Raw genomic sequence first — 53,921 nt, forward strand, 5'->3', positions numbered from 1 at the left:
GGTCGACGGGTCTGTCTTGAAACGTCTGACAATGTCGACGGAGAAGACCTCGTCGAGGATCTGGTCGAGCGCGGCCGACCTGACCGCCGATTCCAGCATCTCGGGCGACCCGTTGGACAGGATTGCGAGGCGGGCGCCGTCGGCCTTCAGGGCCTTCAGCACGGCGGGCACTTCCGGGTAGCAGTCGAGCTTCCAGTAGGCGTCGAGAAGATCCCCGCGCAGGCTCTTGTCGGCAGAGGGCACCTTGGCCAGTGCGAAGTCGAGAGCCTGCTCGGTGAGTTGCCAGAAGTCGACATAGGATCCCATCAGAGTGCGGACCCAGGAATATTCGAGCTGCTTGGCACGCCAGATCTCCGACAGCAGCGGACCATCGGCGCCGATCCTGCCGGCATGCCGGCGCACGGCGGCGTGGACATCGAACAGGGTCCCGTAGGCGTCGAAGATGTAGGCGGCGTGTCGCATCAGTTGTTCCGTTCGCGTCGGAGTTCAGGCCATGGCGGGTCCGCCGTCAAGCATGGGGCGCTGGCACCACGAAATAGACCCTATGCACGGTTGACGCGAGGCAAGAAAATATCGTCCATAGCCTCCTCACGAGATCAACACGGATTCAACCCGATGACCCTGGCGACCGAAGCGCAGTCGAAGACCTGGACCTATGTCGATGGCGACTGGCACGAGGGCAATGTGGCGATCATCGGCCCGCGCAGCCATTCCATGTGGCTCGGCACCAGCGTTTTCGATGGCGCGCGCTGGTTTGAAAACGTCTCGCCCGACCTCGATCTCCATGCCGCGCGCGTCAACGCCTCGGCAATCGCGCTCGGTCTGAAGCCAACCGTGAACCCGGACGAGATCGTCGCGTTGACGCATGACGGGCTGAAGAAGTTCGACGGCGAAACCGCCGTCTATATCCGGCCGATGTACTGGGCCGAGCATGGCGGCTACATGGGCGTTCCGGCCGATCCCGCCTCGACCCGCTTCTGCCTGTGCCTCTACGAATCTCCGATGATCTCGCCTTCGGGCTTCTCGGTGACGGTTTCGCCTTTCCGGCGCCCGACCATCGAGACGATGCCGACCAACGCCAAGGCAGGCTGCCTCTATCCCAACAACGGGCGGGCCATCCTCGAGGCAAAGATGCGCGGCTTCGACAACGCGCTGGTGCTCGACATGCTGGGCAACGTTGCCGAGACCGGCACCTCGAACATCTTCCTCGTCAAGGACGGTCATGTCTTCACGCCGGCGCCAAACGGCACGTTCCTGTCGGGCATCACCCGTGCTCGAATCATTTCGCTGCTCGGCGACTACGGCTTCCGCACCACGGAGAAGGCGCTTTCAGTGCGCGATTTCCTCGAGGCGGACGAGATTTTCTCGACCGGCAACCACTCCAAGGTGGTGCCGGTGACGCGGATCGAGGACCGCGACCTGCAGCCCGGCCCGGTCGGCAAGAAGGCGCGCGAACTCTACTGGGAGTGGGCGCATTCGACACCCGCCTGATGAGCCGCTAAATAGGGAACAGAACCTGTCCCCAAGGGTTGCCCCAAGACAGTTGCCGCACCATTTCCGGTGAGCCCACGGCACCGGTATTTGCCACAGAAGGAGTATGACAATGGCTTTCGAACTGCCCTCATTACCCTATGACTACGAGGCACTGCAGCCTTACATGTCGAAGGAGACGCTCGAGTACCACCACGACAAGCACCACAAGGCCTATGTCGACAACGGCAACAAGCTGGCTGCCGAAGCCGGCATGGACGGTATTTCGGTCGAAGAAGTCGTGAAGCAGTCCTTCGGCAAGAATGCCGGTCTCTTCAACAACGCTGCGCAGCACTACAACCACATCCATTTCTGGAAGTGGATGAAGAAGGGCGGCGGCGGCAACAAGCTGCCCGGCGCGCTGCAGAGCGCGATCGAGAGCGACCTTGGCGGTTACGACAAGTTCAAGGCGGATTTCATCGCTGCCGGCACGACGCAGTTCGGCTCCGGCTGGGCCTGGCTGTCGGTCAAGAACGGCAAGCTTGAGATTTCCAAGACGCCGAACGGCGAGAACCCGCTGGTTCACGGCGCCTCGCCGATCCTCGGCGTCGACGTGTGGGAGCATTCCTATTACATCGACTACCGCAACGCCCGGCCGAAATATCTCGAGGCGTTCGTCGATAGCCTCATCAACTGGGACTACGTCCTGGAGATGTACGAAAAGGCCAAGGCCTGACCCTGAAAAGCCCGCGCAAGCGGGCTTTTTTCATTGCGCCGCCATCACGGAAGCGTGAACGCATCTCCGGCCAGTTTTGACCGGGTTGCATCGTTTGCCTCCTGTAGCATGACGTCTCGAACAACCCGGAGGTACGTTTTCATGAGAAATCTTCTGCTCGCCATCTGCGGCCTGGCATTTGCCACGTCGGCAGTCTTCGCCGACCCGATTGCCGACCGCCAGGCCCTGATGAAGGCCAACGGCAAGGCGATGGGAAGTATCGCGCCGATCGTCAAGGGCGAGAAGGATTTTGACGCCGCACTGGTGATGGACGCTCTGACCAAGCTTGCCGAGGATGCGCAGAAGATGGACCCGGCCGTGCTGTGGCCGGTCGGCAGCGAGACGGGCGGCGATACGACCTCCGCGCCCGCCATCTGGGAAGATCCCGCAGCCTTTCAGGCAGCGATCGACAAGTTCAAGGCAGACACGGCTGCGGCAGTGGCTGCGGCGCCTGCCGACCTCGACGCCTTGAAGGTGCAATTCGGTGCGGTCGCTTCGAACTGCGGCGGCTGCCACGAGAAGTTCCGCATCAAGAAGGGTTGACGCCCGTCCGATGAGGATGATTGGCAAGCTATCTGCCGCGGCGCTGCTGGCCGGCGCCGCGGCTTCGGCTATCTTCTGGGTTGCCACGCGCCCGGAAAGGCTGCCGGCTGCCATCGTTTCCGAGCTTGGCGCAGGGGACGCGGGACGCGGAGAGCGCATCTTCTGGGCTGGTGGCTGCACGTCCTGCCACGCGGCGCCGAAGTCGGAAGGTGAGGCGCGGCTGCAACTGCCAGGCGGAGCGGAACTCAACACGCCCTTCGGCGTCTTCGTGCCGCCCAACATCTCGCAGGACCCCGTCGACGGTATCGGTGGGTGGACTGTCGAGGACTTCGCCAACGCGATGATGCGTGGCGTGTCGCCCGAGGGCGAACACTATTATCCGGCTTTTCCCTATACGTCATACGCCCGCATGAAACCGCAGGACGTCGCCGACCTCTATGCCTACATGAAGACATTGCCGGCGACCCCCGGCGCGGCAGCCGACCATCGGCTGGGCTTTCCCTTCACCGTCCGGCGCGGGCTTGGCCTGTGGAAACTGCTCTATCTGAGCGACGAGCCGGTGGTCGATTTCCCGGCCGGGGCGCCGGATCTGGTGCTGGCGGGTCGCTACCTTGCCGAAGGGCCGGGCCATTGCGGCGAATGCCACACGCCGCGCGACATGCTGGGTGGCGCCGAGAAGGCGCGCTGGCTGTCGGGTGCTGCGGCAGCGGAAGGCGAGGGCATCGTTCCCAATATCACGCCGGGCGAGGGCGGGCTCAAGTGGTCCGCAAGCGAGATCGCCGACTATCTCGAGACGGGCTTTACGCCGGAATTCGATTCAGTCGGCGGCGCCATGGTCGAGGTGCAGAAGAACATGGCAAAGCTGCCGCAGGAAGACCGCGACGCCATCGCGGCCTACCTGAAGGCTATACCGCCGCACCCGAACGGCTATCCGGCGCGGCAGCCCGCGGCGAACTGACCGCTGACGCTAGAGCAGCGCGTCGGGCTTCGCCTTCCCGACCACCTTGAGCGCGAAAGCGTAGACATAGGCGATCTCTTCCAGCCGCGAAAAGCGTCCTGATGCGCCGGCGTGGCCCGAATCCATGTTGATCCTGAACAGCACTGGGTTGTCGCCCCGCTTGCGCTTGCGCAGCCTGGCCGCCCATTTGGCGGGCTCCCAGTAGGTGACGCGCGGATCGGTCAGCCCTGCCGCAGCCAGGATCGGCGGATAGTCGAGGGCGGCAACATTGTCGTAGGGCGAGTATTCGGCGATCGTGGCGTAGTCCGCGGCCGAAGCGATCGGGTTGCCCCATTCGGGCCATTCCGGCGGTGTCAGCGGCAGAGTGTCGTCGAGCATGGTGGTCAGCACGTCGACGAAGGGCACCTCGGCGATGAAGCCGCCGAAGGCGTCAGGCGCCATGTTGGCGACGGCGCCGATCAACAGGCCGCCCGCCGATCCGCCCTGGGCGACCATGCTGTCGTGGCGAGTATAATTCTCCGCCACGAGGTAGCGCGCCACCGCGATGAAATCGAGGAACGTGTTCTTCTTGTGCTGCCGCTTGCCATCGTCGTACCAGGCGTAGCCCTTGTCCTTGCCGCCGCGCACATGGGCGATGGCATAGACCATGCCGCGATCGACGAGCGACAGGATGTTGGTGTTGAAGGCGGCGGGAATGGCGATGCCGTAGGAACCGTAGCCGTAGAGCAAGGCTGGCGCGGTGCCGTCGAGCGGGGTGTCGCGGTGGTGAATGAGTGAGATCGGCACCATCTCGCCGTCATGCGAAGGCGCCATCAGGCGGCGGGTCACGTAGTTCTCCGGATCGTGTCCCGACGGCACTTCCTGGGTCTTCAGCAGCGTGCGCTCGCGCGTGCGCATGTCGTAGTCGAAAAGCTGCGCCGGCGTCGTCATCGACGAGTAGGAAAACCGCATGACGTCGGTGTCGTATTCATAGGAGCCGGAAAGACCCAGCGAGAAGGCCTCCTCGTCGAAAGAGATGAAATGCTCTTCACCGCTCGCCCGCTCGCGCACGACGATGCGCGGCAGCCCGTCCTTGCGCTCCAGACGGACGAGGTAATCCCTGAACGCCAGGACGGACAGGATCAGCCGGCCCGGTTCGTGGGCGACGAGTTCGCTCCAGTTGCCGCGCGACGGGTCCGCCACCGGCGCGGTCATGATCTTGAAATCCTTGGCGCCGTCGGCGTTGGTGAGAATGAAGAAGACGTCGCCGCCATCCTCCAGGTCGTATTGCAGGCCGCTCTCGCGCGCCGCCACCAGTTTCGGAACGCCGGTCGGATCGGCAGCGCTGAGCAGCCGCGATTCCGTCGTTTCGTGGTCATTGATCGAGATATGGATCCAGGCGTCGGTGCGCGAGCCTTCGACATTCATGAAGAAGCCGGGGTCCTTTTCCTCGTAGACCAGCCGGTCATCGGAGGCATCTCCGCCGAGTGCATGGAAGAGGATTTTCGACGGCCGGTGGTTCTGGTCGACGCGGGCGTAGAAGAAGCCGTCATTGCCGGCAGTCCAGACGCCCGACCCGCCGGTATCGGCGACCGCGTCGGCGAGGTCTTCGCCGCTTTCGAGGTCGCGCACCCGCAGCGTGTAGAATTCCGAACCCTTGTCGTCGAAGGCCCACAAGAGGCGCCGGTGGTCGTAGGAGTGCTCGCTGCCCCCGATGCGGAAATAGGCCTTGCCCTCGGCCTCTCGGTCGCCGTCGAGGATGATGTCCTGCTCGCCGCCGTCGCGCGGCGTACGGAAGAAGCGAGGCTGCTCGCCGCCCTTCTTGAAGGAGGAGCCGTAGGCGAAGGGTCCGTCCGGCATCGGAACGCTGGAATCGTCCTCCTTGATGCGGCCCTTCATCTCCTGGAAGAGCTGCTTGCGCAGGTCCTCCGTATCGGCCAGCATGCCCGCCTGATAGGCGTTTTCGGCCTCGAGATGTGTCCGGATGGCGGGATCGAGGACGCTCGGGTCGCGAAAGACCTCTTGCCAGTTGTCGGCGCGCAGCCAGGCGAACTCGTCGGTACGCGTGACGCCGTGGCGGGTGTCTTCGACCGGACGCTCTTCGGTGGCGGGCGGGGCGATATCGGGAAACAGGGCCTTGGAGGTCATTGCGTCTCGCTGCTGAAGGTTCTTGAATGCTGTATGAACACGTCGCTCAGTGCGGGTTCAAGGGTTGATGTCCAGTATCCGGAGAGTTTCACCAACAGGTAGGCTCGGAGGAGACCATGTTGAAGTTCATCACAGGCAAGGCGGCGGCGCTCGGGGTTGCTTCCATCATCACCATGTCGGCAGGACTAGCCCAGGCGACCACGTTTGCGGCCTGGGAGGTCGCCAACGTGCCGTTCGGCGATACGCTCAACGTGCGCAAGTATCCGGCGAGCACCTCTCAGAAACAGGCGGCCTATCCGAACGGCACCGTGCTGCAGATGACCGGCAAGTGCACCGGCGGCGTCAACCTGCTCGACATCACGACGCAGCCGGCCTGGAAACAGGAAAATGCCGTGCGCTACCGGTGGTGCCAGATCTGGCACGACCCCGCGCAAAACGGCAACTTCGTCACCGGCTGGGTCTACGGCAAGTATATTAGCCCGTATTGACCCGACGAAGCCTGCCTGCGTCATGCTGCCCGCTGGCGTGACGGCGGCCGATTGCCCATCATCGGGGCGAGGCGAGGGCCATAGGTTGGGTGTAATGGGGCAAATCGCCTTGTCCTGCACTACCTGAGCGTCTATCTCCACGGTAACAACGAAAAGGCCGGTGTGACCGGCCGGGCCAGTCGGGAAGATTGAATGGGGACGGGAGCGCAATCGCTCACATTTCTTGCGCTGCTTCTGCCATTTCTCGGCGCTGCCGTCGCGCCGGCGCTGACCCGCGTCTTCAAGCATAACGCCGCCTGGCTGCTGGCGCTGCTGCCGCTGTGGATGTTCATCCATTTCGCCGGCTTCCTCGGCACGGTGTCCGCTGGCGGCACGATTGCCGGCGGCTTCGACTGGATACCGAGCTTCGGCGTGCGCTTCTCCTGGTTTCTCGACGGCCTGTCGCTGACCTTCGCGCTGTTGATCTCGGGCATCGGCACGCTGATCGTGCTCTATTCCGGCGGCTACATGAAGGGGCATCCCCAGCAGGGCCGCTTCTTCTCCTTCATCCTGATGTTCATGGGCGCAATGCAGGGGCTGGTCGTCTCGGACTCCTTCATGATGCTGTTCGTGTTCTGGGAGCTGACCTCGATCACCTCCTTCCTGCTGATCGGCTTCGACCACGACCGCGAGGCGGCGCGGCGCGCGGCACTGCAGGCGCTGATCGTCACCGGCATGGGCGGCCTGTCGCTGCTGGCCGGCCTGCTGGTCATCTGGAACATCACGGGCGTGCAGCAACTGTCCGATCTGCTCGGCACCGGCGACGCGCTGCGCGAGGCGCCGTTCTACCTGCTGGCGCTGGTTCTGGTTCTGGGCGGCGCCTTCACCAAGTCGGCGCAATTCCCGCTGCATTTCTGGCTTCCCAACGCGATGCAGGCGCCGACGCCAGTCTCGGCGTACCTGCATTCGGCGACCATGGTGAAGGCCGGCGTCTATCTGCTGATGCGGCTGAACCCCGTGCTTGGCGGGACCGCTGCCTGGGAGACGATCCTTCCGGTGTTCGGCGGCGTGACGCTGCTGGTCGGCACGGTGGTTGGCATCAGGCAGACCGAACTCAAGCAGATGCTGGCCTATACGACGGTCGCCTCGCTCGGACTGCTGGTGATGCTGACCGGTTTCGGCTCCGACCGCGCCATCGAGGCTGCGGTGCTTTATCTTGTCGCCCATTCGATGTTCAAGGGCGCGCTGTTCATGGTCGCCGGCCTGATCGACCACGAGACCGGCGTGCGCGACATTCGCAGGCTCGGCGGCGTCGGTCGCGAAATGCCGGTATCCTTCGCCGCCGGCACGATGGCGGCGCTTTCCATGGGCGGCCTGCCGCTGTTCTTCGGCTTCCTCGCCAAGGAGGAGATCTACGCCGCGCTGACCGCCGGTTCGACCTGGGGTCTCCTCCTGACCGCAGTCGCCGTGACCGGCAATGCACTGATGTTCGCGATTGCCTTCATGGTCGGCCTCAAGCCATTCATCGGCGCCCGCGGCGACATCCAGAAGAAGGTACACGAGGGGCCCGCGCTGCTCTGGATCGGGCCGCTCACGCTGGCGCTGGCCGGGCTGGTCTCGGCGCTCGCCTCGGAAGCGGCGCACCACCTCGTGTCGAGTCCGATGGCGAGTGCTGTGGCCGGCAGCGCTCTTGAGGTGCATGCCTCGACCGTGCCGCATATCGGCCTGCCACTGATGCTGTCGCTTGTCACCATTGCGCTCGGCGTTGCGGCCTACCTGCTGCAGGACCGGCTGCGCGATGCCGTCGCCGGCGCGCTGAAGGCGATCGGCTGGGGCCCGGACCGCGGCTTCGACCAGGCGATCCGCGGCCTGCTCCGCTTCTCCTTCGTGATAACCAAGATCGTCCAGAATGGCCGTCTCGACATCTACCTGACAGTCACCTTCGCGACCGTCGCGCTGGTGCTGCTGGTGCCGATGTTCCTCTATGGCGAACTGCCTGAAATGCCCTCGCTGCCGGGGCTCCTGCCGCACGAATGGACGATCTTCGCCATCGCCGTGATCGGTCTTGGCGCCGTCGTCTACGCCAAGGACCGGCTGACGGCGATCGTGTCGCTCGGCATCCAGGGGCTTGCCGTCGCGCTGCTCTTCATGCTGTTCGGCGCGCCGGACCTGTCCTTCACCCAGTTCATGATCGAGACCCTGTCCGTCGTCATCCTCGCGCTGGTCATGACCAGGCTGCGGCTGTCGCCGTCCGATCACCGTCCGGCCGGCGAGAAGGCGGTAGACGTGACCATTTCCGGCGCCTGCGGCCTGGCCTTCGGACTGCTTCTCCTCAAGGTCACCGAAATGCCCTTCGACGCCACGTTGTCGAGGTTCTTCGAGGCGCATTCGCTGGCCATCGCGCATGGCCGCAACATCGTCAACGTCATCATCGTCGACTTCCGCGGCCTCGATACGCTTGGCGAGATCGCCGTGGTGATGATCGCAGGCCTCGCCATCCTGGCGCTGATCCGCGTGACGACGCCCCGCAAGGACCGGCCCGAAGCGGCGGGAGAGGGCTGAGATGCGCACGCTGATCTTCCGAACCGCCGCGCCCTACCTGACTGCACTGATGCTGCTCTTCTCGATTTTCGTCCTGCTGCGCGGCCATAACGAGCCGGGCGGCGGCTTCATCGGCGGGCTGATCGCGGCCTCTGCCTTCGCCATTCACGGCATCGCCTTTGGCGTGCGCCAGGTGCGCAAGACGTTGCATTTCCATCCGATGGCGATTTCGGGCTTCGGCCTGTTCCTTGCCGTGCTGGCAGGCCTGGTGTCGGTGATTGCCGGCGTGCCGTTCCTGACCGGCCTGTGGACCTCGCCGACCATCGGCGGACTGACCGTCGACCTGTCGACGCCGATGCTGTTCGACATCGGCGTCTACCTCGTGGTGGTCGGTTCGATCACCTCGATAGCGCTCGCGCTCGAGGGAAGGGAGGACGACTGATGGAAGCTGCATTCTCGGTACTGGTCGGGCTGTTCTTCGCCGTCGGCATCTACCTGATCCTGTCGAAGCACATCATCCGCATCCTGCTCGGCATCGCCATCTTCGGCAACGCAGTGAACCTCTTGATCTTCACCAGCGGGCGCATCGTGCGCTCGACCGCGCCGATCGTGCCGCAGCACCTCGACGTGCTGCCGGCCGGCGCCGCCAACCCGCTGCCGCAGGCGCTCATCCTGACGGCGATCGTGATTTCCTTTTCCTTCTTCGCCTTCATCCTGGTACTCGCTTTCCGCGCCTACCAGGAGATCGGCGTCGACGACACGACCGGCATGCGCGTTGCCGAGCCGCGCGGCGAGCCGCTGCCGCCGATGGGATACTAGAAGCACATGGCTGGAGAAGCAGCAGTCGCCGTTGACCGGACCGGCGTGATGATCCTGGAGCAGGTCGCGGCAAGCGACTTCCTGGTCGTGGCGCCGGTGGTCATCGGCATCGCCTGCGGCGCACTGCTGCTGATGTTCCGCCACCATGTGCGCTGGCAGGCGGCGTTCTCGGTCTTCGGACTGGCCGCGATGACGGCCGCGGATGCGGCACTGTTTGCCCGCGTCGCCGCAGAGGGGCCGCTGGTGATGACCATGGGCAGCTGGCTGCCGCCCTTCGGCATCAGCTTCACCGCCGACCTGCTGGGCGCGGGCTTCGCGCTGGTGGCGAGTTTCGTGGCCATGCTGTGTACCGTCTATTCGGTGCGCGAGATCGGCGCGACCGGGCGGCGCTACGGCTTCTACCCGTTCCTGATGCTGATGATGGCGGGCGTCAACGGCGCCTTCCTGACCGGCGACATCTTCAACCTCTATGTCTGGTTCGAGGTCTTCCTGATCGCCTCCTTCGGCCTGATGATCCTGGGATCCGAACGCGAGCAGATCGACGGCGCGACCAAATACGCCATCCTCAATCTGCTCGGTACCGCGCTGTTCCTGATTGCAACGGCCTATCTGTACGGCGTCGTCGGCACGCTCAACATGGCCGACATCGCGCGCAAGGTGGATCTGCTGCCGGCGACCGCGCCGGTGATGACGATCTCGGCGCTGTTCCTGTTTGCCTTCGGCATGAAGTCGGCGGCCTTTCCCGTCTATTTCTGGCTGCCGGCCTCCTACCACACGCCGCGCATCGTCACCGGCGCCCTGTTCGGTGGCCTGCTGACCAAGATCGGCGTCTATTCGCTGCTGCGCACCATGGTGATGCTGTTTCCCGAGCAGCGCCTCGAACTGTCGGGCGTCATCTCCTGGGTGGCGGTCGCCACCATGATCCTCGGCGCGATGGGCGCGCTGGCACAGAGCGACATCCGGCGCATGATGGGCTTCCTTGTCATCTCCGGGGTCGGCATCATGCTGGCGGGCCTGGCGCTGGGCGACGCGACCGGCCTTTCGGGCGCCATACTCTACGCAGTGCACTCGATGCTGGCCATGTCGGCGCTTTACCTGCTGTGCGGCACGATGAACGAATATGGCGGCAGCTTCTCGCTGAACAGCCTGGCGGGTCTCTACCGCGCGAGCCCGCTGCTGACGGCAATCGCGCTGGTGCTGTTCCTCGCCGCTGCCGGCCTGCCGCCCGGTTCGGGCCTGTGGCCGAAGGTTATCCTGGCAAAGGCAGCCATCGACCTCGGCAACGGCTGGCTGGTTGGCGCGATCCTGGTCAGTGGCCTGCTGACGACCATCGCGCTGGGTCGGGTCTTCGCGCTTGCCTTCTGGCGCAATTCGGCCGACCCCGGCGATCCGGTTGACGAGGCGGAGCGGACGCCGGTGGTGCCGGCCTTTGGTTCGCTCATCATGCTGACCATCCCGATCCTGCTGCTTGGCCTGTTTCCGGAGCCATTCATACGGATGGCCGACGCGGCGGCAGCCGGCCTGCTGGACCCGAGTGCCTATCTGCGTGCAGTATTTCCGGCGGCGGGAGGAGGCGGATGATGGCCAGGTACCAATACAACATCCTGCTGGCGCTCGCCTGGGCGGCGCTGACCGGCTCGTTCACGCTGACCAATTTCGCCTTCGGCCTGCTGCTCAGCATTGGCGTCCTGTATCTTGCCACCGAACAGACCAACGCGCTGAGCAACATCGTGCGGCTCGGCCGGATGGTGGGCCTGGCGGTGCTGTTCGTGCACGAACTTGTGCTCTCAGGCTGGCGTGTGGCCAAGCTCGTGCTGTCGCCGAAAATGACCATGGCGCCTGGCATCTTCGCCTATCCGCTCAAGGTCGACAGGGATTTTGAGATCACGCTTCTGGCAAACCTGATCACGCTGACCCCGGGCACGCTGTCCGTGGACGTCTCGGAGGACCGGCGCATGCTTTTCGTCCACGCGATCGACTGCTCCGACGTGGAAGGTGCAATCCGCGACATCGAAGAGGGCTTCGAGCGCAAGATCATCAGGGCTTTCAGGCGATGACGGGAGAAGCTTTCGTCCAGGGCTGCGTCGTCGTCGCCTTCGTGCTGTTGAGCGCGTCGTTCTTGCTCACCGTTCTGAGGGTGCTGCGCGGGCCGACGCTGCCGGACAGGGTCCTGGCGCTCGACATGCTGGTATCCGTCGCCATCGGCTTCATCGCGGTAACCGGCATCGCGACCCGCGCCGCTTTCAACGTCGATATCGCCATCGCGCTGGGGCTCGTCGGCTTCCTCGCCACCGTCGCCTTCGCCCGTTTCGTTATGATCCGCGGCGACAATCGCGAGGACGAGCCGGACGCCGGGCAGAAGCGCGCGGAGGTTGAGCAATGATCGACCTAATTCTGAACTATATTGCCGGTATACTGATCCTCGTAGGCGCGCTGTTCACGTTGACGGCATCGATCGGATTGTTGCGCTTGCCGGATCTGTACACGCGCATGCACGCCGCCTCGAAGGCCGGAACTCTCGGCTCCTGCGTTGTTCTGCTGGCGCTGGCGCTGCAGTCGAACGATGCCGCCATTGCCCTGCGGGCTCTGGCCGGCATCCTGTTTTTCTTGCTGACGGTCCCGATTTCCTCGCACCTGCTGGCCAAGGCCGCTCATGGCGCGGGATACAACTTGTGGGAACACTCGAAGCGCGACGACCTGACGATAGCCGAAGAAAAGGCGCGCCGCGCGAAGCCCGCTGCGGGCACGAAAACGCCCGACAACTAGCTGAAGATACCCCCGCGTAATCGCTTGGCATTTGTGACGTACAAACACTTGATAGATGCAATCAGCGGGAAGACTGATCCGGTATATATACTCCTGCGTACAAATTTTGCTGTAGAAAAAGTCGCTATAGCGAATTGACTTACTTCTGCCCTGGCTTCATTGATATATAGCGACACGAATCGCAGGTGAATTCCTGTGAAAAAAATCGTGCGTTGCCCCGTTCGAGAACAATGGGGCGATCAAATTGAAACTTAGTTGGGGCATGAAAAAAAATGGAAACATCGGAAGCACCTGCCAAGAACAGCGAGATGCTGATCGAGCTGACGGCAGACGTCGTGGCAGCCTATGTCAGCAACAATCCGGTTCCGGCCGGAGACCTTCCTAATCTGATCGCCGAGATTCACGCTGCTCTCGGGCGTGTGGGCGGCGCAGCCGAGGCACCGCCGGCCGACAAGCAGAAGCCTGCGGTAAACCCGAAGCGCTCGGTGCATGACGAGTACATCGTCTGCCTCGAGGACGGAAAGCGCTTCAAGTCTCTCAAGCGCCACCTGATGACGCATTACGGCCTGACGCCCGATCAGTATCGCGAGAAGTGGGGCCTCGACGCAAACTATCCGATGGTTGCACCGACTTATGCCGCGGCTCGTTCGCAACTGGCCAAGAAGATGGGCCTCGGGCGCAAGCGCAAGGCGGCAAAATAGGCATCACTGCCTAACCGGATCTGCAGCGGCGCCTCCTGGCGCCGTTGCCATTTTCACGGCCCCGTTTCGACGGTTTCCCGGGCCCGGCGGTGCCGCGCAGCGTGTCGAGGGCCTGCTTCAGGGCGATGTGCCGGTTGAGGTCGTAGCTCCAGTGCCGGCGCATGCCGCGCTGGCGCTCCCGCTCGACGGCCCGTTCCAGCCGCAGGACGATCTGGGCGCGCAGGTCGGGCGGCGCGGCAAGCGCTGCGGCCATGTCGAAGTGGCAGGCGATCTGCAGCGCCGCCATCTGACGCGCCATCGTCGCTTCGGCCCGCTTGCCTTCCAGGAATTCGGTCACCTGTCGCCCAAGGCCGTTCGTCATGCGTTTCTTGTCCGTGTGCATGGCCGGACTATGCGGTCGGCGGCTCCGGCGTGGACAAGTTCACGCGCGGCCACGAATTGTTCCGCCAACAACCTTAAGGAAAACAGGAGTTTGGGTTGCTTCCGCAACGCCGAGCGTTCTTTCTTTGTTCACAGTTGGCCCTGGCCCGGATATAAGAACTTATTCCGCATATTATACTTGACGTACCCAAACGGATGGTTTAGGTTGATTCCATAAGGAGTTAGACCGATGTCCGTGCTTTCAGACCGCCACTTTCACGACGAAGCCGCCGCCTACCGGTTTGTAGAGGCCAGGATTTGGCCGAACGGCCCGGTATGCCCGCATTGCGGCTGCATGGACCGTATCAGCGCCATGAAGGGCAAGAGCACCCGCATCGGCGCCTACAAGTGCTACGATTGCCGAAAGCCCTTCACCGTGAAGATCGGCACCATCTTTGAGGCCAGCCACGTCAAAATGAACCTGTGGCTACAGGCGATTTTCCTTATGGCTTCGTCCAAGAAGGGCATTTCGAGCAACCAGCTTCACCGCACCCTTGGCGTGACCCTGAAAACCGCATGGTTCATGTCTCACCGTATTCGTGAGGCAATGCGCGACGGCAACCTTGGCCCGCTCGGTGGCGAGGGTCAGGTTGTCGAGGCCGACGAAACCTATTTCGGTTCGAAGGCTGAAAGGCGCACCACCAAGACCAGCGGCGAACCCTTCACCAAGAAGGGCCGTTCGGGTCCGTCGAACAAGCGCGCCGTGCTTGGCCTTATAGAGCGCGGCGGTTCGGTGCGCACCTTCCATGTCGCACAGGCCACCAAGATCAATGTTGCCGAACTGGTGACCGACAACGTTGCCCGCGAAAGCACCCTCTATACCGACGAAAGCCGTCTCTACACCGGCATGGCCGATCACTTCACCGCTCATGAGTCGGTGCGTCATTCGGCCAAGGAGTATGTTCGGGGTGTGGTTCATTCCAACACCATCGAAAGCTACTTCTCGATCTTCAAGCGCGGTATGCGCGGCACCTATCAGCATTGTGCCGAAAAGCATCTGCACCGTTATCTGGCTGAATTCGACTTCCGCCATAATCGTCGTGTAGCCCTTGGCGTGAACGATGTCGCCCGGGCTGGCACTATCCTAGACGGTGTGGTTGGCAAGCGACTGACCTACGAAACAACTCTTGAAAGGTGAGGCACCATATGGCGTCTGGCGACCCTCCAAATACAAAGCCAAAGCCAAGCGGGAAAAAGGCAAAGGCCCTTAGCCAGAAGGAGCAATCCGAGCGGTTCATGAAAACCGCTCGGGAGCTTGATACGGACGAAAGCGGACGCGCCTTTGAGGTGGCGGTTGATATTGTTTTCAAACCAACGTCGAAGGGAACAGGTCGGTAGAGGACTTGAATCCGCCGCAGTTCGTTCACATTTTATTCCTGTACCAATCCAGCCTGAAAGTGTACGTTCCCTTTGACTCTAAGGGGACGTTCGAACCGATTCGAACGGGAGTTTATGATGTACCCGCCAATCCAAATTGCGAACGAATTGATCGCTCGTTACGGATCTAGCGGTCAAATCGAGCCGCTGAAGCTCCAGAAACTTCTTTATTTCGCCAATGGTTGGTATTTGGCACTAACGGGGCGCCCGTTGGTGAATGAGAAGCCGCAAGTTTGGCGTTACGGGCCAGTTTTCCGGTCTGTTTATCGAGCCTTCAATCATTATGGAAGCCGACCGATCATACACCCAGCCCCGTCAACTCCATTTGGTGGGGATGCAGAGAGGGTCGAGGCAACCCCGGAATTGGAGAACTATCTAAATTGGGTCTGGAACGAATACGGGCAGAAAAGCGGACCCCGGCTATCGGACGAGACCCATAAGCCCGGCACTCCTTGGCGGAATATAGCAGAGAAAAACGGATTCGTGGTTCCGCAGAATACCGAGATTCCTCCCGAAGACGACTGGAGGTACTTTGGCGACCTAGCGAGGGAACGTGGCTGGCGAACCGAACCCCTTGCTCAAGCTTGATAAGACTCCGACGTTTCAAGAGGAACGTCGGGACTTCTCTGATGAGCAGGCTTACAGCGGCGAAAAGCCATTTGATGAACATAGAGCAAAGGGGCGCATAGACCGCATTGCGCGGAGCTTAGCGATCTTCTGGTCAGCCTTTCTTGTCTACATCATAATGGCGCAAGGCCTTGGGGATGGGTGGCGCCTTCGCATCAGTCTACCCGAGTGTAGTTGGTTCTTCTGCGAGGGGATCGACATAATGCTAATCCCGAAGTTTCATTTGGAATCCGGCGATTTCATCGCCGTTGTCACAACCACCACGGCAGCCGTTTTTGGATTCTTGGTTATCGTGACAAACCACCTGTTCTTTAAGCGAGACAAGAACGGCGCTTAGCCCATTTCAGCGGAAAGCCGCTTTACGAAGTTTGCGGTGAACTCAGCGAGTTGCCCAACCTCACTTTTGTCGTACTTGCGGAAGCTGAATCGCCTCCCAGTCGGGTCAATTGCTTCAAGGGGCTTTCGCAGTGGTTTTTGAAAATCGCGCATTTGATGGTTGCCCTCATACGCCAGCAGGTCGGCGCATTGCAGGGGTGGGAACTTGAGTTTTGATCCCGTCCCAAACTGCGCATCACTGTCTGGAAAATGCCGTTCTGATTGCCGAAATGCTTCAAAGGCACGGGCACCAAAATCATTGGTTTCATGGACAAACGCGATATTGCGATGGCCCGCCTTGTCCAACTCAGACCAGGACGATCTAATGGCCCATTGCAAGCACACGTAATAGTAGCCGCGCACCAACTCCTGTGGGTCGAGTTTAATGCCGTGATCCTCTGACAAAATGCGGTTGATTTCCCGCTTATCCACTGCCGCGACAATCCCGCGAATGTAATGATTTCTTATCACCGGAAGAATGCGCAGAACGTACTTGTCACGATCTGGTTTTGACCAACCCTCCCACTCGCCATGCCGACCGTGGCAATCAACTGAATGATGTATGCGGATCGGTGCTTTGGCTTTGATCCAATCAATGGTCCACGCGGACCAATCTTCCTTGGTAGCCCATACCGCAGACACGCCTATAATCTGGGAGGCATGGTCGGTGCCAGTCTCGTCCAGATACACCTCTATCACGACGACGATGCCCTCGCGGTGCGCTAGGAAAGTATCGCCCGCAGAACGAACGCTTTCCCCAATGGTTTGAGCCGACTCATCGGCTAGGAGCTCATTCAGCACGGTACCACCTCCTTATTGGGTACGCAAAGTATAATATGCTGAACTTATTCCTATTCTGATGAATGAGAGGGGAAAAGTTCGGTGCAAAGCACATCCGCAAACAAGGTCGAAGGGCCAGCATTGCAGCCGGGCGGCCTGCGGCCGTCGGGGGGAGACCGGGGGGCGCCACGACTGGGCGCGCGAGAGGAGCGGTCGATCGAGATCTGCGAGAGCATGATCGACGTGGTAGCGGCGTTGTTCAATGTTTCCGGCAAGGAGTTGCGCAAGCCGGGACGCTCGACGCTCGGAGTTTCGCGGGTGCGCCAGATCGCCATGTATGTCGCCCATGTCACGCTGCAGCTCAACATGACCGATATCGGCCGGGGGTTCGGGCGCGACCGCACGACGGTCGTGCATGCCTGCCATCTCGTCGAGGACCTGCGCGACGACGAGGATTTCGACCGCATGGTGGCCGTCACCGAGCGCGTCGCCTCGGCGGCCTTCGGCCCGCGCATGGTGTGAACGGATGGGGAAGGACAAGGACAGGCAGCGCGCGCGCATACTGCGCTTCCTGGCGCACGGCTCCGCGACGGTCTCGCAGGCGGGCAATGGCAAGGGCCTGCTGCTCGACGGCGGCGACCGCGGCACGGTGTCGGTCGACCGGGGGGCACTCGCAGCGATGCTGCAGGCCGGCGTCGTGCAACTCGGCGGCGACAGGCTGACGCTGGCGAGAGAAGCAGGACGGAGAGATGATCGGACAGGGATCTCGGCTTTCCAGGACCAGCACCGCGATCTCGACACGGCGACGATGGAGACCGGCTCCGGCCTGGAGACGGTTTGCGTCAACGTCGCGGAATCGCCGCTCGGCCTGTTGCTGCGCAGGAAGGGCAAGGACGGCGCGCCGTTTCTCAGCCGAAGCGAGTTCGAGGCGGGCGAACGCCTGCGCGCCGACTTCACGCGCGGCCAGCTGATGCCGCGCCTCGGCGCCAACTGGGTCGCCAGCGTCGCCTCGGGACGCCGCGACGGCGGGGTTGCGGAACTCACCGACGCTGCCCTTGCCGCGCGGCTGCGGGTCGAGCGGGCGGTCGTCGCGGTCGGTCCCGAACTGTCGGGCATCCTGATCGACGTCTGCTGTTTTCTGAAAGGGATGGAGACGGTGGAGATCGAGCGCGGCTGGCCGGTTCGCTCGGCCAAGATCGTGCTGAAGGCCGCGCTCGGCGCGCTCAGTCGCCACTACCAGCCGGCGCCGCCAGCGGGCCGGAATGGCCGCCAGCGTGTCCTGCACTGGGGCGCAAGCGACTACCGGCCGAGCCTCGACTAGAGGCGCATCATTGTGGAGCGTGCGGCGTCAGGCGGTCTGGCGGAGAGCCGCCAGCGCGTCCTGCTTGATGCGCTTGACCATCGAGCGCAGGCCATTGGCGCGCTGCGGCGACAGATGCTCGTCGAGGCCGAGTTCGCGCAGCACCGCCTCGGCATCGATCCCGCCGATGCTGCTCGCCTTCTGACCGGAAAACAGCGCAAGCACGATGGCGACGAGGCCGCGAACGATATGCGCGTCGGAATCGCCGTGGAATTCGATGACGGGATCGGTTCCCCCGCCGACCTCGGTGGTCAGCCAGACCTGGCTGACGCAGCCGGGCACCTTGTAGCGGTCAATCCTCGCCTCGTCGGGGAAGGGCGGCAGCGCCTCGCCAAGCTCGATGACGTAGCGATAACGGTCTTCCCACTCGTCCAGGAAGGCAAAGTCGTCGCGGATCTGCTGGATCGTCTGCGTCATCCCGCCGGATATAGTGGCCCTGCCGGACCGCGTCACGGAAAAAAAGCGCCGAGGCAGCGACGCGGTGCGGGCGACGGACTACTGGGCGGGCGGTACGCTGCCGGTTGCCTGCACGTCGACGGCGGGTGCCGCCGGGGCGGTTTCCTCGTCGAGCATCTCGTAGGCGATGCGCATGCCCTCGCGCGCCCTGACGCCGATGGTGTGCATCGCCGCCTTGCCGGTCTCGCAGACATCGGGCTTGCGTTCGCAGATGCCGGCGACATCGTCGACGGCGGCACGGGCGGCGAAGAAGGCCTGCACCGGGCTGATGCTGTCGACCGTGCCGTCACCGGTCGCCGGGTCGAGCGGCAACACCAGAAGCACCAGCGAAAACCAAAACGCCATGCGGATCAAGAAACCCATTTGTCTGTCCTCACGCCCTGCCGGTTCCATCGAGGTCCGGGCAAGCGCCCCTTTCACCACGCGACAATGACACGTGGACCCGAATGCCGGCTTGCAGGGGAAGGCAGTATTTTCGGCAAATTTGCTTCAAATTTTAGCGATTCGCATTGATCGAAAGCTCGAAACAAAGAACGGCGGCGGCGACAAGCTTTTGCTAACCATCCAAGCGGCGGAACTTGCTTGGGATTTTGCAGATCATGATCTGCCGCGGCAGGCGCCCCGTGTACCGTTGCGGGACGCGGCGGGCTAAGGCTCCGTTTACCATACCAAGCATCGGTCGTGCTTCACGGCCCCCCGAGGCCGGTTTTCAGGCGTTGGCAGGGCGTGCAGGCAGCCCGCCTTATTCATTCATTAAAGGGTGGGTGCGAGTTTCGAATTCAATCAAAAGCGGCCCGCAAAAAGGGGCCCATTTTGCAGGTGCGTTGAGTTGCGTTTGTCTCGAACCAGAACCGGAGAGTTGCTCGGCGATATCGCAGCAGGCTGTGAGCGACTCGTGCATTCTTCCGTCACCGATTCTGCCGAGCGGCTGCGCCAGCGCCGTTTCCTCGGCATTCTGATTGCAGGTCCCGTTCCCGTTGCGGTCGCGACCGCTGTTCTCCTGCCGACGAGCCTCGGCCCGACGGCAATGCTGGGCACCATCTTTGCAACGTTCGGCGCCGCATGGCTCATGGCTCTCATCGTGGCGATGACCGGCCGGGTTCGCCTGCTGGAGCCGGCCTCGCTGATCCTCGGCGCGATCGCGCTTTCGGTTCTGGTCGCGGGCGCGGGCGGCCCGGCTTCGCCGGCCCTGCTGGCAATCGCCGCCCTGCCGATCGAGGCCTGGTGGCTGCAGCGTACCTCCAGGGCGGCCTTGTTCGGCGCTACCGCAGCACTCGCCGTCATTCCGGCGCAGGCGATCGCCGCACATATGATGGGCGTGCCCGCTGACGCCGGCGGCACGGCATGGCTGGCGCTACTGGTCTATGCCGCCTTCCTGGCACCGCGCCTCGCCGTCTGGCAGGACGAGGTCCGGTCCGCGGCGCAATCGGCAACGACACGGCCGCTGGAAGAGATGATCGATGCGGTGGTCCTCAGCATGTCGACCTCCGGCGAGGTGATGGACGCATCGCCCCAGGCGCGCCGCATCCTCGGTGTCGCGCCCGAACTGCTGCTTGCCAACGGCCTGTTCGACCGCATCCACGTCGCCGACCGCGTCGCCTACATGTGCGCGCTGGCCGACCTTCGTGGCGGCGACGAGCGCCGCAGCGTCGAGGCGAAACTGCGCATCCCGGGTTCCGGCGAGGGCAGCGTGGCACCCGATTTCCGGCCCTTCCTGATCGACATGATGCGCCAGCCGGGTGCAGACCAGCCGATCCTGATGGTCGTCAGGACGCATGACGAGATGGTCGACCTGCGCGAAGAACTGGCGGCGACCGCCGAGACGGCCAAGAGCCTGGAGATCGCCAAGAGCCGTTTCCTGGCCGCGGTCAGCCATGAACTGCGCACGCCTCTCAATGCCATCATCGGCTTTTCCGACATGCTGCAGCACGAGATGTTCGGCGCGTTCCAGGATCCGCGCCAGAAGGAATATGTCGGGCTGATCAGCGAGTCCGGCCATCATCTGCTGTCCGTTGTCAACGCGATCCTGGACGTCTCGCGCATCGAGGCCGGTTCCTATCCGACGAGTTCCGAGCCCTTCGAGTTCGCCGAGGCGGTGACCATGTGCCACGCGATGCTGAAGGACCAGGCGCGCGCACGCGATGTCGAACTGACGCTCGACGTGGCGCGCGAGATCGGCGAGATCGACACCGATCGCCGGGCGGTAAAGCAGATCCTTATCAACCTGGTCTCCAACGCCATCAAGTTCACGCCGGGCAGCGGCAGCGTCGTGATTGGCGCCAACCGGGTCGGTTCGCGGGTGCACTTCTGGGTCAGCGACACCGGCATCGGCATGGCCGAGGAGGAACTCGCGCAGATCGGCAAGCCCTTCACGCAGATCCAGAACGACTACACAAAACGCTTCGAGGGCGCCGGGCTTGGCCTGTCGCTGGTGTGCGGACTGGTATCGCTGCTGCAGGGCACGATGTCGATCGAGAGCGAGCCCGGCAACGGCACCACGGTGACCGTCACCCTGCCGGTTGAGAAGGCGTCTCCCCTACGCAGCAAGGAAGGGGCCGGCGTCGTGACGCTGCCGCAAAGCACTGTCAGAGAGGAAGCCGATGCGACGTACCGCAAGAGAGCCTGAATACCAGGATGCGTGGGCGAACCCGCTGCGCAGCGGCGCGGCGGCCGTGCTCGGCATGGTGGCGCGCAACCCGGCGCTCGCCGGCGGCGCGACGGCCTTCCTGGTGGCGCTCTCCTTCGTCTCGGCCAATGCCCTCTGGTATCAGCCCTACGCGCATTCCGGCGCTTTCTTCGCGACGCGAGAGTTCTCGCGCCTGGACCGCCACCAGCCGCCCGTCGAGACGGTGATCCGCATCGAGCGGCCGGACCCGGTCGCGCCTCCTCCTGGCGATCCCGATATCCGGCAGGTGCAGACGATTCTCAAGGACCTCAACTTCTACGAGGGCGTTATCGACGGCATCAACGGTCCCAATACCCGCAACGCGATCGAGACCTACCGCTCGACGATCGGCATGACGGTGACGGGCACGGTCGATCGGGAGCTGCTCGACCAGCTCGGCGCCAGCGATACGACGACCGGCAGCGTGCCGGCCCCGACGCCGCGCGAGAAGGCACTCGATCCCGAGGCGCTTAACCTTCCGGACGTGGCGCCGCCGGTGCCGGAAGAGCGCATCATCAAGATCCAGGCCGGCCTCAGGGCGTTCGGCAACGAGGGCATCCAGATCGACGGACTGATGGGGGCGCAGACGTCCGCGGCGATCCACGAGTTCCAGGTGCTGTTCGGGCTGCCCGATACCGGCCAGCCGGACGCCCAGGTTTACGCCAAGATGAAAGAAATCGGCCTGACCAACTGATTTCGCCTTGCCAGACGGCCGCCTGGCATGGCTCGAAGGGGCATGCGCTCCATCTGGCGGGACCGGCCATGCGACTGACCACGGATTTCTGGGTATCGGCCCTCGTGAAGAGGGTTTTCGGCGCCGGCGGTTTCGCGGCGATCATCCGCCGTGGCTCGCCCGAGGCCGGCGCCGTGTTCCTCGTCGTGCGCGACAGGATGGGCGGCGCAGCGCTCTACGCCCCCGCACCCCAAACCAGCTATGACAGCGCGAAGCCGGACGAGCGGATTTTCCAGCACATCGACACCGGCGAGGAATTAGGCGCCGCCGATCTGAGGCTGGAGAAGGAAGCCCGCTTCGATCCTGACATCTGGGTGGTGGAAATTGAGCCCGGCGCGGTACCGGTCGAAGAGCTTATTTCGCTGCCGAAAGAATGACGCCACGATCCTTCGCGGGGACAGAAGCGGCGCCGGCAGGCAAAGGGTCGACAACCTCCTGCCGCCATGCGGCAACGCGTTCGAGCGCCGTCTCGTGCCGAAGATCGCGATAGGTCGCCGCAAACAGCCGGACCTTCTCGGCCTGCGGGAAGTGCGACGGGTATGTCGCCGCAGCAATCAGGAAAGCCTGCTCGACGTCGAGATCGAGCGCGCGCAGCGCCGTCAGGAGCCTGGCGTGGCTCGTGGGCAGAAGCACGCTGCCGGCTTGTGCGAAGTCGAGTTCCAGCGTGTCGGCGAGCGCCGTCTGGAAAAGCACCGGGCTGCCACTGAGCGCAGTGTCTCGCAGCCGCTCATAGGGCGTGCGGCTGCTGGCGGGCGCGGCGATCCTGCTGCCATATGCAGGATCCGGCCGCATCATCGAGCGCAGCCTGCGGCGCGCATTGTCGGCGGCTTCGCCCTGTGCGACCGGGGCGGGCGTTGTTCCCGTCTCGCCTGCCGGTGCCGGTGACGGTTGCAATGCTTCGGGCTCGCGGCGATGCAGTGCCGGCTGCCGCGTCAGCAGCGCCGCCAGGCTGGCAATTGCCGGATGCAGGTCGGGACGACGGGCGATCGCCCGCGCGTGGCCGGCGCCATGCCGGCTGATCAGCGTGATGAGGTCGGTGTCGGTCAGCGCCTTGGAGCGGATGAGGAGCGGCGCGGCGACGTCGACGGTCTCGTCGCAGAGCCGCCTGACGAGGGCAGGAGGAGGGGACTGGCAGTCGCTCAGCGCGGCAGCCATGTAGCGGCGCGCTTCCACTGAGACGAGGTTGAAGAGGGGGAGGGCGAGGTCTTCGATCTGGACGATATCGCGCCGGGACGGGCGCGTCAGCGAGCAGAAGGCCGATGTGGCCGCACGGAACAGGCGGTCGGCCTTGCCGGCCTCGCCCTTGATCGTGATCTGCCTGAAATCGGAAGATGACACTGCTTGAAAACGCCTGACACTTTACGCACGAAACATGGGAGGAAAAACGGCCCCGAAAGGCCCGTCACCACCCGCTGGAAGGTCAAATTAGCGGCGATCCGTTAAAGTGCTGTTAACCGTCTGCTGGCCTTATGGAGGAGGAGGCGTTGCGTACCTGCTCCGGTCAAACCGAGAGGGAATCGCCAGTCATGGGCAGCGTAGTGTCATTTTCGCCGCGAAATGCGGCAGTCACCAGAAACCCGCCACCCCCCGGAACGACGGGATCCGTGGTCATCTTTCCAGGCATCAGATACGAGCGGGCGACCAGCCTCGAGCCGGTCGACAAGGCGGGCCGCGCCAATGCTGCCGAGCCACGCCGCGACAAGCCGGCGCCGCACCACTAGGCCAAGGACCCCGGAGCGATCAGCTCCGCGAGCAGGCGAGGTTGCGCAGGAAGCGCGTGGCGGTCGGCTGCCAGCTGATGTCGGGGACGAAGCTGCGCACCACGACGATGCCCTGACCGACGGGCGCCTCGACCAGAATGGAATTGCGGAACTCTTCCGGCAGCTGCTTGCGCGTCTCGATCATCTGCGCGGCGCTGAGCACGACGACATCGAGCTGCCCCGTATCGGTCGCCCTGTCGGTGAAGGCATAGACGTTCTGGCCGCCGCGATTGTAGATCGACACCGACCAGTAGGGGACGTTGCCCGGCGTATGGACACGCACCGGCCCGTCCGACAGGTCGAAGCGGCAGGCACTGGCATAAAACAGCGGATCGAGCGACCTGACGATCGGCACCTCGCCGGCGGCAGCGTCGATGCGCACCGGCTTGTAGTAGTCGGCGGCTTCGGCAAGCCGGGCCCAGGCGTCGCGATCGGAGAAATGCGGCAGGAGCAGGAGCACCGAGATGTGCACGATCGCCGCGCCGACCAGTGCCACAAGGGCTGCGTAGAGCAGTCTAACCATTGCAGCCTGCGTTGATGATTGCGGGGAGCTCGATGTCGGAGACGCCGGTGCTGCTGGCGATCGGCGTGTCGTAGAAGGTCAGCACCAGGCTCATGCGGCCTTCTCCCGACAGCGCCAGCCAGTTGCCGGGGCTGGGGTTGGTGCCGGCCGTGATGACGACCGAATTGTCGGGCTTTCTGAGCAACTGGTAGGAATGCAGCGCGCTCGGGCGCAGCTTTCGCGACTCGATGATGGCGTCGTTGGCATCGGCCGCGTAGATGGTCCAGAAGCGGGCAGGCGGCACCGCTCCCTCGATCGTGTAGCTGCATTCGCGGCGCAGCGGGTCGCCGGCCGTATCGCGCTGCGCCGTGAAGGTCAGGCCCTCGGCGCGGCCGAGCGCCAGCACGCCTTCGCGCGCGATTCTCGCCTTGGCGTAGGGATCGGCGTCCGGCGTGCCGATTTCGGGAAAGGCGGTCCAGCGCCCGACGGTGACCGCGCCGACGCTTTCCTTGGCGTTCAGCATGTACCAGACGCTGGCGCCGCCCCCGAGCACCGCGATGCAGATAACGATGAAGATGGTGAGGACTGTTTTCAGCATGGTCCGCCGGAGAAGTGGTGCCGCTCCGATACCGTGCGGCGAGCCGTGATGGCAAGCAGGTTCGCCCGGAAGCGGCGGCCGGCCCTGCGGGAGAGGGCGCCGTTACAGCGCCGAAAGCGTTTCGGGCGTGGGCGGCGCCTCGATGGGCGGGGCGTTGCGGAAGGCATCGGCGATGCTGCGAAGGGCACGCGTCGTGGCGCTGGACAGGACCGGGCGCTGTTCGAAATTGCCGGTGTTCTCCTCGTCCGCCTTCTTCGCCGCCTTTGCGGCCACCTTCTCGTCGACGAAGGGATTTTCGATGCCCGGGATCGGCTTGAGGTCGACATTCTGGTGCGCATAGGTCATCAGCCGCTTCCACACCATCGCCGGCAGCGAGCCGCCGGTCATGCGCCGCGTGGTGCTGAAATCGTCATTGCCGAGCCAGACGGCGGCCAGGTAGTTGCCGGTGAAGCCGACGAACCAGGCATCGCGGTAGGATTGCGTGGTGCCGGTCTTGCCGGCGGCGCGAATGTTGGGAAGCGCTGCCCGGCGCGCCGTACCGATCTCCGGGATCTGCACCAGGATGGAATTCATCGAGCGGACCGCCTGGTCCGACAGAACGCGCTTCGGCTTCGGCGCGTCGCGCTCGTAGTCGTAGATGACGTCGCCCCTGCGGCTGATCACCTGGGTGATGCCGTGGCGCATGCCGGCGTAGCCGTTGTTCTGGAAGACGCTGTAGCCGGTGGCCTGGTCCATCACCGTCATGCCCGACGTGCCGAGCACCATGGTCTTGTGCAGGGAGAGGATCGATTCGACGCCGAAGGACTCGGCCAGCGCCTTGATCGGCCCGGTGTGGAGGAAGTCCTTGGCGAGCCGGACCGGCACGGTGTTGATCGACTTGACCAGCGCGGTGGTTAGATCCATGCCGCCATTGTAGCTGCGGGCGTAATTCTTGGGCGACCAGCCGCCCCACGAGATCGGCCCGTCGTCGATGCGCGATTCCGGCGTGAAGCCGTTTTCCATGGCGGTGGCATAGACATAGGGCTTGAAGGACGAGCCGGTTTGCCGCAGCGCGCTGGTGGCGCGGTTGAACTGGCTCTTGCCGTAGTCGGTGCCGCCGACGATGGCGCGCACCGCGCCGCCGGCTTCCATGACCACGATGGCGCCCTCGGTGACGCCGTATTCGACGCCGTGCTGGCGCAGGTTGTATTCCAGCGATTCAGCCGTGGCGCGCTGGATGTTCATGTCGATGGTGGTCTTGGCGATCATCGAGCGAACGCCGGAACGGGCGGTCAGCCGCTTGACCTCCTCGAAGGCCCAGTCGAGGAAGTAGTCGGGGCTCTTGCGGTCGTCGCGGTCGACGATGGTGGCCGGATGCAGCCTGGCCGACAGGACCTGGCCCTCGGTCATGAAGCCGCCCTGCACCATGTTGGTGAGCACCACGTTGGCGCGCGCACGCGCCGCCGGCAGGTTGACGTGCGGCGCGTATTTGGCCGGCGCCTTGAACAGGCCCGCCAGCATCGCTGATTCGGCCAGGTTGAGATCCTTGACCGACTTGCCGAAGTAGAAGTCGGAAGCCGCCGTGATGCCGAAGGTGCCGCCGCCCATATAGGCGCGGTCGAGATAGAACTGCAGGATTTCCTTCTTCGACAGGTTGCACTCGAGCCAGATGGCGAGGAAGGCTTCCTTGACCTTGCGCTCGATGGTGCGCTCGTTGGTGAGGAAGAGGTTCTTGGCCAGCTGCTGGGTGAGGCTCGAGCCGCCCTGGACGACCGAGTTGGCGCGCAGGTTTTCGCCCATCGCGCGGATCAGGCCGAGGAAGTCGATGCCGTAATGCTCGAAGAAGCGGCGGTCTTCCGTCGCCAGCACCGCCTTGATGAAATGGTCGGGCATGTCGTCGACCGGCACCGACTCACGCTGGATGATGCCGCGCTGGCCGATCTCGTTACCCTGGCGGTCGAGAAAGGTGACTGCGAAATCGTCCTGGGCGCGCCAGTTGCGCGCGGTTTCCTCGAAGGCCGGGAGCGCCAGCGCCAGCATGATGATGGAGCCCACGACGCCCATCGTGAAGCCCTCGCTGGCCAGTTCGAAGAATCCGCGCCGCCAGCCGTAGAAGCGGAAACGCCGCGAGAAGATGGTGAGCGATTCCCAGATTTCGCTCGCCTTGAAGCCGGCCTCGTAGAGGGTCGAATCGATCCACGCATCGATCGCGAGCAGCCGTGTGGCCTTCGGACGAGGTCGTTTGCGCGTTTCGTTGGGACTTACCATTCAGCAATGCGTCCGATGCGGGGCTTGCTTTCGAGCGTGACGAGCCTTGCGGCATTCTCAGGGCGTCGAGCGCAAGCGCCTTGATAGAGGGTCTTGTTCCCGATTTTTCCAGGCACGACAAGGACAATAGCGGCTTTTGCGGCCGTTAGACACAAATTCCCTAGCGCTATGGCAATTTGGTGACGCTGCGGGAGATGCAGCGCCACAGGGGAGCGATTCAGGCCGCCGAGGCCTGCGCCGATTGGGGGAATGGCGCGCGCCAGGCCGGCAGCGCCTCAAGCCGCGCGTGCCAGTCTCGGATCGACGGGAAGCCGTCGAGCGGCATCGCCGACTGCTCGGCGAAGGGCAGCGTGACGGCCAGCGCGAAATCCGCGATCGTCAGGGGGTCGTCGAGCAGGAATTGCCGTCCGGAGAGATGGTCGTCGAGGATTTTCGCCGAGGCCAGGAAGGGCGGGGTGGCCGCGGCGAGGGCTGCCGGGTCCGGATCGCCGAGGCCGATCGCCGGCCTGATGATATGCTCGAAGTAGAAGGCGCCGGCATGCGGCTTGAAATGCTCGGAATCCCAGCTCAGCCACCGCAATACGTCGGACTGTGCGACCCCCTGCGGCCACAGGTCCGAGCCGGCGAGCAATGCCAGGCGCATCATGATGGCGTTCGATTCCCACAGGGACTTTCCGCCCTCCGACAGGACGGGCACGCGTGCGCCGGGATTGATGGCGAGAAAGGCGGGCGACCTGTGCTCGCCTGCCTTGAGGTCGACGGCGACGAACTCGACCGGCGAATCGAGATAGCGCGCCACCGCGCAGGCCTTGTAGGAGTGGAGGGTGGGGGCATAGTAGAGCTTCATCGCACCGCACTCCTTGCTCTGGCAGGCCGCCGGGCCCTGGCGAGATAGCGGTCGAGGTCGGCAAAGGAGCTGCTCCATCCCTCCTCGTGCCCGTCGCGGGAGGCCTTGCTTTCGAAGCCGGTCTGGCGAAGCACCATCTTGGTCTTGCCTGCCAGTTCGGTGAACAGCACGGTGACAAGCGTCTCGGGGCTGGTGCCGCCGTGGCCGTCCTCCCAAGCGTGGGTGAAGACCAGTTTTTCGGGCGGCACGACCTCGCGGTAGGTGCCGCGCACCCAGTGCTCGGTGCCATTGGGTTCACGCAGGCAGACGCGGTACTTGCCGCCGGGCGTGGCTGAGAAATAGTCCTGCGAGGAGGTGAACCCCTCCGGGCCCGACCAGCGCGCGAGATGGTCGGGGTCGGTCCACGCCTCGAAAACGAGGGCGCGCGGCGCATCGAAGACGCGGGTGATGGTGAGTTCGCTGGCGTCACTTGGCATTGTCGGCATCCTTTTTCTGGATTTCGGCGAGGTATTGGTCGAGCCGGTCGAAGCTCGGCTCCCAGAACTTCCGGTATTGGTCGACCCAGTCTGAGACCTGCTTGAGCGGCGCGGTCTCGAGCCGGCGCGGCCTGAACTGCGCGGTCCTGGCCTGCGATATCAGCCCGGCCTTTTCGAGCACTTTGAGATGTTTCGAGATGGCCGGCTGGCTGAGCGCGAATGGAGCCGCCAGATCGGTGACGGAAGCCTCGCCTTCCGCCAGCCGGGCGAGGATGGCACGGCGGGTCGGATCGGCGAGCGCCGAAAGGGTGGTGCTGATGGCGTCCATTTATATATCCAATTAGTTATATTACTAGTTGGCTATATAATAGGCCAGGCAGAACGTCAAGAGACAGCGTTGGACTGCCTCGCACGGCGTGCCGATGCTGACCCGGATCAGGCCGCCGACGAGCGTTTCAGGGATCTGGGGGAAAGGTGGGGGCGGGGGATCGTGCCGAGAATGTCCCGCTCGTGCCGGTGAACGAAGGCGATGGCTTCGTCGGCAGATTGCGGCCTGGCATAGGCGAAGCCCTGCACATTGTCGCAGCCCATTTCGCGCAGCATGTCGACTTCCTCGGGCAGTTCCGCGCCTTCGGCCACCGCCGTCATGTTGAGCCCGCGCGTCAATGCGATGATGCCGCTCAGCAACTCGCGCGCATGCACCGACTGCGTGGCGCCGCTGATGAAGATGCGGTCGATCTTGAGCTTCTTGAACGGCAATTGCCTGAGGTAGCCCAGCGAGGAGTAGCCGGTGCCGAAATCGTCGAGGGCAAGGGTAACGCCAAGCCCGTGCAACCGCTCCAGCACCTGTCGGACCTGGCCCTCGGTATGGTCGGCAAGCAGGGTTTCGGTCAGTTCGAGGCACAGCAACGACGGCTCGAGCCCGGTCTCTTCGAGCAGTGCCGCGACGTCGGCGGCGAAATCGGAGCGCCAGATCTGCGCGGCCGAGACATTGACCGCCATCTGTCGCGGCGCTTCGCCGGCATCGATCCAGGCCTTGGCCTGGTGCACCGCCTCGCGCAGCACCCAAAGACCGACGTCGCAGATCAGGTGCGAGGATTCTGCGATCGGGATGAACTCCGTGGGCGAAACCAGGCCGCGTTCGGGATGATCCCAGCGCAACAGTGCTTCGAAGCCGGTGACGTGACCGGTGTCGAGCTGCACCTGCGGCTGGTAGTGGACGAAGAGGCCCTTGCCCTCGCTGACCGTCTTCCTGAGGTCCTGTGAAAGTGCAAGCCGGTTACGTACCAGGTCAGACAGTCCGGCGTTGAAGAACTCGAAGCGGCCGCGGCCGGACTCCTTGGCCTGATAGAGGGCCAGATCGGCGTTGCGCATGAGGTCGGTGCTGTTGCGGCCGTCGGTCGGGATGAGGGCGATCCCGATGCTGGTTTCCACCGATACCTCGCCGCTGTCGAGCTGGATCGAGCCGCTGAGCAGCGTGTTGATGCGCTGTGCAATCTTCTCGATGCTCTTGCGGCCGGTCGAGCGCGGCAGCACGACGGCGAACTCGTCGCCGCCGAGCCGCGCCAGGAAATTGTTCTCGGGCAGGGCGGCCGCAAGCAGCCGCGCGACCTTCTTCAGCATCTCGTCGCCGGCATCGTGGCCGAGCGCGTCGTTGACCTCCTTGAAGCGATCGAGATCGAGCAGCAGCAGCGCGCCGTTGACCGGCGCCTTGTTGTTGGAGAGGATCGCGCGCTCCAGTTCGAGATGGAAGCGGGCGCGGTTGGGCAGGCCGGTCAGCGCGTCGAAATAGGCGAGCTGTTCGAGCTGTTCCTCCGCGCTCTTGCGCTCGGTAATGTCCTGGATGGTGCCCTTGAAGCCGATGAGGGCGCCGCTCTTGTCGCGGATGGCCTTGGAGATGATCGCGAAGTCGACGATCGTGCCGTCGCCGCGCCGCGCCTTGACGTCGACGCTCTTGGTAGTTCCGGTGCGGGCGACTTCCGACTGCGTCGCACGAAGGCGCGACAGGCTGTCCTCGTAGTAGTCTGCCATCACGTCGTCGTAGCGCGTCTCGTAGGTCGCCGGGTCACGGCGCAGCAGCGCATAGGTCTCCGGCGCCCACCACAGGTGCGTATCGCCAAGCATGTAGCTCCAGTCACCGATCTTGCCGATCTGCTGCGCCTCGACGAGCTGCCTGGTGCGGATCTTGAGGCGCGCCTCGGTTCTGGCCAGGTTCTGCTTGTTGATTTCTTCCCCGGTGACATCGGACCCCGTACCGCGGAAGCCGAGGAACCGGCCTTCGTCGTCGAACCGTGGCGCGCCGCTGAGGCGGAAGTGAAACGGGCTGCCGTCGGGCGCCGTCATGTGCAGCAGCACGCTCCGGAACTGCTCGGGGCTGGGACTGCCGTCGGGAGCGATCATCAGCCCTTCTAGGATCCTGCCGTCCTCTTCGGGAAGCGTAATCTCCAGAAGCGAGTTGCCCACGACAAGCGCCGGATGGATGCGAGCGTGGGATTGCGCCGTCTCGCTGACGAAGCTCAGCCGGTGGTCTGGACCGGTTTCCCAGCACCAATCCGAGGCGATGGAGGTGAAATCGCGGAAACGCGCCTCGCTTTCGGCGAGCTGCAGCTTCGCCCGGTGCTGCTCAGTGACGTCGCGGTGGACCGAAACCCAGCCGCCGCCGGCAAGCGGGGTCGTCGTGAAGGCAACGATGCGGCCGGTCGAAACATGAAAGGTCTGGTCGATCGCTCCGCTGGAAGGATCGAGCCGGTGGACGATCTCCGTCGCAGTCTCGATCTGGCTCTTCGGCATGGTGCCGTTGGCGAGCATGTAGGCGAGGAGTTCGTCGACATGCACGCCGGGGACTGCGACGCCCGGCGGCAAGCCGTAGAATTCCGAGTAGAGATCGTTGCAGACGATCAACCGGCCGTCGCGATCGAACATGGTGAGGCCGTGCGCCATGTTGTAGATCGCGCCTTCGAACAGTAGATGCTTGGCACGCAGCTCGTCTTCCCGCTCGCGGTCCTCCGTGATGTCCCGGTCGACGCCCAGAAATTTCGCTGTTCCGTCGGCGCCGCGCGTGCAGGCGCAAACGGAACTGACATGGCGTACGGCGCCGTCCGGACGGACAATGCGGAAGGAGGTTTCGAGCCGCGACCCGGACTGCATGGCCTTGTGTGCTGCCTCGATCGCGCCGGCCGCGTCGTCCGGATGCAGGCTCTGCTGCCAAGTGGAAAACGGGAATTCAGCGCCGCCCTTTCCCGCAAAGCCGTAGATCGCGGCCAGTGCCTCGTCGCAGGTGAAGGTGCGCTTGTCGAGATCGACCTCCCAGATGCCGACGCCCGATGTCTTCAGCGCCATTTCAAGCCGCTGCGTCAGCGCTTCGACCGCCTGCCGCGCCTCCTTGAGGTGGGTGATGTCGGTGTCGGTGCCCAGCACCCGCACCGCGGTGCCGTCGTCGTCCCAGCTCACCGCGCGGCCGCGGCTCGAGATCCAGATCCAGCGTCCGTCAAGGCGGCGCTCGCGGTATTCGAACGACACCACATCGCTGCCGATCTTGTAGTGGCTGTTGAAGCTGCGGACGTGCTCGATATCGTCCGGGTGGACGCGTGTTTCCCAGCTCTCATGCATGTTGACGGACGGCTCGCCGATCGGAAAGCCGCGCATCTTTTCCAGCTGTCGGAATAGAACCGGGTGTTGTTGCGCGCATCGACTTCCCAGACGCCGTGCCCCGCAGCCTCGATGGCGTGGCGCCAGGTGCTCTCGCGCTTGATGAGGCTTTCGTGCCGGACGGCGATGTCGTCCACGTCGGCGACCTGCACGGTCCATCCGGTGCGGTTGGCCGACAGGAAGGCGAGACCGAAGAAGCTCGACCCGTCGCGCTTCAGGAAGGGCTGCGGGTAGCCCGATTCAAGCACCGCCAGGCAATCGGGTCCGCTGTAGCAGCCGGACTCCAGCAGCGCGTCGAGCGTCCTGCCGGCAAGTTCGTCCTCGGACCGGCCGAACATCTCGGCGGCGGCGGAATTGGCGTTGGTGATGACGAGCTTGTTGTCGCATTGCAGGGTGGCGAGGGCCAGCGCGGCGATATCCTGCGCGATTTTTGCTTGCGGGGTCTTGTCTCTACCTTGCATGGGCTTCCCGGCTTCGTGGGCGGCCCGGGCCCACACTTTTATTATTATTGCCGACATGATTAGCCGACGGAGCGTTAAGCTTTTCGCAACAAGCGATATGACGCGGGGGAAGGGACGTGAGGGTTGCGCTTGATCTCTCGGGGGCGCGGGCCAAGCCCAGGATGACGGAGGCGGGCCGGCCAACATGCCAACAGGGGGCAGACTTTCCGCAAGCAGATAGGAAAATAATCCTTGACACCGTCACGGTGGTTTGGTAGTGTCTCGCTATCGTCGGAAAAGTGTGAGTGGCGCAAGCCAGATGGCTGGGCAGCATCCTCGGGTGCGGCCCGCTGTCCTGCCCGGTATCGCCGCACTGCGGCGGAGACCAAAGCCTCGTCTGCGCGCCGGCTCATCCAGCATCAAGGAATCGAAAAAGACCATGCCGGCTTCCAGGCCCAGTGCCCAGCGGCGCGCGCTGCGCGCTATGGCCGAGGGGGCAAGGCCGTCCATGCCGTTGCTTGCCGATGCCGCCAATCGCTCGCTGGCGAGCCTGCGGCGGGAGGCCGAGCGCGACGGCTGGCGGCTCGACCGTCCCCTGATAGGCGACGTGCTCGAACGCATCCGCATTCTCGCCAACATGCTGCTGGAGCGGCTGGAGGAGGTGACGCGCGCCGCACTCGAGGGCGGCGGTCGCATCGACAAGGCCGAGATCGAGGCGATCATCTCGCTGACGCGCAGCCTCGAAAAGATCGTCGAAATAACCCGGCCGGAAGAAGCCGCCAGGGACAACCAGATCGCACAGGATGAAGAACTGGCAGCCATGCTTCAGGCCATCAACGACAAGATCATCGAGCTCGCGTGGGAGATCGCTCGCGAAATTCTTGAACAGGACGGTGGGGACGGCGGGCACGCCGCTCTTCGTCGGCCAGTGGCTCCTTAGCGCGCGGGCAAAGCAGTACCCGCTGCTGCATCCGGTCGCCGCGACCTGGCTGGTGACGGGCGGGCGCGGCGCGGGCAAGACGCGGCTGGGGGCGGAATGGGTCAATGCGCTGGTGCGCGGCCTGCCGCCCTTCACGCCGGAGAGGCTGCGCTACGGCCAGATCGCGCTGGTGGGCGAGACGCTGGGCGACGTGCGCGAGGTGATGATCGACGGGCCGTCGGGCATCCGCACCATTTCGCGCGGCAACCGCCCGCGTTTCGAGGCGACGCGGCGCCGGCTGCTGTGGAACAACGGGGCGGTGGCGCAGATGTTTTCCTCGGAAGATCCCGAGAGTCTGCGCGGGCCGCAATTCGACGCCGCCTGGTGCGACGAGGCGGCGAAGTGGAAACATGCCGAGGCGGCGTTCGACATGCTGCAGTTCGGCCTGCGGCTGGGGCGGATGCCGCGCCAGCTGATCACCACGACGCCGAGGCCGACGCGGCTGATCAAGCGGCTGCTGGCCGATCGCACGGTGATGCGCACGGTGATGCCGACCGCCGAGAACCGGCAGAACCTGGCGCCGGGTTTCCTGGGTGCCGTCGAGGCGCGCTATGGCGGCTCGGTGCTGGCGCGCCAGGAACTGATGGGCGAGCTGATCGAGGACCGCGAGGACGCGCTGTGGTCGCGCGCCATGATCGAGGAGGCACGGCTTGCGGATGCGCCGGAGCTTGGCCGCATCGTCGTGGCGGTGGACCCGCCGGCGAGCGCGCGCAGGACGTCGGACGCCTGCGGCATCATTGCCGCGGGACTGGACGGTTCCGGCAATGCGGTGGTGATCGAAGACGCGACGCTGCGGGCGGCCCGGCCGCAGGACTGGGCGGCGCGGGCGGTGGCGCTCTATCATCGGCTGCAGGCCGACTGCCTGGTGGCCGAGGTGAACCAGGGCGGCGACATGGTGACGGCGGTGATCCGCACCGTCGATCCGGCGGTGCCGGTGAAGGCGGTGCGCGCCAACCGCGGAAAATGGCTGCGCGCCGAGCCGGTGGCGGCCCTCTATGCGCAGGGCCGGGTAAGGCATGCCGGGCGCTTTGCCGAACTGGAAGACGAGATGTGCGATTTCGGCCCCAACGGCCTGTCCGCCGGCCGCTCGCCCGACCGCGTCGATGCTCTGGTCTGGGCGGTCGGGGAGCTGATGCCGGGCAGGGTGGGGGAGCCGAGGATAAGGTGGTGAGGTGGTGAATGGTGAATGGGGGTCCGGGCGGACCGTTGTGGCCTGATCCACTTCGGAGCCGGAGCAACGTTTCGCACTACCATTTTCCCATTCACCATTCACCGCCACCGCTGCACGGCGCCCCCTCTGGCCTGCCGGCCATCTCCCCCACGGGTGGGGAGATTGGCAGCTTCGACGGTTTCGCCAGTTGCCGGGGTTTTGAGTTGTGCGCGGCGGAAGTGAGAGCCGATCTCCCCCCATGTGGGGGAGATGTCCGGCAGGACAGAGGGGGGCGCGACAGGCGCAGCCTCGCAACGATTGGGACATGCTCATGAACCTGAACTGGCCGTGGCGGCGCACCGTGCCGCCCGAGAAGAAGCACGCGCAGGGTTTTGTCGCGCTGCATGCGCAGGGCGAGGCGCGCTGGACGCGGCGCGACTATGCCGCCCTTGCCCGCGAGGGTTTTTTGCGCAATCCCGTCGTGCACCGCTCGGTGCGGCTGATCGCCGAGACGGCGTCGGCCATTCCCTGGCTGCTCTACGAGGGCGCCGAGGAGCGCGACACGCATCCGCTGCTGGCACTGCTCGAGCGGCCGAACCAGCGCCAGGCGGGCGCCTCGTTTCTCGAAATGCTCTACGGCCACCTGCTGCTCTCGGGCAACGCCTATGCCGAACTGATCGAGGCGGCGGGCGGCACGCGCGAGCTGCACCTGCTGCGCCCCGACCGGGTGACGGTGGCGACCGATGCGGCCGGCTGGCCGACGGCGCTCGACTACAGGCAGAACAATGCCAGGCGCTCCGTGCCGCTCGCGGCGGCAGGCCATGCCGGCGGCGCGCTGCATCTGTCGCTGTTCCACCCGCTCGACGACCACTACGGCCTGGCGCCGCTGGAGGCGGCGCTCATGGCGCTCGACACGCACAATGCGGCGGGCCGCTGGAACAAGGCGCTGCTCGACAATTCGGCGCGGCCGTCCGGTGCGCTTGTCTATGCGCCGAAGGAGGGCGGCAATCTCTCCGACGAGCAGTTCGACCGGCTGAAGGCCGAGCTCGAGGACGGCTATTCCGGCGCGACACGGGCCGGGCGGCCGCTGCTGCTCGACGGCGGGCTCGACTGGAAGGCGATGGGCCTGACGCCCAAGGACATGGATTTTGTCGAGGCCAAGAACGGCGCGGCGCGCGACATTGCGCTCGCCTTCGGCGTGCCGCCGATGCTGCTCGGCATTCCGGGCGACAACACCTATGCCAACTACCAGGAGGCCAATCGCGCCTTCTACCGCATGACCGTGCTGCCTCTGGTGGCGCGCACCGCCAAGGAGCTGTCGGCCTGGCTGGCGCCCGAGTTCGGCGAAGGGCTGAGGCTCTGGTACGACGCCGACAGCGTCGACGGCCTGTCGGCCGAACGCGAGGTGCTGTGGGCGAGGGTCGGCGCGGCGGCGTTCCTGACGGATGACGAGAAGCGCGCGGCGGTGGGGTACGGGCCGGCCGAGGATCGGGTTCCTGCGGGTGCCTGACGCGCCGGCGAGGCGGGTTCGTCAAGGCGAAGGCGCGGCGGTGGCAGCTTGTTCACGGTCTTTCCGCCGCGTTATGATGAGGCATGAGACGCAACCAGAAGATCGGGTTCTGCACCTCCGCGGACGGCACGCGCATTGCCATGGCCTCGTGCGGCGAGGGGCCGGTGATCCTGCGGGCGGCGCACTGGCTGAGCCATGTCGACTACGACCTGGAAAGCCCGGTCTACCGGCCCTGGGTCAACGCCCTGTCGGCGCAGAACCGGTTCATCCGCTACGATCCGCGCGGCTGCGGCCTTTCGGACCGTCACGTGAGCGACCTGTCGATCGACGCCTGGCACGCGGACATGGACGCGGTCGCGGCATCGATCGAGGATCCGCGCTTCGTTCTGCTCGGGATTTCGCAGGGCGGCGCCCTGGCCATCGCCTATGCCGTGCGTCACCCGGAGCGGGTCTCGCATCTGGTGCTGATGAACGCCTATGGCCAAGGGGCACGCGTTCGAGCCCAGACGGACGCGGAACGCCTGGAAGCCGAAACGCTGGTCAATTTCGTGCGCATCGGCTGGGGACGCGAGAACCCGGCCTTCTGCCAGTTCTTCACCAACCTATTCATTCCGGGCGGCACCCCGGAACAGCACCGCTGGTGGGGCGATCTCGAACGGGTGACGGCGACACCCGAGGTGGCCGCGGAGCTCCTGTCGCACATGCAGGGGATCGATGTGCTCGACCTGGCAGCGACGCTTGACGTGCCGACGCTGATCGCGCACTGCCGGGGCGACATGCGCGCGCCCTTCGAGCAAGGCTGCAAGCTGGCCGCGACGATCCCCGGTGCGCGTTTCGTGCCGCTGGACAGCAGCAACCACGTCTTGCTGCCGGACGAGCCGGCATGGGAGGTGTTTCACCGTGAGCTTGCGAGTTTTCTCGGCCAGGACAAGGCGGCGAGGCCACAGGCGCTGCGCGACGCGGGCCTGACGCCCTCGGAGACCGAGATACTCGAGCTCGTCGCCCAGGGTCTCGACAACCGCGCCATCGCCGAGCGCCTCGGAAAGAGCGCAAAGACGGTGCGCAACCAGCTTTCGACCGTCTTTTCGAAGCTCGGCGTGCACAGTCGCGCACAGGCGATCGTCATGGCCCTGTCGGACTAGGCGGCGCGGATTTGCCTGCGCCGGGACATTGGTCCCGGAATATCGGCCCTTTTTCCATCCCGCCCGGGACGGTTGCCACATTCGCCCGGGAACCGGCGGACGCATCCTCGCTCCATGAACGGCATCTCGCCGTTCGCGGACCGCAAGGAGTTTTCATGACACAGGTAGACAACGATAAGCTGAATGAACTGGTCGGGCGCGTGCTCGGCGATCTCGGGGGCGCCGTCAGCGTGCCGCTGGTGCGGATAGGTGACGCGCTGGGTCTCTACGAGGCGCTCGGGCGCCTGGGTCCAGCGACGCCCGAGGCCGTGGCGGTGGCGACGAAATGTGCGCCGCGCTATGTGCGCGAATGGCTGTCGGCGCAGGTTGCCTCCGGCTATGTGCAGCATGAGGGCGGGCGTTTCTCGCTGTCGCCGGAACAGGCGCTGATCTTTGCCACGCCGGACAGCCCGGTCAACCTGATCGGCGCCTTCGATACGGCAGCGGCGATGGTGGAGAACCAGCCGAAGGTTCAGGCAGCGTTCAAGACGGGCAGGGGCGTGGCCTGGGGCGACCAGGCCGGCTGCATGTTCTGCGCGGTCGCCAGGCTGTTCCGGCCGGGCTATGTCAATGCGCTGGTGCAGGAGTGGCTGCCGGCTCTCAACGGCGTCACCGACAAGCTGAATGCCGGCGCTTCCGTTGCCGACGTCGGCTGCGGGCACGGCCTTTCCACCATCCTGATGGCGCAGGCGTTCCCGAAGTCGAGCTTCATCGGATACGACTTCCACCCGGGCTCGATCGCTGCGGCGACCGCCCATGCCAAGGCGCACGGGGTAAGCAATGTGTCGTTCGAGGTCGGACGGGCTCAGGATTTTTCCGGCCGCGACTTCGACGTGATTACCTGCTTCGACTGCCTGCACGACATGGGCGATCCGAAGGCCGCCGCCGCGCATATCCGCAAGGCGCTGAAACCCGGCGGCACCTGGATGGTGGTCGAGCCGATGGCCGGCGACACGCTGGAAGACAACGTCAATCCAGTCGGGCGGCTGTACTACTCGGCCTCCACGATGATCTGCGTGCCGACTTCGCTGGCACAGGAGACGGGGATGGCGCTCGGCGCGCAGGCCGGCGAGAAAAGGCTGGCCGAAGTGATCCGGTCCGGCGGTTTCACCAATGTCCGCCGCGCCGCCGAGACGCCGCTGAACATGATCCTCGAAGCGACCTGAGGAAACCCTGCAGCCGCGCGCGAACCCGCCGCGGCTGCAGTACCGTCCGGGGGGTGCTGCCGACGAGCGGCGTCCCCTCACAGCGCTTTCACAGATGTAACGACACGATTGCCCGCCGCCATCGCAGCTCTGCTGCCAGGCGGCATTTGCCGTTGGCGCGACGATGACCGCGCCGGTCGCCAAGGCGCTCATCACAATCAACCGAACCGGAGTTCCAGATGACCGACATGGCTGACACGGCCTGGCTGTGGCTCGCCAAGGGCGCGGGCGCAGTGGCCGGGTCGGCGATTTCGCTGGCCTACATTCTGCCGCGCGGACGCCGCGAGGCGGCGGCGCGCTTTGCCGTCGGGGTGGTCAGCGGCCTGGTGTTCGGCGGCACGGCGGGGCTGAAGATCGCGGTCGAACTCGATCTTGAGGGACTGATCGGACAGACGGAGACGATGCTGATGGGGTCGGCGGCGGCGAGCCTCTGCGCCTGGTGGGCGCTGGGGGCGCTGATGCGGGTGCTGAGGCGGAAGACGTAGGGGCTTCGGCACCGAGCTCGCTTTTGGGATCGAACGACCCCCCTCTTTCCTGCCGGCCTTGCCGAGTCCCCGCTGCTTCGCAGCGTCCCGTCGTTCGCTGGCCTTTCGCCATGCCACCGGCATGGCGAATTCGCTCCGCGAACCGGCCGCTCACCCCCCTCAAGGGGGAGATTAGAGCGTCTTCGTCGGCGCGACCCGAAAGAATTCATAGGAAAAAAAGAATGGTTCGCGAGCAGAAGTTCGTCGATCTGGTGCTGGATGCCGTCGAGGCGGATGGCGTGTTTTCGGGCTATGCCAGCCTGTTCGGGCGGGTCGATCTCGGCAAGGACGTGGTGGAGAAGGGCGCCTTCGCGGCATCGCTGAAGGCGCGCGGGGCCGGCGGCATCCGCATGCTGTTCCAGCACGATCCGGCCGAACCGATCGGCGTCTGGACCGAGATCCGCGAGGACCAGCGCGGGCTGTTCGTGCGCGGCAAACTGTCGAAGGACGTGGCGCGGGCGCGCGAGATTCTGAGCCTGATGCGCGGCGGCGGGCTCGACGGACTGTCGATCGGGTTTCGCGCGGTGAAGGCGAGGAGCGATCCGAGGAGCGGCGTGCGCCGCATCCTCGAGGCGGACCTCTGGGAGATCTCGGTGGTGACGTTTCCGATGCTGCCCGGCGCGCGCGTCGAGACGGTGAAGGGGCGGCGCAGGCTGCCGACCATCCGCGAATTCGAATGCTGGCTCACGCGGGATGCGGGGCTGACACGCGGCGACGCCCGGGCGGTGATTGCCCGCGGCTTCGCCAGTCTGGTGCGCGAGCGGGATGCCGGGCCGGACCAACCGCTCGCCGAGCGCATCCGCGCGGCGACACGCATGATCAACACGAAAGGAATGACGAGCAATGCACGCAGTTGAACAGTCCCGCGCGCCCGAAACCAAGGCGGCGGGCGATACAGCCGACATCGCCGAGGCCTTTGGCGATTTCATGTCGACCTTCGAGGCGTTTCGCGAATCGAACGACCAGCGCCTCGCCGAGATCGAACGGCGCGGCGCGGATGCGCTGACCGTCGAAAAGGTCGAGCGCATCTCGAAGGCGCTCGACGAGCAGAAGCGGGCGCTCGACGGCCTGGCGCTGAAACGCCTGCGGCCGCAGCTCGGCCAGGACGGCCAGGCGCTGCCCGGCGAGCACAAGCAGGCTTTCGACGCCTATATGCGCTCGGGCGACGAGCGCGCCATCCGCGCGCTCGACACCAAGGCGATGTCCTATGGCTCCGGCCCCGACGGCGGCTACCTGGTGCCCGACGAGACAGAAGCGGCGATCGGCAAGCGGCTGGCGACACTGTCGCCGATCCGCTCGATCGCTTCGGTCAGGCAGGTGTCCTCGGCGGTGCTGAAGAAGCCGTTCTCGGTTTCGGGGCCGGCCGTCGGCTGGGTCGCCGAGACGGCGGCAAGGCCGCAGACCGCCGCCAATACGCTGGCCGAGCTGCAGTTCCCGACCATGGAGCTCTACGCCATGCCGGCGGCGACCGCCTCGCTGCTCGACGACGCGGTGGTCGATCTCGACCAGTGGATCTCGAGCGAGGTGGAGGCGGCCTTTGCCGAACAGGAGGGCACCGCCTTCGTGACCGGCAACGGCACCAACAAGCCGAAGGGCTTTCTCGACTACACCAGGGTTGCCGAGGCGAGCTGGGTGTGGGGCCAGATCGGCTATATCGCCACCGGCGTTTCGGGCGCCCTGCCGGCGAGCAATGCGTCGGACGTGCTGATCGATACGGTCTATGCGCTGAAGGCGGGCTACCGGCAGAACGCGACCTGGGTGATGAACCGCAAGGTGCAAGCCTCGATCCGCAAGTTGAAGGATGCCGACGGCAACTATCTGTGGCAGCCGCCGGCCGCCCCCGGCAGCCGCGCCATGCTGATGGGCTTCCCGCTGGTCGAGGCGGAGGACATGCCCAACGCCGCAGCCGACGCGACACCGATCGCCTTCGGCGATTTCTCGCGCGGCTATCTGGTGGTCGACCGCACCGGGGTGCGCGTGCTGCGCGACCCGTACACGGCAAAGCCCTACGTGCTGTTCTACACGACCAAGCGTGTCGGCGGCGGTGTGCAGGATTTCGACGCGATCAAGCTCTTGAAATACGGCACCACCTGAGCCCTGCCGAAACTCTACTCCTGCGGCCATCTGGAGGCGTCTTCTGCGCTTCCGGTGCTCACGTACTGAAAAGTACGCTGCGCGCGTCGCCTTAGGCGACCCCGAAGCCACTCTCCAGCTGACTCGCAGGAGCGAGTTTTGATCAGGCCTCACAATCGGACGTTTGCTCACGGTGTGGAGCGAGTTATCGAGCCGATTTCCAATCACCAACCTTTCGCGAGTCGGGCCAGGACCGGGTTCACCCTTTCCCGGCCGGCCTGTCGCGCGGCCCCGGTGTTCCTCCAGCCGGGGCCGCATCCTGTCCTCATGCCCTCAAGGTGACGAATGACATTGATCAGAACGGTGGCGCCGGCCGCCGAGCCGGTGACGCTTGCCGAGGTGAAGGCGCATCTCAGGCTCTCCCATGCCAGCGAGGACGAGCTCCTGGCCGGGCTGATCCGCGCGGCGCGCGAGGATGTCGAGCGCGCGACGGGCATGGCGCTGATCAACCAGAGCTGGCGGCTGGCGCTCGATGCCTGGCCGAGCCAGGGCTGCGTGCCGATCGGCAGGCACCCGGTGCGCGAAATCCTGGCGGTGACGGTCTACGGATCGGAGGGCGAGGCCTCGCTGATCGACCCGGCCGGCTACCAGCTCGACACGCTGTCGCGGCCGGCAAGGCTGCATTTCGAGACGCGGCCGGAGCCGCTGCGCTTACTCAACGGCATCGAGATCGATTTTTCCGCCGGTTTTGGCGAGGCCGGCACGGATGTCCCCGACCTGCTGAAGCGGGTGATCCTGGTGCTGGTTGCCCACTGGTACGAGTTCCGCGCCACCTATGGTGCGGCCGACCAACCGGTGTCCTATCCGCCGGCCTATGAGCGCATGATCGCGCACCACCGGCTGCGGAGACTGTGATGGGCACGCTGTTCGTCGATCCCGGCGCGCTGCGCAGCGAATTCGCGCTTGAAGCGGTGGCGCTGGTGCCGGACGGGCTCGGCGGCCATGTCGAAACATGGTCGGAGGTGGCGACCGTCTTCGCGCTGATAGAGCCTGTGTCGGCGAGTGCCGTCTTCGGTGCCGGCCAGACGCTCGAGACCGTGACGCACCGCATCACCATGCGCTGGCGCGACGGCGTGGCGAGCGGCATGCGCCTGACGCGGGCGGGGCGGATCTTCGCGATCGTGACGGTTCACGATCCGGACGAGAGCGGCCGCTATCTTGTCTGCCGAACCAGGGAGGCCGGCTCATGAAACTGACCATGCAACTGACGCTCGACGGGCTGATCCGCGCGCTGCGCCTCAAGGCGCACGCTCTGGCGGAGGACATCGAGGCGGGCTACGCTGATGCCTCTTACGGCGCCGAGGAATTCGCAGCGGATCCGATGCCGAGGGCACCGCATCCGCTGATCAGGGAGCAGGACCATGCCAGCGCCCGCCGCTGAACTGCAGAAGGCGGTGTTCGACGCGCTCGCCGGCGACGTGGCGCTGAGCGCGCTGGTCGGCCAGCGCATCCACGATCACGCGCCTGCCAACGTGGCCTTTCCTTACATCACCTTCGGCCGCACCAGTCTCTACGACTGGAGCACCGGTACCGAGAGCGGCACCGAACAGCTCTTCACCCTGCATGTCTGGTCGAAAGCCAAGGGCAGGAAGGAGGTGCTGGAGATCATGGAGATCGCCCGCGCCCGGCTGGCCGACGCGGCGCTGGAGCTCGACGAGCATCATCTGGTCAACCTGCGGCTCGAGTTTTCCGAAGCCCGCTACGACGAGGACCTGTCGGTCTATCACGGCCTGCTGCGGTTCCGTGCGGTGACGGAGCCGAAATAGCGGGATTGCTATTGCCCATCGATGCTGGCGATTGTCGACGGCGCCAGCTTCCGCGTCATCCCGGAACCGGAGCGAAGCGAAGGTATCCGGGACCCATTGAGTTGGCGCGGCCGGGTGGCGGATTGGTGCGAGGGTGAGGACCGGGCCGCGCTCGATGATGGTGCGGCCAATGGTCCCGGGTCTTTCCTCGCTGCGCTCGGTCGCCCGGGATGACGACGGTGGTGCGGTCGCTCGCGCCACTGGGTGGCAACTGCATAAAGCAAATCACATTACCAGGAGCCCACGAAAATGGTTGCACAGAAGGGCAAGGACCTTCTTCTCAAAATCGATTCCGACGGGCTCGGCACGTTCGTGACGGTGGCCGGGCTGCGCTCCAGGCGCATCGCCTTCAACAGCGAGACGGTCGACATCACCGATGCGGATTCGGCAGGGCGGTGGCGCGAATTGCTGGCCGGCAGCGGCGTGCAGCGCGCGGCGATCAGCGGATCGGGCATCTTCAAGGATGCCCAGTCGGACGCGGCCATCCGGTCGCACTTCTTCGCCGGGGAGATCGTCGACTGGCAACTAGCCGTGCCTGATTTCGGCACCGTCTCGGGGCCGTTCCAGATCACATCGCTCGACTATACGGGTAGCCATGACGGCGAGGTGACCTTCGAGCTGGCGCTGGAATCGGCAGGTCCCATCGCCTTCGCGGTGGCGCCATGATCTCCAACCGGCGGCGCGGCGAGATCGCCACAGAACTCGACGGCAAGCCCTACCGGCTCTGCCTGACGCTCGGCGCATTGGCCGAACTCGAAGCGGCCTATTCCGCCGACGACCTCGGCGCGCTGGTGGAGCGGTTTGCGCGCGGAAAGCTCTCGGCGCTCGACATGATCAGGGTCATCGGCGCGGGTCTGCGCGGTGCCGGCAATGCGGTCGCGGACGACGAGGTGGGGGCGATGCGGGTGGACGGCGGCGCGGCGGGCTTTGCCGCCATCGTCAGCGACCTGCTGACCACGACGTTCGGGGCCGAGAGGCCGGCGGGAGAGCCGCCAAACCCCTGACAGCCGCAGCCGGCGGGACGAACGAATTTCCGTGGGACAGCGTCATGGCCGCGGCATTCGGCCTGCTGCGGCTTTCGCCGAAGGATTTCTGGTCGATGACGCCGCGCGAGCTGGAACGCGCAATCAGCGTGCTCCGCCCCGGTGAGGGGCGCCCGCCAGCACGCGCCGATCTGGCGGCGCTGATGCGCCAGTTCCCGGACGCCAATTCATTGGAGAAGAGACATGGTTGAGGACGTGACGGTCCGGATCGATGCCGACACGGCGGCGTTCCAGAGTGCGCTCGAGAATCTCGAAAGACTGTCGGACCGGTTCGGCTCGCAACTGACCGGCGCGCTCAAGAGTGCCGCGGTCAGTGGCAGGGATCTCGAGGACGTACTGCGACGGGTCGGGCTGAACCTTGCCGGCCTGGCGCTGGAGCAGGGGCTGAAGCCGCTGCAGGGGCTGGCGGGATCGCTGTTTTCGGGTCTGCTCGGCGGGCTGCCCGGCATCCTGCCTTTCGCCAGGGGCGGCGTGCCCGGCCACGTCGCGCCCTTTGCGGCCGGTGGCGTGGTCTCGGCGCCGAGCTATTTCCCGATGGGACGCAATCTCGGGCTGATGGGCGAGGCGGGCGCCGAAGCGATCCTGCCGCTGCGCCGCGGCGCCGACGGACGCCTGGGCGTCGCCGCGTCGGGCGGCGGCGCTTCGGTGAATGTCACCTTCAACGTCACGGCGACGGACGCCGCCTCGTTCCGCAAGTCCGAATCCCAGGTGACGGGCATGCTGGCGCGCGCCGTGTCGCGCGGCGCCCGAACCTTCTGAGGACCGGAGATGGCTGAACTGTCAGGCTTTCACGACGTGCGCTTTCCGCTCGCCGTCTCCTTCGGCGCGACCGGCGGGCCGGAGCGGCTGAACGAGATCGTTGTGCTGACGTCCGGACGCGAGAAGCGCAACGCGCGGTTCTCGCAATCGCGCCACCGCTACGACGCCGGAACGGGCGTGCGCTCGCTCGGCGACCTGCACGACGTGCTGGTGTTCTTCGAGGCCAGGCGCGGTTCGCTGCACGCCTTCCGCTTTCGCGATCCGTTCGACATGAAGTCCTGCCGGCCGGAGGAGGCTGTCTCGCCGACCGACCAGGTGCTTGGAACGGGCGACGGCAGCCGGACGCGGTTCGAGCTGGTGAAGACCTATGGCGAGGGCGACGACGCCTACCGGCGGTTGATAGCAAAGCCGCTCGTCGAGACCCTGCGTGTCGCTGTCGACGGCGTCGAGGTTTTCGCGCCGGGCGACTTCACCTTCGAGGCGGCGACGGGGGGAGATCGTCTTCGCGCCCGGTGCCGTGCCGGATGCGGCAGCGCAGGTGACGGCCGGTTACGAATTCGACGTGCCTGTGCGATTCGAGGCGGAGCAGCTGTCGATCAGCCTGGCGAGCTTCAAGGCGGGGCAGATCCCGTCGATCCCGCTGGTCGAGGTGCGGCTGTGACAAACTATCCCGAGACGCTGCTTGCCCATTTCGGGCGCGAGGTGACGACGCTCTGCCATTGCTGGCGGCTGACGCGCCGCGACGGCACCGTGCACGGTTTCACCGACCACGACCGGCCGCTGACCGTCTCCGGGACGCTGTTCGCGCCGGAGACCGGGCTTGCCGCCAGCGAGGCGCGCGACACGCTGGGGCTTGCCGTCGACACGGTGGATGTCGAGGGCGCGCTGTCGTCGGACGCGATCAGCGACGAGGATATCGCCGCGGGGCTTTACGACGGCGCGACCGTCGAGACTTTTTTGGTCAACTGGCGCAGCCCGGAGGATTTCGCGCTGCTGCGCAAGGCGACGGTCGGGCGGATCACCCGCGCCGACCAGCGCTTCGTGGCAGAGCTGGAAAGCCTTGCCCATGCGCTCGACCAGCAATCGGGCCGTTATGTCAGCCGCTCCTGCGATGCCGAGCTTGGCGATGCGCGCTGCGGCTTCAACCTTGCCCAGCCGGGATTTTCGGGCACCGGGAGCGTCGTCGCCTCGGAGCCGCCAGCGACCCTGCTGGTGGCCGGGGTCGACGGCTTCGCTCCGGGCTGGTTCGCGCATGGCGTGCTGACCTGGACGAGCGGCGCAGCGGCCGGGCGCGCCGAGCGCATCGAGGAGCACCGCAAGGACGCCACCGGCACAAGGCTGGTGATGCGGCCGGGCGGCGCCGCGGCCGAGGAGGGCGACGGCTTCTCGCTGGTTGCCGGCTGCGACAAGAGCTTCGCGACCTGCAAACAGAAATTCGCCAACCCGCTGAATTTTCTTGGCTTTCCGCACCTGCCCGGCAATGATGCGGCTTACGGCTACGTCGTCGATGGCGGCACCTTCGACGGCGGGCCGTTGGTGCCATGACGGCGGATGCGGTGATTGCCGAGGCACTCAGCTGGGTCGGCACGCCCTACCGGCATCAAGGCTCTCGCAAGGGCGTCGGCTGCGACTGTCTCGGCCTTGTGCTGGGCGTCTGGCGCGCTCTGTATGGCGCGGCGCCGGAAATGCCCGGCGCTTATGCGCCTGATTGGGCGGAAGCCGGCGAAAGCGAAATCCTGCTCGACGCCGTGCGCCGGCATTTCTGCGAAAGGCCGATGGCGCAGCTTCAGCCGGGCGACCTGCTGCTGTTTCGCTGGCGGCCGCACCTGCCGGCAAAGCATGCCGGCATCCTGACCGCGCCCGGCCATTTCGTTCACGCCTACCAGGGCCACGCCGTGACCGTCTCGGCGCTGGTGCCTCAATGGCGGCGGCGCATCGCCGGCGTCTTCGCCTTTCCGCAAAACTGAGATCCGGAGCGCTTCATGGCAACCATCCTGCTGCAGGCGGCGGGTGCGGCGATCGGCGGCCTGCTCGGTCCGGTCGGAGCCGCCGTCGGCGCGGCCGCGGGCGCGCTTGCCGGCTATGCCGTCGACCAGGCGTTGATCAACGGCACGCGGCGCATCGAGGGGCCGAGGCTTTCGGGTGCGCGACCCTTCAGCGCCGAGGAAGGCGTGCCGCTGCCGCGCGTCTATGGCACGGCGCGCCTCGGCGGCATCATCATCTGGGCGACGCGCTTCGAGGAAAGGCGCACGACCAGGCGGCAGGGAAAGCTCGGGCCCAAACTCACCGAATACAGCTATTTCGGCAATGTCGCCTTCGCGCTTTGCGAGGGCGAGATCGCCGGCATCCGCCGCGTCTGGGCCGATGGTCGCGAGATCGACCGCACGGCCTTCGAGATGCGGCTCTACCGCGGCGGCGAGGACGAGCCGGTCGATCCGCTGATCGCAGCCAAGCAGGGCGCGGGCAATGCGCCGGCCTATCGCGGCACCGCCTATTGCGTGATCGAGCGCTTCCCGCTCGAGGACTACGGCAACCGCATCCCGCAGTTCCAGTTCGAGGTGCTGCGCCCGGCAGCAGGTGTCGCGGAGCGGCTGCGCGCCGTGGCGCTGATCCCCGGCGCCACCGAATACGGCCTGTCGCCGTCGCTGGTGACACGCAGCAAGCGGGCGGGCGAGACCGAGGCGGTGAACCGTCATGCGCTGGCCGAGGCGAGCGACCTTGTCGCCTCGCTCGACGAATTGCAGATGCTCTGCCCGGCGCTCGAGCATGTCGCGCTGGTGGTCGCCTGGTTCGGCGACGACCTGAGGGCGGGCAACTGCCGCATCCGGCCGGCTGTTACCACGGCGAACGGTGCCGGCCTGTCGAAGACTTGGAGAGTTTCGGGCGTCGGCCGCGGCGCGGCGATGCTGGTCTCGACCCATGAGGGCGGCGCGGCCTATGGCGGCACGCCGTCGGACCGCAGCGTGATGGACGCCATCGCCGCGATCAAGGCGCGCGGGCTCAAGGTGACGCTCTACCCCTTCATCATGATGGACGTGCCGGCAGGAAATGCGCTGCCCGATCCCTATGGCGGAGCGGCACAGCCGGCCTATCCCTGGCGCGGCCGCATCACCTGCGACCCGGCGCCGCTGCTGCCCGGCAGCGCCGACGGCACGGCGGCGGCCCGCGCGCAGGTACACGACTTCTGCGGCATGGCGGCGCCCGGTCAGTTTGGGCTCTCCGGCGACACGATCGCCTTTTCGGGATCGCCGTCGGATTTCGGCTATCGCCGCTTCGTGCTCCACCATGCGAGGCTGGCGGCTGCGGCGGGCGGCGTCGACGCTTTGCTGCTCGGCAGCGAGATGCGCGGCCTGACCACGCTGCGCGACGAGACCGGCGCCTTTCCCTTCGTCGAACAGCTTTGCGAGCTCGCCGAGGGCGTGCGCTCGATCGTCGGGCCGGCGACGAAGATCACCTATGGCGCCGACTGGAGCGAATATCTCGGCCACCACCCGGCGGATGGCTCGGGCGATGTCTGGTTCCACCTCGACCCGCTCTGGGCGCATCCCGACATCGACGCCGTCGGCATCGACAACTACCTGCCGCTGTCGGACTGGCGCGATGGCGACCATGCCGGCGGCAATCCCGACGGCTTTGCCGGACCCTACGACCCGCAGGGCCTGCGCGCTTCGATTGCCGGTGGCGAGGGGTTCGACTGGCACTATCCGACCTTTGCCGCCCGCGCGGCGCGCGAGTGCGTGCCGATCACAGACGGCGCCCATGGCAAGCCGTGGGTCTTCCGCCCCAAGGATGTCCTGAACTGGTGGGCGAACCCGCACCACGACCGGCCGGGCGGGGTCGAGACGGCAACGCCGACCGCCTGGGCGCCTATGTCGAAGCCGGTCTGGTTCACCGAGCTCGGCTGTCCCGCGGTCGACAAGGGCCCGAACCAGCCGAACGTCTTTCCCGACCCGAAATCGGCCGAGAGCGCGCTGCCCTGGTTTTCGAGCGGCGGGCGCTGCGACCTCGCGCAGGCGCGCTTCCTCGCCGCGCATGGCAGTTTCTGGGACCCCGAGGCCGAGGATTTCGAGCCCGGCAACAACCCGCTCTCGCCCCTCTATGGCGGCCGCATGGTCGACTGGTCGCACGCCTTTGCGTGGGCCTGGGACGCGCGGCCCTATCCGGCCTTCCCGCTGCGCGCCGACCGCTGGGCCGACCACGCCAACTGGCATTATGGCCACTGGCTGAACGGCAGGCTCGGTGCGCCGACGGTCGGCGACCTCATCAACGCCATCCTTGCCGATCACGGCCTGCCGGCCGCTGATGTCGATGGCTGCGTTGGCTCCGTCGAGGGCTATGTCATCGATGAGCCGACGTCGGCGCGCGCCACGCTCGAGCCGCTGATCGACCTCTTCGGCCTTGCCGTGCTGGAACGGCCGGACGGGCTGGAATTCCGCGCCGAGGGCTTTTCGGCATCGGCTGCCATCACGGTCGAGGAAATGGTGTCGGACGGCGAGACCGCCGTGATCGAGACCGTGCGCACGCCCGATCACCAGCTGCCCGCCGAGGCCGTACTGAGCTTTCGTTCCGCACTCGCCGATTACCAGGCGGTATCGGTACGCCAAAGACGCTTCGGCGCGCCGGGCAGCCGCCAGCAGCCGATCGGCTTTCCGGGCGTGCTCGAGGCCGGGCAGGGCCGTGCGCTCGCCGCCGACTGGCTGCGGCGCAGGTGGGGCGACCGCGAGCGCATTTCCTTCTCGCTGCCGCAGCCCTCGGCCGGCATCGAGCCCGGCGCCATCATCCGCGTGCCGGCCTCTGGCAACGGCGCCGACTTCCTGGTTGTCGAGGTCGAGGACGGGCTTGCCCGCAAGGTCACCGCGCGCCAGATCACGCGTGCCGCCCCGGCGCCCTGGCGCTCGGGCAATCCCGCGCTTGGCACGCTTGCCGCGCCAGTGGTCGGCCAGCCGCTGGCAATCTTTCTCGACCTGCCGTCGAATGCCTCGGCTGAGGCGCCGCAGGACCGCTTTCGCGTCGCCGCCTGGCAGAAGCCGTGGAAGAGCCAGGCCGTCTACGCCTCGCCCGAGGCGACGGGCTTTGCGTTGCGCACCACGCTTGGCCAACCGGCCGACATTGGCGCGCTGGTCGAACCGCTGCCGCCGGGACCGGTCGGCCGCATCGACCATGGCTCGGCGCTGACCGTCGAGTTCTTCGGCGCCGAGGCGGCAAGCGTCAGCCGCAACCAGCTGCTCAACGGCGCGAATGTCGCGGCGCTCCGCTCGGCAGCGGGCGGCTTCGAGATATTGCAATTCGAGGCCGCCGAGGAGATCGCGCCCGACATCTGGCGGCTCACCGGCCTGCTGCGCGGCCAGCTCGGCACCGAGGATCTCACGGGCGCGGAGGCCGGCGCGCATCTCGTTATCCTCGACGAGACGGTCGGGCCGGCGGGCCTGGCACCTGGCGAGGAAGGACTGGCGCTCAACTGGCGCGTCGGCCCGACCGGCGCGGATTTTTCGAGCGCGAGTTTCGTCGGCCTTGCCGAGACCGGCGGGATCCGCGCGCTGTTGCCGCTTTCGCCGGTGCATCTTCGCGCCACGCCCGACGGGGAGGGCGGCGTGACGCTCGGCTGGATCCGGCGCAGCCGGCTCGACGCCGACAGCTGGACGCCGAGCGATATTCCGCTCGGCGAGGCGCGCGAGGAATATTCGGTCGAGATTGCTGCGGCGGGCGGCGGTTCAGCCGTGCGCAGCGCTGTCGTGACGGAAACCGCCTTCGCCTATCCGGCCGCCCTGATCGCCGCCGATTTCGGCGTGGCCCCGGCCGAGATCGACGTCACCATCCGCCAGCTCAGCGTCGCCGCCGGCTGGGGCATTCCGGCGACGCGCCGCCTGTCGCTTTCCTGAAGCCACGAACAAACCACGAAAGGATTTGAACCATGACCGAGACGAAACCCTGGTATCTGTCGCGCACCATCTGGGCCTCGCTGATCACCATCGCAACGGCCGGCGGCGGCCTGTTCGGCCTGCCCCTCGCCGGCCTCGACAATGGCGCGCTGACCGACACGCTGCTGCAGGCGATCACCGCGATCAGCGGCCTGGTGGCGATTTTCGGCAGGCTGGATGCGAAGAGCAGGATCGGGTGAGGGAAAATCTCCCCCAACCATTCATTTCCCGTTCAGCGCGGATGCGCTAGAAGCGTGACATGAACCTTCGCCGCGCCCTTTCCCGCTCGTTCCTGTCCGCGCTTTTCGCGGCCACGCTGCTTGCCGTCCAGACGGTGCCGGGCAGCGCTGCCGACTGCTACGGCATCGGCCAGCAGATCGCCGCGCAGGATGGCGGGACGCTTGCCAAGGCCAACGAAGCCAAGCGCGGCGGCCAGACCGTCTGCGTCATCGTCGTGCTGGTGCCTGGCAAGGACGGCCAGCGCCCGCGGCGCCAGGAGCATGTCGTTCCGGCCGATTGACCGGGCGGCGTCTTTCCCATGGCAGGGGCTTTCGCCTATAGGTGAGCGCGTCTCAGCAACAGGATCGTGATTCCATGCGGATACTCGTCGTCGAGGATGACAAGGACCTGAATCGGCAGATCGTCGATGCGCTGACCGATGCCGGCTATGTCGTCGACAAGGCCTTCGACGGCGAGGAGGGGCATTTTCTGGGCGACACCGAGCCCTATGACGCCGTCGTGCTCGACATCGGCCTGCCGCAGATGGACGGCATCAGCGTGCTGGAGCGCTGGCGGCGCGACGGCCGCAAGATGCCGGTACTGATCCTGACCGCGCGCGACCGCTGGAGCGACAAGGTTTCGGGCATCGACGCCGGCGCCGACGACTACGTCACCAAGCCTTTCCACATCGAGGAAGTGCTGGCGCGGATGCGCGCGCTAATCCGCCGCGCCGCCGGGCATGCCTCGTCGGAACTGACCTGCGGCCCGGTGCGCCTCGACACAAAGGCGTCCAAGGCCGATGTCGACGGCAAGCCGCTGAAGCTGACCTCGCACGAATTCCGCCTGCTTGCCTACCTGATGCACCACATGGGCGAGGTGGTCTCGCGCACCGAACTGGTCGAGCATCTCTACGACCAGGATTTCGACCGCGATTCCAACACCATCGAGGTTTTCGTCGGCCGGTTGCGCAAGAAGATGGGCATCGACATGATCGAGACCGTGCGCGGCATGGGCTACCGCATGCGCGAACCGGAGGCTTGAGGCGGATACCACCGGACATAGGCCGAAACGCCTGCTGACGATGAATGTCGGCCCGCGTTCGCTCGCCTTCCGGGTCATCGCCTTCTCGACCGGCTGGGCGATCCTGGCGCTGATCGTCATCTCCACCGTCATCTCGGCACTCTACCGCCAGGCCAGCGAGCGCGGCTTCGACAGCCTGCTTTCGGCGCATCTCTTCAACCTGATCGGTTCCGTCGGCGTATCGCCCGGCGGCGAGCTGACCGGCGCGCCCAACCTCGGCGACCTGCGCTTCTCCGAGCCGAATTCGGGCTGGTACTGGGCCGTCGAGCCGGTGTCGCCCGGCGTCAAGGGCGAGTTGCGCTCGGCCTCGATGACCCGGCCGATTCCCTCGCCGCCGGTTGCCGCCGTTCCCTTCAGCGATGAATTCCAGCGCGGTTTCATGACCGCGGGGCTGGCCGGCGAGGATCTTGCCGTAATCGAGAGCGAGTTCGTGCTCGACAGCCAGAACCGGGTTGCGCGCTTTCGCGTGATGGGCAACCGCACCGAGCTCGAGGAGGAGATCGCAAGCTTCGAGCGGCGGCTCTACACCTATCTGTCGATCTTCGGCGTCGGCATGATCGCCATCAACGCCATGGCGATCCTGCTCGGCCTGCGGCCACTGGGGCGCGTGCGCGATGCGCTGGCCATGGTGCGCGAGGGGGCCGCCCAGCGCCTCGACGGCCGCTTTCCGGCCGAGATCGAGCCGCTCGCCAACGAGACCAACGCGCTGATCGAGAACAACCGCCGCATCGTCGAGCGCTCGCGCACCCAGGTCGGCAACCTGGCGCATTCGCTGAAGACGCCGCTTGCCGTGCTCATCAACGAGGGCAGGGCGCTCGGTGGCACCAAGGGCGACCTGATTTCCGACCAGGCGACGGCCATGCAGCAGCAGGTCGAGCATTACCTGAGGCGCGCGCGCGTCGCCGCGCAGCGCGACAGCGTCGTCTACCGCACGCCGGTGACGCCGCTGCTCGAGCGCCTCGTGCGCGTGGTCGAGAAGCTTGGCCGCATGAAGATCGCGCTGGCCTTGCCTGAGCGCGAGATCGTCTTTGCCGGCGAACGCGAGGACCTCGAGGAGATCGTCGGCAACCTCCTGGAAAACGCCATGAAATGGGCGAGAGGCAGGGTCGCCGTCTCGGCCGCCGAACTGCCCTCCGGCGACGACCAGCCGCCGCGCTTCGCCATCGTCATCGAGGATGACGGGCCGGGCATTCCCGAGGACAAGGCGCGCGAGGCGCTGAAACGCGGCAAGCGGCTCGACGAGACCAAGCCCGGCACCGGGCTGGGGCTCGCCATCGTCGCCGAGCTCGTCAACGAGTATGGCGGCAGCCTTGCGCTCGAGCGCTCTGGCCTCGGCGGCCTGAAGGCCACGGTCGAACTGCGCTGCGCCGGCTGACGGCGGGGCGAGAACGCCGTGCGCCTCGACAATTCTGCGTGAAGAGCCAAACTTCGGACAAATATCGACCCTATCGCGGCGCAAACCTATATGTTGCGCGACAGATTCGAACCCGGGTGGAACTATGAGATACCGAGTGGCGCTTGTTGCCGCGCTGATCGCCCTTTCGGGCTGCACGACCGCCGGAAAAGGTGGCGGCAGCTTCTTTGCGAGCAATGGCGCTTCCGGCAGCGCCGGCGAGCCCGCAGTCGCCGGCACCATCATCGCCTCGATGCGCGGCGGGCTTATCGGCGGCCCGATCGGTTCGTCGCTGAGCGACGCCGACCGCCGCGCCGCGCTGCAGGCCGAATACCGCGCGCTCGAATACACGCCGGCCGGCGATGGCGTGGAGTGGGCGAGCGCCAGTGCCGGCGTCGGTGGCGAGGTGACGGCCGCGCAGCCTTACCGCGTCGGCTCCCAGGACTGCCGCCAGTACACCCATTCGGTGTCTTCAGGCGGTGTGAAGCAGACCGCGCGCGGCACCGCCTGCCGCAACGCGGACGGAAGCTGGACACCGCTGACG

Annotated in this window: 60 protein-coding genes and 2 pseudogenes (2 of these 62 running past the window's edge); 47 read left to right on the top strand and 15 right to left on the bottom strand. The window is 65.6% G+C overall.

Features of this window, described 5'->3' with window-relative positions; translation table 11 throughout:
• Positions 1-462: the 5' portion of a haloacid dehalogenase type II gene (locus ACT2BZ_RS14130; protein ID WP_457935774.1), read on the bottom strand. Its footprint begins 201 nt before the window's first position; the window shows 462 of its 663 coding nt (coding positions 1-462); it begins with the start codon at positions 460-462; the stop codon falls past the left edge of the window.
• 153 nt (positions 463-615) lie between these two features.
• Here ACT2BZ_RS14130 and ACT2BZ_RS14135 point away from each other — a divergent pair, with 153 nt between their 5' ends.
• From ACT2BZ_RS14135 to ACT2BZ_RS14150, 4 genes are all read left to right on the top strand, one after another.
• Positions 616-1,491: a branched-chain amino acid aminotransferase gene (locus tag ACT2BZ_RS14135; RefSeq protein ID WP_457935775.1), complete on the top strand. Its 876-nt coding sequence runs from the start codon at positions 616-618 to the stop codon at positions 1,489-1,491.
• Positions 1,492-1,603: 112 nt separating this feature from the next.
• Positions 1,604-2,206, top strand: coding sequence for a superoxide dismutase (locus tag ACT2BZ_RS14140; RefSeq protein ID WP_457935776.1), 603 nt, complete (start codon positions 1,604-1,606; stop codon positions 2,204-2,206).
• 141 nt (positions 2,207-2,347) lie between these two features.
• Complete coding sequence (locus ACT2BZ_RS14145; RefSeq protein ID WP_457935777.1) at positions 2,348-2,788, top strand: c-type cytochrome; 441 nt, start codon at positions 2,348-2,350, stop codon at positions 2,786-2,788.
• A gap of 10 nt (positions 2,789-2,798) precedes the next feature.
• Positions 2,799-3,746, top strand: a complete 948-nt coding sequence (locus ACT2BZ_RS14150; protein WP_457935778.1) for a c-type cytochrome — start codon at positions 2,799-2,801, stop codon at positions 3,744-3,746.
• Positions 3,747-3,755: 9 nt separating this feature from the next.
• Here the strand turns inward: ACT2BZ_RS14150 and ACT2BZ_RS14155 are convergent, their stop codons facing one another.
• On the bottom strand, positions 3,756-5,873 hold the full coding sequence (locus tag ACT2BZ_RS14155; RefSeq protein WP_457935779.1) for a S9 family peptidase: 2,118 nt from the start codon (positions 5,871-5,873) through the stop codon (positions 3,756-3,758).
• A 116-nt stretch (positions 5,874-5,989) separates the two neighbouring features.
• Between ACT2BZ_RS14155 and ACT2BZ_RS14160 the strand changes: the two genes are divergently transcribed.
• The 9 genes from ACT2BZ_RS14160 to ACT2BZ_RS14200 all read left to right on the top strand — a co-directional run bounded on the left by ACT2BZ_RS14160 (position 5,990) and on the right by ACT2BZ_RS14200 (position 13,167).
• Positions 5,990-6,361, top strand: coding sequence for an SH3 domain-containing protein (locus ACT2BZ_RS14160; RefSeq protein ID WP_457935780.1), 372 nt, complete (start codon positions 5,990-5,992; stop codon positions 6,359-6,361).
• 192 nt (positions 6,362-6,553) lie between these two features.
• Positions 6,554-8,902, top strand: a complete 2,349-nt coding sequence (locus tag ACT2BZ_RS14165) for a putative monovalent cation/H+ antiporter subunit A (protein ID WP_457935781.1) — start codon at positions 6,554-6,556, stop codon at positions 8,900-8,902.
• Position 8,903: 1 nt separating this feature from the next.
• The gene (locus ACT2BZ_RS14170; protein ID WP_457935782.1) at positions 8,904-9,323 is read left to right on the top strand and encodes a Na+/H+ antiporter subunit B; all 420 of its coding nucleotides are present in this window, start codon (positions 8,904-8,906) and stop codon (positions 9,321-9,323) included.
• Complete coding sequence (locus ACT2BZ_RS14175) at positions 9,323-9,700, top strand: Na+/H+ antiporter subunit C (protein WP_457935783.1); 378 nt, start codon at positions 9,323-9,325, stop codon at positions 9,698-9,700. The genes ACT2BZ_RS14170 and ACT2BZ_RS14175 overlap by 1 nt, the downstream gene beginning before the upstream one ends.
• 6 nt (positions 9,701-9,706) lie before the next feature.
• Entirely contained in the window at positions 9,707-11,281 is a 1,575-nt protein-coding gene (locus ACT2BZ_RS14180; protein ID WP_457935784.1) for a Na+/H+ antiporter subunit D, read from the top strand.
• The gene (locus tag ACT2BZ_RS14185) at positions 11,281-11,757 is read left to right on the top strand and encodes a Na+/H+ antiporter subunit E (protein WP_457941321.1); all 477 of its coding nucleotides are present in this window, start codon (positions 11,281-11,283) and stop codon (positions 11,755-11,757) included. Before ACT2BZ_RS14180 ends, ACT2BZ_RS14185 begins: the two co-directional genes overlap by 1 nt.
• The gene (locus tag ACT2BZ_RS14190; protein WP_457935785.1) at positions 11,754-12,083 is read left to right on the top strand and encodes a cation:proton antiporter; all 330 of its coding nucleotides are present in this window, start codon (positions 11,754-11,756) and stop codon (positions 12,081-12,083) included. The genes ACT2BZ_RS14185 and ACT2BZ_RS14190 overlap by 4 nt, the downstream gene beginning before the upstream one ends.
• The gene (mnhG, locus tag ACT2BZ_RS14195; protein ID WP_457935786.1) at positions 12,080-12,466 is read left to right on the top strand and encodes a monovalent cation/H(+) antiporter subunit G; all 387 of its coding nucleotides are present in this window, start codon (positions 12,080-12,082) and stop codon (positions 12,464-12,466) included. The genes ACT2BZ_RS14190 and mnhG overlap by 4 nt, the downstream gene beginning before the upstream one ends.
• A gap of 272 nt (positions 12,467-12,738) precedes the next feature.
• Complete coding sequence (locus ACT2BZ_RS14200; protein WP_457935787.1) at positions 12,739-13,167, top strand: MucR family transcriptional regulator; 429 nt, start codon at positions 12,739-12,741, stop codon at positions 13,165-13,167.
• Between the two features lie 10 nt (positions 13,168-13,177).
• Here the strand turns inward: ACT2BZ_RS14200 and ACT2BZ_RS14205 are convergent, their stop codons facing one another.
• Positions 13,178-13,528, bottom strand: coding sequence for a cytoplasmic protein (locus ACT2BZ_RS14205; protein WP_457941323.1), 351 nt, complete (start codon positions 13,526-13,528; stop codon positions 13,178-13,180).
• Between the two features lie 249 nt (positions 13,529-13,777).
• On the opposite strand from ACT2BZ_RS14205, the gene ACT2BZ_RS14210 reads away from it, so the two are divergent.
• From ACT2BZ_RS14210 to ACT2BZ_RS14220, 3 genes are all read left to right on the top strand, one after another.
• Positions 13,778-14,725 carry an IS1595 family transposase gene (locus tag ACT2BZ_RS14210; protein WP_457935788.1) on the top strand — a complete coding sequence of 316 codons (948 nt, stop codon included), beginning with the start codon at positions 13,778-13,780 and terminating at the stop codon, positions 14,723-14,725.
• 317 nt (positions 14,726-15,042) lie between these two features.
• The gene (locus tag ACT2BZ_RS14215; protein ID WP_457941324.1) at positions 15,043-15,552 is read left to right on the top strand and encodes a Panacea domain-containing protein; all 510 of its coding nucleotides are present in this window, start codon (positions 15,043-15,045) and stop codon (positions 15,550-15,552) included.
• Positions 15,518-15,928, top strand: coding sequence for a hypothetical protein (locus tag ACT2BZ_RS14220; protein ID WP_457935789.1), 411 nt, complete (start codon positions 15,518-15,520; stop codon positions 15,926-15,928). The genes ACT2BZ_RS14215 and ACT2BZ_RS14220 overlap by 35 nt, the downstream gene beginning before the upstream one ends.
• Here the strand turns inward: ACT2BZ_RS14220 and ACT2BZ_RS14225 are convergent.
• Positions 15,925-16,767: a DUF3800 domain-containing protein gene (locus tag ACT2BZ_RS14225; RefSeq protein WP_457935790.1), complete on the bottom strand. Its 843-nt coding sequence runs from the start codon at positions 16,765-16,767 to the stop codon at positions 15,925-15,927. The genes ACT2BZ_RS14220 and ACT2BZ_RS14225 overlap by 4 nt on opposite strands.
• A gap of 81 nt (positions 16,768-16,848) precedes the next feature.
• Here ACT2BZ_RS14225 and ACT2BZ_RS14230 point away from each other — a divergent pair, with 81 nt between their 5' ends.
• A complete protein-coding gene (locus ACT2BZ_RS14230; RefSeq protein WP_457935791.1) occupies positions 16,849-17,268 on the top strand; it encodes a helix-turn-helix domain-containing protein in 420 nt (139 codons plus the stop codon).
• A 4-nt stretch (positions 17,269-17,272) separates the two neighbouring features.
• On the top strand, positions 17,273-18,067 hold the full coding sequence (locus ACT2BZ_RS14235) for a DUF6456 domain-containing protein (protein ID WP_457935792.1): 795 nt from the start codon (positions 17,273-17,275) through the stop codon (positions 18,065-18,067).
• A gap of 27 nt (positions 18,068-18,094) precedes the next feature.
• Here the strand turns inward: ACT2BZ_RS14235 and ACT2BZ_RS14240 are convergent, their stop codons facing one another.
• Both ACT2BZ_RS14240 and ACT2BZ_RS14245 read right to left on the bottom strand, forming a co-directional pair.
• The gene (locus ACT2BZ_RS14240) at positions 18,095-18,523 is read right to left on the bottom strand and encodes a SufE family protein (protein ID WP_457935793.1); all 429 of its coding nucleotides are present in this window, start codon (positions 18,521-18,523) and stop codon (positions 18,095-18,097) included.
• A gap of 78 nt (positions 18,524-18,601) precedes the next feature.
• A complete protein-coding gene (locus ACT2BZ_RS14245) occupies positions 18,602-18,925 on the bottom strand; it encodes a DUF5330 domain-containing protein (RefSeq protein WP_457935794.1) in 324 nt (107 codons plus the stop codon).
• Positions 18,926-18,998: 73 nt separating this feature from the next.
• On the opposite strand from ACT2BZ_RS14245, the gene ACT2BZ_RS14250 reads away from it, so the two are divergent.
• The 4 genes from ACT2BZ_RS14250 (at position 18,999) to ACT2BZ_RS14265 (ending at position 22,337) form a co-directional block, all read left to right on the top strand.
• Positions 18,999-19,214 (top strand): hypothetical protein, encoded by a 216-nt coding sequence (locus ACT2BZ_RS14250; protein WP_457935795.1) that lies wholly within the window; start codon positions 18,999-19,001, stop codon positions 19,212-19,214.
• Positions 19,215-19,457: 243 nt separating this feature from the next.
• Positions 19,458-21,188 carry a PAS domain-containing sensor histidine kinase gene (locus tag ACT2BZ_RS14255; protein WP_457935796.1) on the top strand — a complete coding sequence of 577 codons (1,731 nt, stop codon included), beginning with the start codon at positions 19,458-19,460 and terminating at the stop codon, positions 21,186-21,188.
• Positions 21,163-21,921, top strand: a complete 759-nt coding sequence (locus ACT2BZ_RS14260) for a peptidoglycan-binding domain-containing protein (protein WP_457935797.1) — start codon at positions 21,163-21,165, stop codon at positions 21,919-21,921. The genes ACT2BZ_RS14255 and ACT2BZ_RS14260 overlap by 26 nt, the downstream gene beginning before the upstream one ends.
• 68 nt (positions 21,922-21,989) lie before the next feature.
• Positions 21,990-22,337 (top strand): DUF1491 family protein, encoded by a 348-nt coding sequence (locus tag ACT2BZ_RS14265; protein ID WP_457935798.1) that lies wholly within the window; start codon positions 21,990-21,992, stop codon positions 22,335-22,337.
• On the opposite strand, the gene ACT2BZ_RS14270 is transcribed toward ACT2BZ_RS14265, so the two are convergent.
• The 9 genes and pseudogenes from ACT2BZ_RS14270 to ACT2BZ_RS14310 form a co-directional block, all read right to left on the bottom strand.
• Positions 22,315-23,298, bottom strand: a complete 984-nt coding sequence (locus ACT2BZ_RS14270) for a DUF2336 domain-containing protein (protein ID WP_457935799.1) — start codon at positions 23,296-23,298, stop codon at positions 22,315-22,317. The genes ACT2BZ_RS14265 and ACT2BZ_RS14270 overlap by 23 nt on opposite strands.
• A 402-nt stretch (positions 23,299-23,700) precedes the next feature.
• Complete coding sequence (locus ACT2BZ_RS14275; protein WP_457935800.1) at positions 23,701-24,243, bottom strand: DUF1254 domain-containing protein; 543 nt, start codon at positions 24,241-24,243, stop codon at positions 23,701-23,703.
• The gene (locus ACT2BZ_RS14280; RefSeq protein WP_457935801.1) at positions 24,236-24,820 is read right to left on the bottom strand and encodes a DUF1214 domain-containing protein; all 585 of its coding nucleotides are present in this window, start codon (positions 24,818-24,820) and stop codon (positions 24,236-24,238) included. The genes ACT2BZ_RS14275 and ACT2BZ_RS14280 overlap by 8 nt, the downstream gene beginning before the upstream one ends.
• 102 nt (positions 24,821-24,922) lie before the next feature.
• Positions 24,923-27,067: a transglycosylase domain-containing protein gene (locus tag ACT2BZ_RS14285; RefSeq protein WP_457935802.1), complete on the bottom strand. Its 2,145-nt coding sequence runs from the start codon at positions 27,065-27,067 to the stop codon at positions 24,923-24,925.
• A gap of 217 nt (positions 27,068-27,284) precedes the next feature.
• Positions 27,285-27,914: a glutathione S-transferase family protein gene (locus ACT2BZ_RS14290; RefSeq protein WP_457935803.1), complete on the bottom strand. Its 630-nt coding sequence runs from the start codon at positions 27,912-27,914 to the stop codon at positions 27,285-27,287.
• Complete coding sequence (locus ACT2BZ_RS14295; RefSeq protein ID WP_457935804.1) at positions 27,911-28,399, bottom strand: SRPBCC family protein; 489 nt, start codon at positions 28,397-28,399, stop codon at positions 27,911-27,913. The genes ACT2BZ_RS14290 and ACT2BZ_RS14295 overlap by 4 nt, the downstream gene beginning before the upstream one ends.
• The gene (locus ACT2BZ_RS14300; protein ID WP_457935805.1) at positions 28,380-28,718 is read right to left on the bottom strand and encodes an ArsR/SmtB family transcription factor; all 339 of its coding nucleotides are present in this window, start codon (positions 28,716-28,718) and stop codon (positions 28,380-28,382) included. Before ACT2BZ_RS14300 ends, ACT2BZ_RS14295 begins: the two co-directional genes overlap by 20 nt.
• A gap of 107 nt (positions 28,719-28,825) precedes the next feature.
• Positions 28,826-32,035, bottom strand: coding sequence for an EAL domain-containing protein (locus ACT2BZ_RS14305; RefSeq protein ID WP_457935806.1), 3,210 nt, complete (start codon positions 32,033-32,035; stop codon positions 28,826-28,828).
• Positions 32,036-32,370: 335 nt separating this feature from the next.
• Positions 32,371-32,685, bottom strand: a pseudogene (locus tag ACT2BZ_RS14310) (hypothetical protein); the annotation flags it as partial.
• A gap of 232 nt (positions 32,686-32,917) precedes the next feature.
• Here ACT2BZ_RS14310 and ACT2BZ_RS14315 point away from each other — a divergent pair.
• The 25 genes and pseudogenes from ACT2BZ_RS14315 to ACT2BZ_RS14435 form a co-directional block, all read left to right on the top strand.
• Positions 32,918-33,418 (top strand): hypothetical protein, encoded by a 501-nt coding sequence (locus tag ACT2BZ_RS14315; RefSeq protein WP_457935807.1) that lies wholly within the window; start codon positions 32,918-32,920, stop codon positions 33,416-33,418.
• The gene (locus tag ACT2BZ_RS14320; protein WP_457941325.1) at positions 33,372-34,628 is read left to right on the top strand and encodes a DNA-packaging protein; all 1,257 of its coding nucleotides are present in this window, start codon (positions 33,372-33,374) and stop codon (positions 34,626-34,628) included. The genes ACT2BZ_RS14315 and ACT2BZ_RS14320 overlap by 47 nt, the downstream gene beginning before the upstream one ends.
• Before the next feature lie 310 nt (positions 34,629-34,938).
• Positions 34,939-36,117 carry a phage portal protein gene (locus ACT2BZ_RS14325; protein WP_457935808.1) on the top strand — a complete coding sequence of 393 codons (1,179 nt, stop codon included), beginning with the start codon at positions 34,939-34,941 and terminating at the stop codon, positions 36,115-36,117.
• Between the two features lie 83 nt (positions 36,118-36,200).
• Positions 36,201-37,259, top strand: a complete 1,059-nt coding sequence (locus ACT2BZ_RS14330) for an alpha/beta fold hydrolase (protein WP_457935809.1) — start codon at positions 36,201-36,203, stop codon at positions 37,257-37,259.
• Positions 37,260-37,414: 155 nt separating this feature from the next.
• Entirely contained in the window at positions 37,415-38,464 is a 1,050-nt protein-coding gene (locus ACT2BZ_RS14335; protein WP_457935810.1) for a methyltransferase domain-containing protein, read from the top strand.
• 218 nt (positions 38,465-38,682) lie between these two features.
• On the top strand, positions 38,683-38,988 hold the full coding sequence (locus ACT2BZ_RS14340; RefSeq protein WP_457935811.1) for a DUF6107 family protein: 306 nt from the start codon (positions 38,683-38,685) through the stop codon (positions 38,986-38,988).
• Between the two features lie 221 nt (positions 38,989-39,209).
• On the top strand, positions 39,210-39,884 hold the full coding sequence (locus ACT2BZ_RS14345; protein ID WP_457935812.1) for an HK97 family phage prohead protease: 675 nt from the start codon (positions 39,210-39,212) through the stop codon (positions 39,882-39,884).
• Entirely contained in the window at positions 39,871-41,121 is a 1,251-nt protein-coding gene (locus ACT2BZ_RS14350) for a phage major capsid protein (protein WP_457935813.1), read from the top strand. The genes ACT2BZ_RS14345 and ACT2BZ_RS14350 overlap by 14 nt, the downstream gene beginning before the upstream one ends.
• A 324-nt stretch (positions 41,122-41,445) precedes the next feature.
• A complete protein-coding gene (locus ACT2BZ_RS14355; protein WP_457935814.1) occupies positions 41,446-42,015 on the top strand; it encodes a head-tail connector protein in 570 nt (189 codons plus the stop codon).
• Positions 42,012-42,350: a phage head closure protein gene (locus ACT2BZ_RS14360; RefSeq protein ID WP_457935815.1), complete on the top strand. Its 339-nt coding sequence runs from the start codon at positions 42,012-42,014 to the stop codon at positions 42,348-42,350. The genes ACT2BZ_RS14355 and ACT2BZ_RS14360 overlap by 4 nt, the downstream gene beginning before the upstream one ends.
• A complete protein-coding gene (locus tag ACT2BZ_RS14365; protein ID WP_457935816.1) occupies positions 42,347-42,541 on the top strand; it encodes a hypothetical protein in 195 nt (64 codons plus the stop codon). Before ACT2BZ_RS14360 ends, ACT2BZ_RS14365 begins: the two co-directional genes overlap by 4 nt.
• The gene (locus tag ACT2BZ_RS14370) at positions 42,522-42,926 is read left to right on the top strand and encodes a DUF3168 domain-containing protein (protein WP_457935817.1); all 405 of its coding nucleotides are present in this window, start codon (positions 42,522-42,524) and stop codon (positions 42,924-42,926) included. Before ACT2BZ_RS14365 ends, ACT2BZ_RS14370 begins: the two co-directional genes overlap by 20 nt.
• Positions 42,927-43,214: 288 nt before the next feature.
• The gene (locus ACT2BZ_RS14375) at positions 43,215-43,631 is read left to right on the top strand and encodes a phage major tail protein, TP901-1 family (RefSeq protein WP_457935818.1); all 417 of its coding nucleotides are present in this window, start codon (positions 43,215-43,217) and stop codon (positions 43,629-43,631) included.
• Positions 43,628-43,969 carry a gene transfer agent family protein gene (locus ACT2BZ_RS14380; RefSeq protein WP_457935819.1) on the top strand — a complete coding sequence of 114 codons (342 nt, stop codon included), beginning with the start codon at positions 43,628-43,630 and terminating at the stop codon, positions 43,967-43,969. Before ACT2BZ_RS14375 ends, ACT2BZ_RS14380 begins: the two co-directional genes overlap by 4 nt.
• A gap of 44 nt (positions 43,970-44,013) precedes the next feature.
• Positions 44,014-44,199: a phage tail assembly chaperone gene (locus ACT2BZ_RS14385; protein ID WP_457935820.1), complete on the top strand. Its 186-nt coding sequence runs from the start codon at positions 44,014-44,016 to the stop codon at positions 44,197-44,199.
• Positions 44,192-44,767: a phage tail tape measure protein gene (locus ACT2BZ_RS14390; protein ID WP_457935821.1), complete on the top strand. Its 576-nt coding sequence runs from the start codon at positions 44,192-44,194 to the stop codon at positions 44,765-44,767. The genes ACT2BZ_RS14385 and ACT2BZ_RS14390 overlap by 8 nt, the downstream gene beginning before the upstream one ends.
• A gap of 9 nt (positions 44,768-44,776) precedes the next feature.
• Positions 44,777-45,428: pseudogene (locus tag ACT2BZ_RS14395) on the top strand (phage distal tail protein, Rcc01695 family).
• The gene (locus tag ACT2BZ_RS14400; protein ID WP_457935822.1) at positions 45,425-46,312 is read left to right on the top strand and encodes a DUF2163 domain-containing protein; all 888 of its coding nucleotides are present in this window, start codon (positions 45,425-45,427) and stop codon (positions 46,310-46,312) included. Before ACT2BZ_RS14395 ends, ACT2BZ_RS14400 begins: the two are co-directional and overlap by 4 nt.
• Positions 46,309-46,734 carry an NlpC/P60 family protein gene (locus ACT2BZ_RS14405; RefSeq protein ID WP_457935823.1) on the top strand — a complete coding sequence of 142 codons (426 nt, stop codon included), beginning with the start codon at positions 46,309-46,311 and terminating at the stop codon, positions 46,732-46,734. The genes ACT2BZ_RS14400 and ACT2BZ_RS14405 overlap by 4 nt, the downstream gene beginning before the upstream one ends.
• Before the next feature lie 15 nt (positions 46,735-46,749).
• The gene (locus tag ACT2BZ_RS14410) at positions 46,750-50,646 is read left to right on the top strand and encodes a baseplate multidomain protein megatron (protein WP_457935824.1); all 3,897 of its coding nucleotides are present in this window, start codon (positions 46,750-46,752) and stop codon (positions 50,644-50,646) included.
• A gap of 32 nt (positions 50,647-50,678) precedes the next feature.
• Positions 50,679-50,885, top strand: coding sequence for a hypothetical protein (locus tag ACT2BZ_RS14415; protein ID WP_457935825.1), 207 nt, complete (start codon positions 50,679-50,681; stop codon positions 50,883-50,885).
• A 59-nt stretch (positions 50,886-50,944) separates the two neighbouring features.
• Positions 50,945-51,205 (top strand): hypothetical protein, encoded by a 261-nt coding sequence (locus ACT2BZ_RS14420; RefSeq protein ID WP_457935826.1) that lies wholly within the window; start codon positions 50,945-50,947, stop codon positions 51,203-51,205.
• A 74-nt stretch (positions 51,206-51,279) separates the two neighbouring features.
• Positions 51,280-51,945: a response regulator transcription factor gene (locus tag ACT2BZ_RS14425; RefSeq protein WP_457935827.1), complete on the top strand. Its 666-nt coding sequence runs from the start codon at positions 51,280-51,282 to the stop codon at positions 51,943-51,945.
• Between the two features lie 40 nt (positions 51,946-51,985).
• Positions 51,986-53,359, top strand: a complete 1,374-nt coding sequence (locus ACT2BZ_RS14430) for an ATP-binding protein (protein WP_457935828.1) — start codon at positions 51,986-51,988, stop codon at positions 53,357-53,359.
• Between the two features lie 136 nt (positions 53,360-53,495).
• Positions 53,496-53,921, top strand: partial view of a hypothetical protein gene (locus ACT2BZ_RS14435; protein ID WP_457935829.1) — the 5' portion only. It continues 3 nt past the right edge of the window; only the first 426 of its 429 coding nucleotides appear in the window; its start codon is at positions 53,496-53,498; its stop codon lies beyond the right edge, outside the window.

This window comes from Mesorhizobium sp. 10J20-29 (assembly GCF_054130485.1).

Coding starts and splice junctions, on each gene's coding strand:
- ACT2BZ_RS14135 (WP_457935775.1), top strand. CDS start 616: ATGACCCTGGCGACCGAAGCGCAGTCGAAGACCTGGACCTATGTCGAT.
- ACT2BZ_RS14140 (WP_457935776.1), top strand. CDS start 1,604: ATGGCTTTCGAACTGCCCTCATTACCCTATGACTACGAGGCACTGCAG.
- ACT2BZ_RS14145 (WP_457935777.1), top strand. CDS start 2,348: ATGAGAAATCTTCTGCTCGCCATCTGCGGCCTGGCATTTGCCACGTCG.
- ACT2BZ_RS14150 (WP_457935778.1), top strand. CDS start 2,799: ATGAGGATGATTGGCAAGCTATCTGCCGCGGCGCTGCTGGCCGGCGCC.
- ACT2BZ_RS14155 (WP_457935779.1), bottom strand. CDS start 5,873: ATGACCTCCAAGGCCCTGTTTCCCGATATCGCCCCGCCCGCCACCGAA.
- ACT2BZ_RS14160 (WP_457935780.1), top strand. CDS start 5,990: ATGTTGAAGTTCATCACAGGCAAGGCGGCGGCGCTCGGGGTTGCTTCC.
- ACT2BZ_RS14165 (WP_457935781.1), top strand. CDS start 6,554: ATGGGGACGGGAGCGCAATCGCTCACATTTCTTGCGCTGCTTCTGCCA.
- ACT2BZ_RS14170 (WP_457935782.1), top strand. CDS start 8,904: ATGCGCACGCTGATCTTCCGAACCGCCGCGCCCTACCTGACTGCACTG.
- ACT2BZ_RS14175 (WP_457935783.1), top strand. CDS start 9,323: ATGGAAGCTGCATTCTCGGTACTGGTCGGGCTGTTCTTCGCCGTCGGC.
- ACT2BZ_RS14180 (WP_457935784.1), top strand. CDS start 9,707: ATGGCTGGAGAAGCAGCAGTCGCCGTTGACCGGACCGGCGTGATGATC.
- ACT2BZ_RS14185 (WP_457941321.1), top strand. CDS start 11,281: ATGGCCAGGTACCAATACAACATCCTGCTGGCGCTCGCCTGGGCGGCG.
- ACT2BZ_RS14190 (WP_457935785.1), top strand. CDS start 11,754: ATGACGGGAGAAGCTTTCGTCCAGGGCTGCGTCGTCGTCGCCTTCGTG.
- mnhG (WP_457935786.1), top strand. CDS start 12,080: ATGATCGACCTAATTCTGAACTATATTGCCGGTATACTGATCCTCGTA.
- ACT2BZ_RS14200 (WP_457935787.1), top strand. CDS start 12,739: ATGGAAACATCGGAAGCACCTGCCAAGAACAGCGAGATGCTGATCGAG.
- ACT2BZ_RS14205 (WP_457941323.1), bottom strand. CDS start 13,528: ATGACGAACGGCCTTGGGCGACAGGTGACCGAATTCCTGGAAGGCAAG.
- ACT2BZ_RS14210 (WP_457935788.1), top strand. CDS start 13,778: ATGTCCGTGCTTTCAGACCGCCACTTTCACGACGAAGCCGCCGCCTAC.
- ACT2BZ_RS14215 (WP_457941324.1), top strand. CDS start 15,043: ATGTACCCGCCAATCCAAATTGCGAACGAATTGATCGCTCGTTACGGA.
- ACT2BZ_RS14235 (WP_457935792.1), top strand. CDS start 17,273: ATGGGGAAGGACAAGGACAGGCAGCGCGCGCGCATACTGCGCTTCCTG.
- ACT2BZ_RS14240 (WP_457935793.1), bottom strand. CDS start 18,523: ATGACGCAGACGATCCAGCAGATCCGCGACGACTTTGCCTTCCTGGAC.
- ACT2BZ_RS14245 (WP_457935794.1), bottom strand. CDS start 18,925: ATGGGTTTCTTGATCCGCATGGCGTTTTGGTTTTCGCTGGTGCTTCTG.
- ACT2BZ_RS14260 (WP_457935797.1), top strand. CDS start 21,163: ATGCGACGTACCGCAAGAGAGCCTGAATACCAGGATGCGTGGGCGAAC.
- ACT2BZ_RS14265 (WP_457935798.1), top strand. CDS start 21,990: ATGCGACTGACCACGGATTTCTGGGTATCGGCCCTCGTGAAGAGGGTT.
- ACT2BZ_RS14275 (WP_457935800.1), bottom strand. CDS start 24,243: ATGGTTAGACTGCTCTACGCAGCCCTTGTGGCACTGGTCGGCGCGGCG.
- ACT2BZ_RS14280 (WP_457935801.1), bottom strand. CDS start 24,820: ATGCTGAAAACAGTCCTCACCATCTTCATCGTTATCTGCATCGCGGTG.
- ACT2BZ_RS14285 (WP_457935802.1), bottom strand. CDS start 27,067: ATGGTAAGTCCCAACGAAACGCGCAAACGACCTCGTCCGAAGGCCACA.
- ACT2BZ_RS14290 (WP_457935803.1), bottom strand. CDS start 27,914: ATGAAGCTCTACTATGCCCCCACCCTCCACTCCTACAAGGCCTGCGCG.
- ACT2BZ_RS14295 (WP_457935804.1), bottom strand. CDS start 28,399: ATGCCGACAATGCCAAGTGACGCCAGCGAACTCACCATCACCCGCGTC.
- ACT2BZ_RS14300 (WP_457935805.1), bottom strand. CDS start 28,718: ATGGACGCCATCAGCACCACCCTTTCGGCGCTCGCCGATCCGACCCGC.
- ACT2BZ_RS14305 (WP_457935806.1), bottom strand. CDS start 32,035: ATGCGCGGCTTTCCGATCGGCGAGCCGTCCGTCAACATGCATGAGAGC.
- ACT2BZ_RS14315 (WP_457935807.1), top strand. CDS start 32,918: ATGCCGGCTTCCAGGCCCAGTGCCCAGCGGCGCGCGCTGCGCGCTATG.
- ACT2BZ_RS14325 (WP_457935808.1), top strand. CDS start 34,939: ATGAACCTGAACTGGCCGTGGCGGCGCACCGTGCCGCCCGAGAAGAAG.
- ACT2BZ_RS14330 (WP_457935809.1), top strand. CDS start 36,201: ATGAGACGCAACCAGAAGATCGGGTTCTGCACCTCCGCGGACGGCACG.
- ACT2BZ_RS14335 (WP_457935810.1), top strand. CDS start 37,415: ATGACACAGGTAGACAACGATAAGCTGAATGAACTGGTCGGGCGCGTG.
- ACT2BZ_RS14340 (WP_457935811.1), top strand. CDS start 38,683: ATGACCGACATGGCTGACACGGCCTGGCTGTGGCTCGCCAAGGGCGCG.
- ACT2BZ_RS14345 (WP_457935812.1), top strand. CDS start 39,210: ATGGTTCGCGAGCAGAAGTTCGTCGATCTGGTGCTGGATGCCGTCGAG.
- ACT2BZ_RS14350 (WP_457935813.1), top strand. CDS start 39,871: ATGCACGCAGTTGAACAGTCCCGCGCGCCCGAAACCAAGGCGGCGGGC.
- ACT2BZ_RS14355 (WP_457935814.1), top strand. CDS start 41,446: ATGACATTGATCAGAACGGTGGCGCCGGCCGCCGAGCCGGTGACGCTT.
- ACT2BZ_RS14365 (WP_457935816.1), top strand. CDS start 42,347: ATGAAACTGACCATGCAACTGACGCTCGACGGGCTGATCCGCGCGCTG.
- ACT2BZ_RS14370 (WP_457935817.1), top strand. CDS start 42,522: ATGCCAGCGCCCGCCGCTGAACTGCAGAAGGCGGTGTTCGACGCGCTC.
- ACT2BZ_RS14375 (WP_457935818.1), top strand. CDS start 43,215: ATGGTTGCACAGAAGGGCAAGGACCTTCTTCTCAAAATCGATTCCGAC.
- ACT2BZ_RS14380 (WP_457935819.1), top strand. CDS start 43,628: ATGATCTCCAACCGGCGGCGCGGCGAGATCGCCACAGAACTCGACGGC.
- ACT2BZ_RS14385 (WP_457935820.1), top strand. CDS start 44,014: ATGGCCGCGGCATTCGGCCTGCTGCGGCTTTCGCCGAAGGATTTCTGG.
- ACT2BZ_RS14390 (WP_457935821.1), top strand. CDS start 44,192: ATGGTTGAGGACGTGACGGTCCGGATCGATGCCGACACGGCGGCGTTC.
- ACT2BZ_RS14405 (WP_457935823.1), top strand. CDS start 46,309: ATGACGGCGGATGCGGTGATTGCCGAGGCACTCAGCTGGGTCGGCACG.
- ACT2BZ_RS14410 (WP_457935824.1), top strand. CDS start 46,750: ATGGCAACCATCCTGCTGCAGGCGGCGGGTGCGGCGATCGGCGGCCTG.
- ACT2BZ_RS14415 (WP_457935825.1), top strand. CDS start 50,679: ATGACCGAGACGAAACCCTGGTATCTGTCGCGCACCATCTGGGCCTCG.
- ACT2BZ_RS14420 (WP_457935826.1), top strand. CDS start 50,945: ATGAACCTTCGCCGCGCCCTTTCCCGCTCGTTCCTGTCCGCGCTTTTC.
- ACT2BZ_RS14425 (WP_457935827.1), top strand. CDS start 51,280: ATGCGGATACTCGTCGTCGAGGATGACAAGGACCTGAATCGGCAGATC.
- ACT2BZ_RS14430 (WP_457935828.1), top strand. CDS start 51,986: ATGAATGTCGGCCCGCGTTCGCTCGCCTTCCGGGTCATCGCCTTCTCG.